The 50,948-nt window shown below is 68.9% G+C and carries 45 protein-coding genes, 3 pseudogenes and 1 riboswitch (1 of these 49 running past the window's edge); of the genes and pseudogenes, 21 read left to right on the top strand and 27 right to left on the bottom strand.

What is annotated here, in order from left to right:
* Positions 1-191 precede the first annotated feature (191 nt).
* From ACFW9O_RS30650 to ACFW9O_RS30640, 3 genes and pseudogenes are all read left to right on the top strand, one after another.
* Positions 192-745, top strand: a pseudogene (locus tag ACFW9O_RS30650) (IS5 family transposase); the annotation flags it as partial.
* A gap of 566 nt (positions 746-1,311) precedes the next feature.
* Positions 1,312-1,488: a hypothetical protein gene (locus tag ACFW9O_RS30645; protein ID WP_384613804.1), complete on the top strand. Its 177-nt coding sequence runs from the start codon at positions 1,312-1,314 to the stop codon at positions 1,486-1,488.
* On the top strand, positions 1,485-1,850 hold the full coding sequence (locus ACFW9O_RS30640; RefSeq protein WP_384613802.1) for a DUF397 domain-containing protein: 366 nt from the start codon (positions 1,485-1,487) through the stop codon (positions 1,848-1,850). Before ACFW9O_RS30645 ends, ACFW9O_RS30640 begins: the two co-directional genes overlap by 4 nt.
* On the opposite strand, the gene ACFW9O_RS30635 is transcribed toward ACFW9O_RS30640, so the two are convergent.
* On the bottom strand, positions 1,800-2,309 hold the full coding sequence (locus ACFW9O_RS30635) for a hypothetical protein (RefSeq protein ID WP_384613800.1): 510 nt from the start codon (positions 2,307-2,309) through the stop codon (positions 1,800-1,802). The genes ACFW9O_RS30640 and ACFW9O_RS30635 overlap by 51 nt on opposite strands.
* A 168-nt stretch (positions 2,310-2,477) precedes the next feature.
* Complete coding sequence (locus tag ACFW9O_RS30630; protein ID WP_384613798.1) at positions 2,478-2,918, bottom strand: dirigent protein; 441 nt, start codon at positions 2,916-2,918, stop codon at positions 2,478-2,480.
* Between the two features lie 741 nt (positions 2,919-3,659).
* Here ACFW9O_RS30630 and ACFW9O_RS30625 point away from each other — a divergent pair.
* Together ACFW9O_RS30625 and ACFW9O_RS30620 are read left to right on the top strand one after the other, a co-directional pair.
* Positions 3,660-4,394 (top strand): flavodoxin family protein, encoded by a 735-nt coding sequence (locus tag ACFW9O_RS30625; protein ID WP_384613796.1) that lies wholly within the window; start codon positions 3,660-3,662, stop codon positions 4,392-4,394.
* A gap of 21 nt (positions 4,395-4,415) precedes the next feature.
* Positions 4,416-5,381: a DUF5996 family protein gene (locus ACFW9O_RS30620; RefSeq protein WP_384613795.1), complete on the top strand. Its 966-nt coding sequence runs from the start codon at positions 4,416-4,418 to the stop codon at positions 5,379-5,381.
* 103 nt (positions 5,382-5,484) lie between these two features.
* On the opposite strand, the gene ACFW9O_RS30615 is transcribed toward ACFW9O_RS30620, so the two are convergent.
* Both ACFW9O_RS30615 and ACFW9O_RS30610 read right to left on the bottom strand, forming a co-directional pair.
* On the bottom strand, positions 5,485-5,661 hold the full coding sequence (locus ACFW9O_RS30615; protein WP_384613793.1) for a DUF7008 domain-containing protein: 177 nt from the start codon (positions 5,659-5,661) through the stop codon (positions 5,485-5,487).
* Between the two features lie 113 nt (positions 5,662-5,774).
* Positions 5,775-6,647, bottom strand: a pseudogene (locus tag ACFW9O_RS30610) (DUF7008 domain-containing protein); the annotation flags it as partial.
* A 213-nt stretch (positions 6,648-6,860) separates the two neighbouring features.
* Here ACFW9O_RS30610 and ACFW9O_RS30605 point away from each other — a divergent pair.
* Positions 6,861-7,803, top strand: a pseudogene (locus ACFW9O_RS30605) (IS5 family transposase).
* A gap of 14 nt (positions 7,804-7,817) precedes the next feature.
* On the opposite strand, the gene ACFW9O_RS30600 reads toward ACFW9O_RS30605, so the two are convergent.
* From ACFW9O_RS30600 to ACFW9O_RS30585, 4 genes are all read right to left on the bottom strand, one after another.
* Entirely contained in the window at positions 7,818-8,120 is a 303-nt protein-coding gene (locus tag ACFW9O_RS30600) for a hypothetical protein (RefSeq protein WP_384613791.1), read from the bottom strand.
* A gap of 432 nt (positions 8,121-8,552) precedes the next feature.
* Entirely contained in the window at positions 8,553-9,104 is a 552-nt protein-coding gene (locus tag ACFW9O_RS30595) for a YceI family protein (protein WP_384613789.1), read from the bottom strand.
* Between the two features lie 827 nt (positions 9,105-9,931).
* On the bottom strand, positions 9,932-10,144 hold the full coding sequence (locus ACFW9O_RS30590; protein ID WP_384613787.1) for a barstar family protein: 213 nt from the start codon (positions 10,142-10,144) through the stop codon (positions 9,932-9,934).
* Positions 10,145-10,194: 50 nt separating this feature from the next.
* Positions 10,195-11,160: a pirin family protein gene (locus tag ACFW9O_RS30585; RefSeq protein ID WP_384613785.1), complete on the bottom strand. Its 966-nt coding sequence runs from the start codon at positions 11,158-11,160 to the stop codon at positions 10,195-10,197.
* 123 nt (positions 11,161-11,283) lie between these two features.
* Here ACFW9O_RS30585 and ACFW9O_RS30580 point away from each other — a divergent pair, with 123 nt between their 5' ends.
* Entirely contained in the window at positions 11,284-11,640 is a 357-nt protein-coding gene (locus ACFW9O_RS30580) for a tetratricopeptide repeat protein (protein ID WP_384613783.1), read from the top strand.
* A 173-nt stretch (positions 11,641-11,813) separates the two neighbouring features.
* Positions 11,814-12,719, top strand: coding sequence for a DUF2199 domain-containing protein (locus ACFW9O_RS30575; RefSeq protein ID WP_384613782.1), 906 nt, complete (start codon positions 11,814-11,816; stop codon positions 12,717-12,719).
* Between the two features lie 58 nt (positions 12,720-12,777).
* On the opposite strand, the gene ACFW9O_RS30570 is transcribed toward ACFW9O_RS30575, so the two are convergent.
* Both ACFW9O_RS30570 and ACFW9O_RS30565 read right to left on the bottom strand, forming a co-directional pair.
* Positions 12,778-13,488 (bottom strand): TetR/AcrR family transcriptional regulator, encoded by a 711-nt coding sequence (locus ACFW9O_RS30570; RefSeq protein ID WP_384613780.1) that lies wholly within the window; start codon positions 13,486-13,488, stop codon positions 12,778-12,780.
* 97 nt (positions 13,489-13,585) lie between these two features.
* The gene (locus ACFW9O_RS30565; RefSeq protein ID WP_384613778.1) at positions 13,586-14,341 is read right to left on the bottom strand and encodes an SDR family oxidoreductase; all 756 of its coding nucleotides are present in this window, start codon (positions 14,339-14,341) and stop codon (positions 13,586-13,588) included.
* A 146-nt stretch (positions 14,342-14,487) separates the two neighbouring features.
* On the opposite strand from ACFW9O_RS30565, the gene ACFW9O_RS30560 reads away from it, so the two are divergent.
* Positions 14,488-15,000: a GNAT family N-acetyltransferase gene (locus ACFW9O_RS30560; protein WP_384613776.1), complete on the top strand. Its 513-nt coding sequence runs from the start codon at positions 14,488-14,490 to the stop codon at positions 14,998-15,000.
* 112 nt (positions 15,001-15,112) lie between these two features.
* On the opposite strand, the gene ACFW9O_RS30555 is transcribed toward ACFW9O_RS30560, so the two are convergent.
* Positions 15,113-15,889: a CbtA family protein gene (locus tag ACFW9O_RS30555; protein WP_384613774.1), complete on the bottom strand. Its 777-nt coding sequence runs from the start codon at positions 15,887-15,889 to the stop codon at positions 15,113-15,115.
* A 26-nt stretch (positions 15,890-15,915) separates the two neighbouring features.
* Positions 15,916-16,131 (bottom strand): CbtB-domain containing protein, encoded by a 216-nt coding sequence (locus tag ACFW9O_RS30550; protein WP_351172319.1) that lies wholly within the window; start codon positions 16,129-16,131, stop codon positions 15,916-15,918.
* A riboswitch (cobalamin riboswitch) is annotated at positions 16,114-16,305 on the bottom strand. (Overlaps the previous gene by 18 nt.)
* Positions 16,306-16,408: 103 nt before the next feature.
* Between ACFW9O_RS30550 and ACFW9O_RS30545 the strand changes: the two genes are divergently transcribed.
* Positions 16,409-17,002, top strand: coding sequence for a histidine phosphatase family protein (locus tag ACFW9O_RS30545; protein ID WP_384613772.1), 594 nt, complete (start codon positions 16,409-16,411; stop codon positions 17,000-17,002).
* Here the strand turns inward: ACFW9O_RS30545 and ACFW9O_RS30540 are convergent.
* Positions 16,926-17,636 (bottom strand): 4'-phosphopantetheinyl transferase, encoded by a 711-nt coding sequence (locus ACFW9O_RS30540; protein WP_384613771.1) that lies wholly within the window; start codon positions 17,634-17,636, stop codon positions 16,926-16,928. The two genes, ACFW9O_RS30545 and ACFW9O_RS30540, sit on opposite strands and share 77 nt — an antisense overlap.
* Complete coding sequence (locus ACFW9O_RS30535; RefSeq protein ID WP_384613769.1) at positions 17,633-18,538, bottom strand: metallophosphoesterase family protein; 906 nt, start codon at positions 18,536-18,538, stop codon at positions 17,633-17,635. Before ACFW9O_RS30535 ends, ACFW9O_RS30540 begins: the two co-directional genes overlap by 4 nt.
* A gap of 442 nt (positions 18,539-18,980) precedes the next feature.
* Here ACFW9O_RS30535 and ACFW9O_RS30530 point away from each other — a divergent pair, with 442 nt between their 5' ends.
* The 3 genes from ACFW9O_RS30530 (at position 18,981) to ACFW9O_RS30520 (ending at position 21,355) form a co-directional block, all read left to right on the top strand.
* Positions 18,981-19,424, top strand: a complete 444-nt coding sequence (locus ACFW9O_RS30530; RefSeq protein WP_384613767.1) for a subtilase-type protease inhibitor — start codon at positions 18,981-18,983, stop codon at positions 19,422-19,424.
* Between the two features lie 408 nt (positions 19,425-19,832).
* Positions 19,833-20,060, top strand: a complete 228-nt coding sequence (locus ACFW9O_RS30525) for a DUF5133 domain-containing protein (RefSeq protein ID WP_384613765.1) — start codon at positions 19,833-19,835, stop codon at positions 20,058-20,060.
* A gap of 269 nt (positions 20,061-20,329) precedes the next feature.
* Positions 20,330-21,355, top strand: coding sequence for a glycosyl hydrolase (locus ACFW9O_RS30520; protein WP_384613764.1), 1,026 nt, complete (start codon positions 20,330-20,332; stop codon positions 21,353-21,355).
* 100 nt (positions 21,356-21,455) lie between these two features.
* On the opposite strand, the gene ACFW9O_RS30515 is transcribed toward ACFW9O_RS30520, so the two are convergent.
* The 6 genes from ACFW9O_RS30515 to ACFW9O_RS30490 form a co-directional block, all read right to left on the bottom strand.
* Entirely contained in the window at positions 21,456-22,082 is a 627-nt protein-coding gene (locus ACFW9O_RS30515) for an alpha/beta fold hydrolase (protein WP_384613813.1), read from the bottom strand.
* A gap of 298 nt (positions 22,083-22,380) precedes the next feature.
* Complete coding sequence (locus tag ACFW9O_RS30510; protein WP_384613762.1) at positions 22,381-23,439, bottom strand: LacI family DNA-binding transcriptional regulator; 1,059 nt, start codon at positions 23,437-23,439, stop codon at positions 22,381-22,383.
* Entirely contained in the window at positions 23,432-25,906 is a 2,475-nt protein-coding gene (locus ACFW9O_RS30505; protein ID WP_384613760.1) for a glycoside hydrolase family 2 protein, read from the bottom strand. Before ACFW9O_RS30505 ends, ACFW9O_RS30510 begins: the two co-directional genes overlap by 8 nt.
* 44 nt (positions 25,907-25,950) lie before the next feature.
* Complete coding sequence (locus ACFW9O_RS30500; protein ID WP_384613812.1) at positions 25,951-26,817, bottom strand: carbohydrate ABC transporter permease; 867 nt, start codon at positions 26,815-26,817, stop codon at positions 25,951-25,953.
* 8 nt (positions 26,818-26,825) lie between these two features.
* On the bottom strand, positions 26,826-27,791 hold the full coding sequence (locus tag ACFW9O_RS30495) for a carbohydrate ABC transporter permease (RefSeq protein ID WP_384613758.1): 966 nt from the start codon (positions 27,789-27,791) through the stop codon (positions 26,826-26,828).
* A 131-nt stretch (positions 27,792-27,922) separates the two neighbouring features.
* Positions 27,923-29,236, bottom strand: a complete 1,314-nt coding sequence (locus ACFW9O_RS30490; RefSeq protein WP_384613757.1) for an ABC transporter substrate-binding protein — start codon at positions 29,234-29,236, stop codon at positions 27,923-27,925.
* Between the two features lie 315 nt (positions 29,237-29,551).
* Between ACFW9O_RS30490 and ACFW9O_RS30485 the strand changes: the two genes are divergently transcribed.
* Positions 29,552-30,553, top strand: a complete 1,002-nt coding sequence (locus ACFW9O_RS30485) for an ROK family protein (protein WP_384613755.1) — start codon at positions 29,552-29,554, stop codon at positions 30,551-30,553.
* A 52-nt stretch (positions 30,554-30,605) separates the two neighbouring features.
* Here the strand turns inward: ACFW9O_RS30485 and ACFW9O_RS30480 are convergent, their stop codons facing one another.
* The 3 genes from ACFW9O_RS30480 to ACFW9O_RS30470 all read right to left on the bottom strand — a co-directional run bounded on the left by ACFW9O_RS30480 (position 30,606) and on the right by ACFW9O_RS30470 (position 34,196).
* Positions 30,606-30,878: a hypothetical protein gene (locus ACFW9O_RS30480; protein WP_384613754.1), complete on the bottom strand. Its 273-nt coding sequence runs from the start codon at positions 30,876-30,878 to the stop codon at positions 30,606-30,608.
* A gap of 284 nt (positions 30,879-31,162) precedes the next feature.
* Entirely contained in the window at positions 31,163-32,278 is a 1,116-nt protein-coding gene (locus ACFW9O_RS30475; RefSeq protein ID WP_384613752.1) for an AI-2E family transporter, read from the bottom strand.
* 67 nt (positions 32,279-32,345) lie between these two features.
* Entirely contained in the window at positions 32,346-34,196 is a 1,851-nt protein-coding gene (locus tag ACFW9O_RS30470; protein WP_384613750.1) for a glycoside hydrolase family 15 protein, read from the bottom strand.
* A 108-nt stretch (positions 34,197-34,304) separates the two neighbouring features.
* On the opposite strand from ACFW9O_RS30470, the gene ACFW9O_RS30465 reads away from it, so the two are divergent.
* From ACFW9O_RS30465 to ACFW9O_RS30435, 7 genes are all read left to right on the top strand, one after another.
* Positions 34,305-34,907, top strand: coding sequence for a TetR/AcrR family transcriptional regulator (locus tag ACFW9O_RS30465; protein WP_384613749.1), 603 nt, complete (start codon positions 34,305-34,307; stop codon positions 34,905-34,907).
* Between the two features lie 117 nt (positions 34,908-35,024).
* The gene (locus ACFW9O_RS30460; RefSeq protein WP_384613747.1) at positions 35,025-35,948 is read left to right on the top strand and encodes a TauD/TfdA dioxygenase family protein; all 924 of its coding nucleotides are present in this window, start codon (positions 35,025-35,027) and stop codon (positions 35,946-35,948) included.
* Positions 35,949-35,997: 49 nt separating this feature from the next.
* Positions 35,998-37,326 (top strand): MFS transporter, encoded by a 1,329-nt coding sequence (locus tag ACFW9O_RS30455; RefSeq protein ID WP_384613745.1) that lies wholly within the window; start codon positions 35,998-36,000, stop codon positions 37,324-37,326.
* An 81-nt stretch (positions 37,327-37,407) separates the two neighbouring features.
* Positions 37,408-39,117 carry an aldehyde dehydrogenase family protein gene (locus ACFW9O_RS30450; protein WP_384613744.1) on the top strand — a complete coding sequence of 570 codons (1,710 nt, stop codon included), beginning with the start codon at positions 37,408-37,410 and terminating at the stop codon, positions 39,115-39,117.
* Positions 39,118-39,179: 62 nt separating this feature from the next.
* The gene (locus ACFW9O_RS30445; RefSeq protein ID WP_384613743.1) at positions 39,180-40,754 is read left to right on the top strand and encodes a long-chain fatty acid--CoA ligase; all 1,575 of its coding nucleotides are present in this window, start codon (positions 39,180-39,182) and stop codon (positions 40,752-40,754) included.
* A 430-nt stretch (positions 40,755-41,184) separates the two neighbouring features.
* Complete coding sequence (locus tag ACFW9O_RS30440; RefSeq protein WP_384613741.1) at positions 41,185-44,919, top strand: S8 family serine peptidase; 3,735 nt, start codon at positions 41,185-41,187, stop codon at positions 44,917-44,919.
* Between the two features lie 137 nt (positions 44,920-45,056).
* Positions 45,057-46,049 (top strand): helix-turn-helix domain-containing protein, encoded by a 993-nt coding sequence (locus ACFW9O_RS30435; protein ID WP_384613739.1) that lies wholly within the window; start codon positions 45,057-45,059, stop codon positions 46,047-46,049.
* A gap of 37 nt (positions 46,050-46,086) precedes the next feature.
* On the opposite strand, the gene ACFW9O_RS30430 is transcribed toward ACFW9O_RS30435, so the two are convergent.
* The 4 genes in view from ACFW9O_RS30430 to ACFW9O_RS30415 are tightly spaced (at most 54 nt apart) and all read right to left on the bottom strand, a layout consistent with a single transcriptional unit that may run on beyond the window.
* Positions 46,087-47,367 carry a DUF2254 domain-containing protein gene (locus tag ACFW9O_RS30430; protein ID WP_384613738.1) on the bottom strand — a complete coding sequence of 427 codons (1,281 nt, stop codon included), beginning with the start codon at positions 47,365-47,367 and terminating at the stop codon, positions 46,087-46,089.
* Positions 47,368-47,378: 11 nt separating this feature from the next.
* A complete protein-coding gene (locus ACFW9O_RS30425) occupies positions 47,379-49,145 on the bottom strand; it encodes a cation:proton antiporter (protein WP_384613736.1) in 1,767 nt (588 codons plus the stop codon).
* A 54-nt stretch (positions 49,146-49,199) separates the two neighbouring features.
* Positions 49,200-50,255 carry a cytochrome d ubiquinol oxidase subunit II gene (locus ACFW9O_RS30420; protein WP_384613810.1) on the bottom strand — a complete coding sequence of 352 codons (1,056 nt, stop codon included), beginning with the start codon at positions 50,253-50,255 and terminating at the stop codon, positions 49,200-49,202.
* On the bottom strand, positions 50,255-50,948 hold the 3' end of the coding sequence (locus tag ACFW9O_RS30415; RefSeq protein WP_384613734.1) for a cytochrome ubiquinol oxidase subunit I. 770 nt of this gene lie beyond the right edge of the window; only the last 694 of its 1,464 coding nucleotides appear in the window; the start codon falls outside the window, past its right edge — the gene reads right to left on this strand; the stop codon is at positions 50,255-50,257. The genes ACFW9O_RS30420 and ACFW9O_RS30415 overlap by 1 nt, the downstream gene beginning before the upstream one ends.

The raw sequence follows: 50,948 nt of genomic DNA, 5'->3' as shown, positions 1-50,948 counted from the left end.
GCCCGCGCCAACGGCGCGAACACCTCCCTAGCGAACTCCTCCAACCGGCCCCGGCACGCGGCGAGTTCATCTGCCCTTATACCAGCAGGAAACCATCAAGGCGACCGCTTGCCCAGACACCTAACAAAGCCCTACTAGGAGCTGTCCGGTCGATCATGTAACCGTTGTTTGATCTGCTCGTTCTTCCTGGTATGGGGCGGGGAGAACGCGGTGATCTGTCGGACGCGGAGTGGGAACGGTTGCGGCCGTTCCTGCCGGTGAGCAACGGTCGGTGTGGGCGGTGGCGTGATCACTGGCAGGTGATCGACGGGATTCTGCACCGGGTCCGGACCGGGGTGCACTGGCGCGATCTGCCTGCGCGGTTCGGGCCGTGGAAGACGGTCTATGAGCGCCATCGGTTGTGGTCGGCCGACGGTACCTGGGAACGTCTGCTGCAGCAGGTCCAGGCCGCGGCCGACGCGGCCGACGACATCGACTGGGACATCTCGGTGGACTCCACCATCTTGCGCGCCCACCAGCACGCGGCTGGCGCCCGCACCGACCCGCCGCCGGCCCTTGCCAGCTCAAAGGGGGACGAGACGCTGGAACACCAGGACGAAAGTCCGTGGCAGAGCCTCGTCGGCCGGCTGGCGGAGGTGGTGCGGGAAACGAGGGCCTGGGCCGCTCGCGCGGCGGCTTCATCAACAAGATCCACCTGAGCGCGGACGGCTCCTGTCGCCCGCTGTCCTTGATCGTCACGCCGGGGCCGGGGGCCTGGCCGTACGGGCCGACGGCAAGGGGCTGGTGGGGCACGCGGGGGTGGTGTTGTTGCGGCGGCTCGCGGACCGGTCGGGGCTGACCTAGTCGTTGACCGGGGTGTTCCCTCAGGGCGGGCCGGGATGGCGGGAGCGTGCGGTGATGTTCGTGCAGTTGGCGATATCGATCGCACCCGGGGCCCGTAGTGTGCTGGAGGCTGAGCAACTCGCCCTGCACCAGGAGCTGTTGACCGGTCCTGGGGCTTCCGACTCCACGGTGCACCGGACGCTGGGGACCTCGCCCCTGACGGGATCGCGGCGATGGCCCGGGCGCGGGCGAGGGTCCGCCGGGTGGTGTGGTCCTGGCTGGCCCTACGCCCCGGTGGGTTTCCCTGGCTGACCATCGCCGGGAAACGCCTGCACCACTGGGTGATCGTCGACATGGACGCCACGATCATCACCGCCGCCTCGAAGAAGGAAGGGGCGGCGGCGACCTGGAAGAAGACGTTCGGTTTTCACCCGCTGGCGGCCTGGTGTGCGAACACGGGCTGTTGCAGAGCGAGGAGTACGCGAGGCGGTGTTCGCTATGCGTCGGCCGCTCCTCGACGAGGACACCGTCGCACAGCGGGTAGCCGCCCGACTGGACCGGCAGAAGCTTCTCGCGCTCGAATCCACATATGGCGTGCTCCGCGCCCAGGCCATGACCCCGAATGAGTCACTGGCCCAGGTCGAGATGCTCTTGGGAGAGTTGTGAAGAAGAACGTCGACGGGGCAACCGGGCTGGTCTGGAAGAAGAGCAGCTACAGCTCTGGTGAGGGCGGGCAGTGCGTGGAAGTGGCGGCCGCAGACACGGCCGTCCACATTCGCGACTCGAAGCAGTCCGGAGGCCCGACCCTGCGCGTCGGAGCCGTCCAGTGGACGACGCCGCGCGCGGCTGACGTACCGAGGACCGCGTATCGGGTGCGGGTGGAGCCGGATTCCGGCCCCACCCTCGCCCGACGGAGCAGGCGGCGAACCAATCTGCCGACGACGGGCGGCGGCAGGCACCGCAGTCACCAGCGGCTATCAGCCGGGGATGATCTGTCCGTTCTCGATCTGGAAGTTCTCGGCCGGTGAGCAGCCGATCGACGGCGTGATCAGCAGGCTGACGGCAACCGGTGCGGGCTCCGTGCCGGCGGTGGAGAACTCGCACACCGCGTGGCGGCCGGTCAGCGGGAACCAGAACCAGGCGTCCGCCTCGCCGACCGGAGCACGGTCCGATTCTCTCCACGCACCGTTCTTGAAGGTGAAGACCTGGAGGCGCACGGATGCCGCGAGCGGATCGGTCTCCGACCTCAGAGCGGTGAGTGTGAACTTGAGGTCCCTACCCAGGACCGATGTGGCGATCCGTCGGCGCTCTGTCGCACGAAGCGCGGTCTGCGGTTCCTTCCCCTGTCCGGCCGTCGGGCGGGCCTGCGGGTCGGTCGGCCGCGGGTTCGGCGGGCCTCCGGCGGTTGCGCCGACCGTGACGGTGACGGCCGTGGCGGTGGCCAGGGCGACGCCCCAACTCATGAATGTGCGGAAGTTCTTGATCACGACGTCTCCATGTGCGGTGATCGGTGCGGGTCGGGTCGGGTCGGGTCGCGGCGGCGCGTCGATGTCCGGGACGGGCCTGTGACGGGGTCTGCCCGATATCTGGCACGGGCGGGAAGCGCTGCTCTCGCCACTGCACATCCCGGGCGGCATTGAGACCGCCTGACGCAGCTACTTGCCGGGGAAGGACGGAGGCATCGGCGCCTCGGACGGCACGTGACCGTCCCGGGCCCGATGAGGCTGCACGTCGAGGACTTCGAAAGTGAGTTGCCAGGTCGCCGGCGTCAACACCCGCTGGGTCACCTGGCCACGCGCCGTACGGAACTCTCCAGTGCCTCCGTTGATCGCGTTGACGACCGTTTTCGGTGCCGGAATTCCGGCTTGCTCGCCCTGGACGGTGATCTGCCCACCCGGCAGCACTGCGGTTGACGAGCACTGTCCCGCGTTGCGTTCGAGGTCGGTGATGACGCAGAACCCGCCGAAGCGTCCGACGGGGCGTTCTTCCGCTCCCCCGGTCGACGCCAGATTCCCGCTGAAGACGAACTGGTCGCCGACGCTGCGGCCCGGTGCCCCCAGATCCAGCTCTTCGCCGACCTGCAGCCGGGCCTCCACGCGGATGGTGCGGCTTTTCGCCGAGGAGCCGTCGACAGGGTGGGCTGCCGCAGTCGCGGACGCCTTCTGCGGGACCACGTCCGCCGCCTTCCGCGGGACCACGTCTGCCGACGCGAATCCAAGGGTAGCGAGCCCGCCAGAGCCGCCGAGAACCGTAACGGCGAGGAATATGAAGGGCCGGCCAGCGAAGCCCATGGTCGCCTCCGTGTGTGGGGGATGAACAGAGCCAGGGCCGCCCAGCCTTGGGTCGCTTCACAGCAGGCAAGGCACCCGAGGAGGTCGGGGGACCGGTAGCGAGAGCGGACTCGGGGTGACGAATGCGCCCGTACCCATTCATACGCGCCTCCGTCATGCGGAACGCTAATGGCAGTGATGTCGAAGCGCTCAGCAGAGAGCCAGGATGGGGGCCATTGGGGTGCACTCCTTGAGGGAAAGCCTCGTTTTCTCGTCGCGACTGCCGGTTGATGCCCGGCGGGGCAGGGCGGCCAGGGCAGGGGGCGGGGTGAGCACGGCTTCTCGGGGTTTGCCTTGGCGTTCTCGCCGTCCAGGGAGCGAAGTTGCACGCCTCCCACCCGCTGTGCGGCTGCTGTGGCGGCCGTGCGCGGACGGCCACAGGATTGACGTTGGGCCTCCGTGGAGGAAGCAGGAGGCAACCAGCACCCTCCACGTGTCCGCCCCTGCGGAAGCGCCCACCAGCGGTCCAACTCGTTGAGGCCGCGCTCGACACCGGGAGGAACACCAATGGACCAGGCCGTGGAGAAGAACGGCGCGACGCCATCGTTCGACGGGCTGCGAGCGCTGTTCCTCAACACCACGCTCAAACGGTCGCCGGCGATCAGCAACACGGGCGGGCTGATCGACCGCAGTGTCGGCATCATGCGGCAACACGGAGTGGATGTAGAGACCGTACGGGCCGTCGACCACGACATCGCCACCGGAGTGTGGCCGGACATGACCGAACACGGCTGGGAACGTGACGACTGGCCTCAGTTGTACGAGCGGGTGCTCGACGCGGACATCCTGGTGCTGTGCGGGCCGATCTGGCTCGGCGACAACAGCTCGGTGATGAAGCGGGTGATCGAGCGGCTGTACGGCTGTTCCAGCCTGCTTAACGACAAGGGGCAGTACGCGTACTACGGACGGGTCGGCGGGTGCTTGATCACCGGCAACGAGGACGGTGTCAAACACTGCGCCATGAACGTGCTGTACAGCCTCCAGCACCTCGGCTACACGATCCCGCCGCAGGCCGACGCCGGGTGGATCGGCGAGGCCGGGCCCGGCCCGTCCTATCTCGACCCCGGTTCCAGCGGACCCGACAACGACTTCACCAACCGCAACACCGCCTTCATGACCTACAACATGCTGCACCTGGCGGCGATGCTGCGTACGGCCGGCGGCATCCCGGCGTATGGCAACCGGCGCAGCGAGTGGGACGCGGGCTGCCGTCCCGGCTTCAGCAACCCCGAGCACCGATAGCCCCCTCTGGAGGAAGACGCCGTGAGTACTCACCACTCCCCCACGCGCCCGGCGGCGTCGGGGCCTGCCGCATGGCCGTCGTTGCGGGTCGCCGACTGGACCGCGACGCGGGACACGCTCCACATGTGGACGCAGATCGTGGGCAAGCTCCGGCTGGCTCACGCGCCCCTGCTCAACCACTGGTGGCAGGTCACTCTGCACGTCACCCCCAGAGGGCTGACCACCGGGTCGATCCCTTACGGCAGCGGTGTGTTCGACGCGGAGTTCGACTTCGTCGACCATCAGCTGCGGATCCGCAGCAGCGACGGCGGCGACCGCAGTGTGGCCCTGGCACCCAAGTCGGTGGCCGCCTTCTACGCCGAAACCATGGAGGCGCTCGACGCGCTCGGCATCGGCGCGGACTTCCAGAGGCGTCCGAACGAAGTGGACCCCTCGATCCCGTTCGCGGAAGACGAGCAGCACGCCTCCTACGACGCAGAGGCGGCGCACCTGTTCTGGCGGCAGCTGCTCCAGGCGAACCGCGTCATGGGCCAGTTCCGGGCGCACTTCACGGGCAAGTCCAGCCCGGTGCACTTCTTCTGGGGGGCGATGGACCTCGCCTGCACCCGCTTCTCCGGACGCTCCGCTCCCCCGCATCCAGGCGGCGCCCCGAACTGCGGCGACTGGGTGATGGTCGAGGGCTACTCCCGCGAACTGTCCAGCTGCGGCTTCTGGCCGGGCGGCGGAGAGGAAGGCGCGTTCTACTCCTACGCCTACCCTGAGCCCGCAGGCTTCGCGGACTATCCCGTGGGGCCGGAGGGCGCCTATTACAGCACGGAGAACGGCCAGTTCCTGCTCCCGTACGAGACCGTGCGCACCGCCCCCGACCCCGACCGCGCACTGATGGAGTTCCTGCAGACCACCTACGAGGCCGCCGCCGAACACGGCGGTTGGGAGCGGGCGCAGCTGGAAGACGACCCACGCCGGTGGAGACAGACAGTGAGCTGATCCCGTCCCGAACCGTGCGTGTCAGGCCGCCTGCCTGGGCCGAGTTCGCAAAGCCCGGGGTGGGGCCGAAGCTCCGGCCCCACCCACATGTGCCCGTACGTGCCTACTCTGCGGCCTTCGTGCGGCCGCCCCGCTTCTTCTCGGGGCGCCAGGCGCGCAGGTCGGACTCCGACAGGTGGCGCTCGGTGCGGCCGAGGTTGAGCGCGCTCTGGAACTCCTCGGCCGGGTTGCCGTCCCACTCCTCGTCGAACTCGTCGTACCACTGGTGCACCCAGGGCATGGCCTCCTGGAGCCCGGCCAGGAGCGGGACGAAGCGCGCGTCGTTCTTGGCCAGCCGTCCCGCTCCGCACGGTCGTGGACGAGGTTGGCCAGAACCTCGGCCTGCTCGCGGTGGTTCCAGCCGGCCCAACCGATGAGGAGCGACGAGTCGTTGTCCGTGGACACCCCCGGGTAGGAGATGAACCGTTCCTTGGGCACATCGAGCTTGCCGCGGTTCGACCAGTAGGACAGCTTGACGAAGTCGACGCCCGTGTACTTCGGCGGACCCTTGATGTCGAGCCGCTTCCCGGTGCGGTCCTCCTCGCGCTGCTGCTCCCAGACCTGCTCCCACTGCTCGCGCTTGCGGAAACCGGTCTCCTTGTAGCGCAGAACGCTGAGTTAGGGGGCGTGCTCGGGCTCGATGACCGCTGCGAGGACGGTCGCCAGGGAGGCATCCCGCTTGCCGAGGTGGTCCTCTGCGTAGAGGGCGGCGACGGCCTGGACGTCCTCGTCATGGCGGAGGGCATCGGCGAGCTGGTTCACGGTGAGGGGGCGGGCCGCGGTGAACTCGTTGCGCTCCTCGAACCACAGGTCGTGGCGCTCGGCAGCGTCCAGCAGCCAGGCACGCAGTGCGGTGGCCTCGCGCTTCTCCCACGGCTCGGTGGACCAGCGGCGCTTGTACTCGGGGCGCTCGATGAGGCGGATGTCTTAGTTGGACTCGATGAGGTCTGGGCGGGCCTGTACGACCTGCTTGTAGGCGTCGGGCCACTCTGCCGGGATTTCGCTGACTGGGGTAGATCTGTGCCGTGCATACCAGCTGGTATCGGCCGTGGCCCCGTCGCGGGCCAAGATGACCTCAAAGGTGCGCTGGCCAAGCTCGAGCTGGGGGACGTCGATGCCAGTCAGGTCAGTAGGGCCTACGGACAGCGTGGTCCTCGCTGTCTCTGTTGGTGTGAGCAGTCCGTAGGCTCCATACACAAACCAATCCAACTCTTCCTGAATCACCATCATCCGGGATCGGATCTTGGCCTGGGCGGCAGAGGCTCCGGCGAGTGCAGCGCGAGTCGGTGTTGCGGTAGCCGTGAGAGTGGAAGGCTCGTGCTCGACCAGTTCCTGGGCGGGCCTTGTCGAGTGAGCGGCTCAGCCCAAGCGGGAGCGTGTCGGCTAGGAGCTGTCCGGCCGATCATGTGACTTTCGCCTGATCTGCTCGTTGTTCCCGCTATGGGGCGGGGAGAACGTGGCGATCTGTCGGACTCCGATTGGGAGCGACTTCGGCCGTTCCTGCCGGTGAGTAACGGTCGGTGTGGGCGGTGGCGTGATCATCGACGGGTGATCGACGGGATTCTTCACCGGGTTCGGACCGGGGTTCACTGGCGTGATCTGCCAGAGCGGTTCGGGCCGTGGAAGACGGTCTACGAGCGCCATCGGCTTTGGTCTGCCGACGGAACCTGGGAACGGCTGCTGCAGCAGGTCCAGGCCGCGGCCGACGCGGCAGGAAAGATCAACTGGGACATCTCGGTGGACTCCACCATCGTGCGCGCACACCAGCACGCGGCCGACGCCCGCATCGATCCACCACCGGCTCTCGCCGACTCAAAGGGGGACGAGTCCCTGGAACACCAGGACGAAACTCCGTGGCAGAGCCTCGTCGGCCGGCTGGTGGAGGTGGTGCGGGAGGCGAGGGCCTGGGTCGTTCGCGCGGCGGCTTCACCAGCAAGATCCACCTGAGCGCGGACGGCCGCTGCCGCCCGTTGTCCCTGATCGTCACGCCGGGGCAGCGAGCCGACTGCACCCAGTTCATACCGGTGCTGGAGAAGATCCGGGTCCTCCGGCCCGGACTGGCAGGCCCCGCAAGAAGCCCGACAGCATCGCAGCCGACAAGGCATACAGCAGCGGTCCTTGCCGCCAGTATCTGCGGCGACGCGCCATCCACCACACGATCCCGGAGAAGGCCGACAGTCAGGCCGCCCGCCTGCGCAAAGGATCGCGAGGCGGCCGGCCACCGGGCTTCGACGAGGAGCGGTACAAGAAGCGCAACACCGTCGAGAGGGCCATCAACAGGCTGAAGAACTCCCGTGCCGTCGCGACCCGTTACGACAAGCGCGGCTACGTCTTCCTCGGCACCGTCACCGCAGCCGCCCTCGTCATCTGGCTCCGCACCTGACCGATGCCAGGCCCTCAACTCACCGAGGCGCCCGGCGCCAACACCAAGCCCGCTGCCGCAAGGAAGTCCTCAAGGCCGATGACACCGCTGCCGCTGCCGTCGTCCCATTCGATCAGGAGCCCGGAGAGGCCCTCGTTCCAAGACTCCGGCGTGTCAGCGTCATCCTCAGGGCCGGGATGCCACTCGACGCAGCCCTCGCCATGCCGGTATCGGAGATACAGGTACTGGCCGTCCGCCGTCCAGGCATCCCACTGCGACGGGTATGCGGAACACGTCTGCACAACCCGCGTCAGCTTCCGACCCTCATCCTTACTCATCCGACGATGGTCGCGCAGCATCAGGCGTCCAGCAATCGACTTCAGACCGTCGCCACAGACGCCTCAAGCAGCAGCCATGCGCACGCCATCAATGATCGGCCGGACAGCTCCTAACAATTCCTGCCGCGTCATGCGGGCTGAAGGGAATTCAGAGGACTGCGCACCGGATCGCCTGACCGCCGGCAGAACCACCTGACTCCCGTCGGAACCGGCGTCTCTGGTGCCGTCTCTCCTGTACGTCGCACAGACGTTGGGTATCCGCGCTGCCTTTTCGAACGGGCCGGCCCGGTGCCTTACCCGTCCTGCACCCGCACGACGTTTGCCGTGCGGGTGCAGGACGGCATTTGACCCGGACACCGCGGTCCGCGAGCGTATGGTCACTTCCCTGCGTGGTGGTGCCGCCGACCGGGTGGGCCAGCCGGTCGGGCACTGCTAGCCCTGCTTGATCGCGGAGATGTCGAACTCCAGGACGACCTTGTCGCCGACCAGCACGCCGCCGCCTTCCAGGGCCGCGTTCCAGGTCACGCCGAAGTCCTTACGCGAGATGGTCACCGATCCTTCCAGGCCGACCCTCAGGTTGCCGTAGGGATCGACAGCATTGCCGGTGTACTCGAAGTCGACGGTGACCGGGCGGGTGGTGTCCTTGATGGTCAGGTCGCCGGTGACGCGGTATTCGGTGTCGGAGCGAGGCTCGACCGAGGTGCTGCGGAAGGTGATGTCGGGGTAGTTGGGAGCGTCCAGGAAGTCGTTGGTGCGAAGGTGTTGGTCGCGCTGCTCGACACCGGTGTCGATGCTCTCGGCCTTGATCACCACCTGGGCAGTGGATCGGGCCGGATCGGCGCCGTCCACCCGGGCGGTGCCTTCGAACTGGTGGAACGCGCCGCGGACTTTGGTCACCATGGCGTGGCGGGCGACGAAGCCGATCCGGGTGTGGGCGGGGTCGAGGACGTAGTCCCCGGTGAGCTCAGCGATTTCGATGGTCATGGTTGGGCGCCTCCGAAAGACCGGGATCCTGGCGGCGGTACGCCCGGATCGTTCTTGCCCCACGCTAGGGCGCGATCGATTCCCGTCCCGGCCGGACACACAGGCAAGCGGAGTGCACTCTGACCAGCCACCTAGGGCCAACGACTTGCCACTGCTGGCTTTCCTTGCACCCGTGGCCGGCACTGATTCGAACAACTCCAGGGCATAGTGCTGTCGAAACTGCTGAACATCTGCTGCCAGAACCCGGTTCTGGCACAGATCTTGCGGAGCGGTCGCGGAGGTCACCGCGGTGTTCGAGGACGGGGTGTCCTATCTCGTCCAATCGAGGCGTCTACTCAGCGAATCCAGTTGATTGGCTGGCACGGCCCGTCATTCAGCCGTCCGAATGTTCGCGGCGCAGGTGCTCAGAGCGGGACCGGAGGATGTCCAGGGCTTCGTGGATCGAGCAGCCGAGGTGGTCTCGGAACAGCTTGACGGCCTTGATGGTCATGCCGCTGAGGATCTCCTTGTCCGCGAAGGAGAGCGGGCCGGCCGTCCAGAGGACGGAGCGGGATCTTCACCGGGCCAGTCGACGTCGGTCAGGGTGACGAGCAGGCGGCCGTCCGCAAGCGCCACCGCCACGTCCATGCCGCTGGCCGCCTTCTCCGTGAAGGCAACGGGTGCAGTGCGGTCCAGGAGGAAGGCGAAGTGCTGGGCTATACGCTGCCGCCATTCATCGAGCTCGCCGTCGCCGTCCAGGCGCAGGTCGGGGTTCCAGGCTGCCTGGAAGAGAACTGATACGAACAGCCCGAGGAAGTCTGATTTCAGCAGGTCGTCTGCATACTCGATCAGGATCGCGAGGTCCTGGTTCCGTGGCCGGGACCATGCCAGTCGTGGAGGCAGTCGACGAGTGCGTCCCAGTTGTGGCCGAAGTAGCCGAGGAACGACAGTTCCCGGGCGAAGGTGCGGAAGACGGCGCCGGATCCCGTATTTCCCGGCCGTCCAGGCGCAGGACCAGACCGTTTCGCTGCACGAGCGCAACCGTTTGCGACGCCAGCCATGGGTCGGCTGGGGACGTGAACACGACCGGACCCGGCCACATCAGCGCAGCTCAGCGCACCCTTCCGCGCGGCTTCAGCGCCACCGGCGGCATGGCCGGAGCAGGCAGCCGGTCGCCGTCGTAGCCCTTCACCTCGCCGAAGCGGGGGCCCTCCATCCAGTCCAGCCGGGCCGACTCGATCTCCTCGTGGGACCGGCCGATGAAATTCCACCACATGACGATCTCCTCCTCGAACGGCTCGCCCCCGAGGAGCATGAGCCCGGCGTCGGAGACCGCGCGCAGGGGCAGTTCGGTCCGGCCGCAGCCGAGGTAGAGCATCGAGCCGGGGAGTACCGGGACGCCGTCGACCTCTGCCTCGCCGGACATGGACAGCACCGCGTACTCGAAGTCGGGGTCGAGTGGCAGGCGAGCCTCGGCGCCGCCCGTCAGGGCCAGGTCGGCACCCACGATCGGGGTGTACGCCGTACCGGGCGACGTGGCGCCGTCGAGTTCGCCGAGGATGACGGTCGCCGTGAGCCCCGGCGCGGTGACCGCGGGGAGGTCGGCGTGGTGCTGGAAGTGCGGTTCGACGTTCCTGTGGGCGTCGGGCAGAGCCACCCACAGCTGGGCTCCGTGCAGAAGCCTGGCATGCGGCTTGGGGCTCTCCTCGGAGTGGCTGATCGCCCGCCCCGAGGTCATCAGACCCAGCTCGCGCGGGCGGACCGTCCGGAGACTGCCCAGGCTGTCGCGGTGCAGGACCTCGCCGTCGTGCAGCCAGCTGACCGTCTGCAGGCCCATGTGGGGGTGCGGCGGTACCTGCATCCCGGGCTCGTCGGCGATGTCGTCGGGGCCGTAGTGGTCCACGAAGGCCCAGGCGCCGACCATGCGGCGGCCCAGGTTGGGCAGGAGTCGGCGGACCTCGGTGGACTCGCCGAGCTGAACATGCCGCGGCGTGAGGAGTTCACGCACCGGCTCGGCGACGACGAAGCCCCGTCCTCCGCAGACGGAGAGTGCGGCCTGGCGATCGAGATTGCTCATGGCGCTCAACCTATTCCCGTGCGGACGTGGAGTGTCGGTCCCCACGCCGAAAATTTAGTGGAATATTAAACTACACTCCTTGGTTGACGCGTCCGCAGGACCCGATTCGCTCCAGGAGGAGAAGTGAACGACACCTACTACGAGTTCGGTACCGCGGCCGACCGCTGGGACCGTGCGCAGATGTTCTTCGACGCCAAGGAGTACCTGACGGCGGCGCGGATCCTCGGCGGGCTGGTGGACGAGGAGCCGGAGCTGGTCGCACCGCGGCTGCTGCTGGCGCGCGCCTACTACCACTCGGCGCGGCTCGCGAAGGCCGAAGCGGAGCTGCTCGCCGTCCTGGAACGCGATCCGGTCGAGGAGTACGCGCGGCTCATGCTCGGTCGCACACTTGAACGCCAGGGTCGGTCCTCGGAAGCGGCACCGCATCTGAGGATGGCCGCGGCACTGGCCGGGGACTTCCGGCCGAGGGATGTGTCTTGATCCCTGACGGCTCAGCGCGTTGCGGCAGAGGCGGCACGGAGCAACAAGGCCGAGGGACGCCCGCGCACTGGATGTGTTCGGGCGTCCCGGCAACGGCACGCGTCACCGTGGGCAGGACCCCAGGGCGGGACCCCGGGCTTCGGGGCGGTGCGGGCGTTCCCTAGCCTGGCGCTGTGACCAGCCATCTTCCCTCCTGTTCCTGCTGCGGCGAGTCCCTCACGGACGAGCGGCGCATCGACGTCGGATTCAACCTGCCCGACGCCGCCCTCACCGCACCCGAAGGCTCCCGGCACCGGCTCGGTCCGTCCGCGCTGCTCAGGGTGGACGGCGTCGGCTCCTTCATCCGCTGTCTGCTTCCCGTTCGGCTGACACACGGGACCGAGCTGGTCCTGGGCGTATGGCTGGAGGTCGACGAGGCCACGCTCCGGGAGGCGGACGAGCGGTGGGAAGACCCTGGTTACTCGGACCTCACCTTCAAGGGGCTGCTCTCCAACCAGGTCCGCCCCTGGGGCGATGACCTGCTGGGCGCCCGGTTCATCGCCCGGGTCACCGACCCCGACGAGCTGCCCTACCTCGTCGCCGGCCATCACCCGACGGCCACCCGCGTCCTGGAGGACGTCTGGGACCGGGACCACGTCCTCAGCCGCTTTCCGCACCAGCTTCCCGTCGACGTCCGCACCCGCCTCGACGACCGCTGGACCGTCGTCCGCACCGCAGGCCTGACCGCCCGGGTCGCCGACGGAGCGAACCGGTTCGCAGGACCGGACCGCAGCGCCGCCGTGACGGTGTTCACGGACGACGTCCCGGGACGTACCCCCAAGGACTTCCTCTCGGTACTGCTCGACGGCGCCCCCGACAGGCTGCCCGCGCAGCGGCTCACCGAGCCTCTGCCCGGCGGACTCCGCCACGCCTTCTGGCTGACCCCGGACGACCACGGCGGGGAGCGGCACGAGTTCTACGGCTTCACGGTGTCAGCCGGCGGCACCGTTGCCGAGCTGTGCTGCACCCATGAGGACCCCGCCGACCTCGCCTGGGCCCAGCAGGTCTGGCGTTCCCTCGCCTGGTCAGATCCTTCTTGATCCGACAACGTGCGCCTCGGGTCGGCATCGGCGGCACGGATCCGGAAAGGCCGGCCCCTCAGCGATCCCCGTCCCCCGGCGTCGCGTTCGACACCCGGTCCAGCCATTCGTTCATCAGCACCGATTCCGCGGCACTCAGGCCGGACCCCTTCGACCGGTCCAGCAGAGCCCTCAACCGGACAGCCGCTGAGGGGACTTCGGCCTCCACCGGTTCGGCGACACGCGCATCCGGGGTGAAGACCGCGGCGTGCACAGCATCGCGTACGCGCGTCTGCACGCTGTCGTCCGAGAAGGTCGCGGGGCGGGATACGAGCATGAGGGCCACACCCGTATTCGCCGACATGATCATCTGGGCGGCCAGTTCGGGGGTGACGCGCAGCTTTCCCTGTTCCGCAGCCCGCTCCAGATCACGGGTCAGGATCCGGTGGGCCTCGAGCGCCGCGGCTGGTGGCGTGCGCATCGCCGGAGAGTTCATCAGCCGGTACAGGTTCGGGTTCCGCAGGGCGAACTCGATGTGGCTGTCCCAGCCGTTGCGGAGGTCCTCGACGGGGTCCGTGGATTCGCCGCGTTCCCGCTTCGTCGCGAGGTACGCGTCGAAGCCGTGGTCGACCACCGCCGTAAGGAGCCCTTCCTTGTCCCCGAAGTGCCGGTAGAGAGCCGGTGCGCCGACCTGGGCCGCCTCGCACACGGCCCGGGTGGAGATGTCCCCGTCCGGGGACGCCGCGACGAGCCCTGCGGCCACTTCGAGGATGCGCGCTCGGGTACTCACCGCACGGACGCTATCAAGCGGTTCACGGCGCGGGGCTCGCGCCCGCACGGGAAACGGGCCCGTCCGACCGGGTCGCCGAAGAAGGTCGTCCGGTCCGTCACACGATCCCCCCGTTGGCGCGCAGCACCTGGCCGTTGACCCAACGGGCGGGGCCGGCGAGGAAGGAGACGACCTCCGCGATGTCCTGGGGCGTGCCCAGCCGTTCGAGCGGCGGCTGGGCCGCCATCCTCGCGATGGTCTCCTCGTCCTTGCCGTCCAGGAACAGCGCGGTGGCGGTCGGGCCGGGGGCCACGGCGTTGACCGTGATGTCCCGGCCGCGCAGCTCACGGGCGAGGATCAGCGTCATGGCCTCCACCGCCCCTTTGGTGGCCGCGTAGGCGCTGTATCCCGGGATGGCGAGCGAGAGTACCGAGCTGGAGAAGTTGATGATCGCCCCGCCCTCACGGAGGCGTCGCGCCGCCTGCTGGTCGACGACGAACGTGCCGCGGATGTTGGTGCGGTGCATCCGGTCCAGGGCATCGAGGTCGGTATCGACCAGGGGTGCGAGCGTCATGACACCCGCGGCGTGGACGACCACGTCGATCCCGCCGAAGGCGGCCTCGGCCGCGTCGAAGAGGGCGGCCACGGCCGTCTCGTCGGCGACGTCCGCCTGAAACGCGAATCCTTCGCCACCGGCGGAGATGACCGCCTCGACGGCCGCTTCGGCCTCGGTCCTGTTGCCCGCGTAGTTGACGACGACGGCGAATCCGTCGGCCGCGAGCCGCTCGGCGCTCTCACGCCCGATGCCTCGCGATCCCCCGGTGACCAGAGCGACCCTGCGCGCCGCGGTGGTGTGCTGCTGTTGCTCACTCATGACCTGCTCCTGCGACAGAGGGGTTCCGGCCGTCTCCGCGACCCCATCACGAACAACGCTAACACCATTACCGTAGCAACGCTACGCAGGGACGGTGGCGAAACTCGCGTGCATCGGTCCCTGCCGAGGTGATACTCCGGGCTGTCATGGACAACCTCATGACGACACGCCTCCTGCTGCACCCGCTGAGCGCGGCCGAAGCCGCATCGGTGGAGGCGGGCGAACCGCCGGCAGGCACCCTTTGGGCACCCGGATACCCCGGGGACGGCGACCGCGGGGTCGCCCGCCGTTTCCTGGAGACCTGCGCGGACGCCGGCAGCCCCCAACCGTTCGGCGCCTACGAGATCCGCCGCCGCGCGGACGGGGCCGTGATAGGCGGCGTGGGCTTTCACGGAAGGCCCGATTCCGACGGTCGGGTGACGATCGGCTACGGGTTGATCCCCTCGGTACGCGGTCGGGGGTACGCCTCCGAGGCGCTACGGGCCCTTCTGGCCTTCGCGCGTTCCCAGGGGGTCGCGTCCGTGAAGGGCGACGCCGATCTCGACAACACCCGCTCGCACCACGTCATGGCAGCGGCAGGTATGCGGCTGGTCGGCGAGGACGACAGGCTCAAGCACTTCCGTATCGACTGGATACGAACCGGCCGGCCGGGCGCCTGACCCCCGACGCCGGACGCCTGAACGCAGAGCTCGGCCCCGGCCGCACATGACGGAACCCGCCGGGTATCCCCGGCGGGTTCACTTGCCGCAAGCCCCCTGCGGGGCTGGAAGGTCAGCTCACGGCATCGGCCGTGCGAGGTGCCGTACGGTCACCCGCCGACGATGCGGTACGCGCGGCCGGTACGAGAAGCCGCTCGGTCAGGTAGCCGAAGACGAGACCGAAGACGGTCCAGAGCGTCGTCTGGACAGCGAGCGTGGACAGCCGGAACTCCCACAGCAGGCTGGCCGGGAAGTCCGTGCCGACCTCGTTGAACGAGGGCAGGAAGGCGTAGGCGAGCCCGATCAGCAGGACATAGCCGGCCCCTGCGGCAGTCGTCGCGTTCCAGTTGCCCAGGCGGGGTGCGAGACGTTTGCCGAACATCACGGCGGCAACGGCCAGCAGCACGCTGAGAGCGACCATCAGGAAGAACATGCCGGTGCGCTGTCCGATGGTGTCGGGGTTTCCGACAGCCGGCGGGTTCGCCGGGTACTTCAGGAACGGCACGACGTACACCGTCAGCAGGGCCGCACCCGCGACGAGCGCGGCCGTGGCCCTGGGGCCGAAACTGCCGATGCGGCCCAGGGCGTAACAGAAGACGAGTGCGGCGATGCCGCCGATGGCCACGCCGAATACGAGGACACCGGTGGCGAGACCGCCGGTGGCCTGCATCGTGCGGCTGACGAGTTCCTCGCCGCCGCCGTGGTCGTGGGCGTGTGACTCTTCCAGCGCGATGGCGGCGTCCACGCGGGACTCACCGAGGAAGTAGGCCACGGCAAGGGCGAGCGCGCCGGCCACGAGGCCGGCCAGCATCCCGCGGACGAGCAGAGCTCTGACCGATACGGAGTTCATGGAACGTTCCCCTGATTCCCGGAATCTCAGTGGCAGGGGAATCCGAGGAGGTGGCGTCCGTCGTGGACCCACTCGTGCACGGACTCACCCGCGAAGACCGCGGTGGCGCCCTGCTCGGCTCCGACGAAGTACAGCAGGACCAGCATCAGGATGCCGAAGAAGACGGCCCAGGGGGCAATAGCCTTCAGGGAGATGGGGGTGATCGCGGGTGCGATCGCGGCTGGGGCAGCAGAATGTGCCATGGCAGAACCTCCTGTGGGAACACGCGTCCCTGTCGTGGTGCCTGAGACGAAGGTGCCGGGTCTGACTTTCCCGCAGAAGGAGCGGGTACACAGTGGCGCGACCGTGCCGGATTCTCACCGGACTTCCGTTCACACCTCGTCTTGGTTGCCGCGACCATACCGCCTGTTGCTCGGGCGCCGCCACGGTGCAACCGTCCCGGTCACGCCCCGCGGCACGGGCCGTGTTCCCATGGGGCGCCTACGCATCGGGCAGTTGTTGAAGAAGGGGAGGCGGAGCATGACGGTACGGGTGATGTTGATCTCACCGGCCATGAACGCGGCGGCGCGAGAGGCGCGCTTCGAGGGTGACGCACCGTTGGACGAGGCGGGTCTGCGCGGGGCCGAGGACGCAGCCGGTGACGTGCCGGGAGCCGACCGGTACGTGCGCGGCCCTTCGGAACGCTGTCTGCAGACCGCTCAGGCGCTCGGACTCGCCCCCGGTGCCGAACCCGCGCTCCGCGACTGGCACATGGGGCGCTGGAGCGGGCAACGTCTGTCGGACGTCAGCGCCGCCGAACCCGACGCCGTGTCCGCCTGGCTGGCCGACCCCTCGGCCGCCCCGCACGGAGGCGAGTCGCTCCTGGACCTGGCGGAGCGGGTGGGCGGTTGGCTGGAGACCCTGGCCGGGGACCGCGACGTGCGGGTCATGGCGGTGGTCGAACCCGCGGTCGTCCGCGCGGCCGTGGTCCAGGCGCTGACTCTGCCGGTACAGGCCTTCTGGCGGCTGGACGTGCCCCCGCTCGCACTCACCGAGCTCAGCGGACGGGCGGGCAGGTGGAACCTGCGGTGCGGTCGCCCTCCGGAAGCACGTGGGGCAGGGCGATCGCGGTAACCGCGAACCCGTCCTGGACCAGCCACCTTCCCTCGAACGTGCCCGGTATCCCGGGCGCCGTGCGGAACAGCTGCGCCGTGAAGGTGCCCCGGTGCCAAGCCCCTTCGCCCCGGCTGAACTCGATCTCCGCCTCGTCGAAGTCGAGCTCGATGCCGGTGAGCGGGTACCACGTCTTGAAAACACTCTCCTTGGCGCTGAAGACCAGCCGGTCCCAGTGGGGGGCCGCGCCGTCCGCGACCAGGCCGATCCGCCGCCTCTCCGAGGGGAGCGAGATGGCCTCCCACACGTCGGCCGGCAGTGCTTCGTCCGGTTCCGCGTCGATGCCCAGCGCGCGGACCTCTGACGCCCGGGCCAACGCCGCGGCTCGGTAGCCCTCGCAGTGCGTCATGCTGCCCACGACCCCCTCGGGCCACAGGGGCACCCCCCGGTGGCCGCGCAACACCGGCGCGGGAGGAAGCCCGAGGGCCGCCATGGCCCGTCTCGCGCAGCCGCGCACGGCCGCGAACTCGTGCCGGCGCCGGTCCACGCTGCGAGCGACCACCTCCGCTTCCTCGGGGTAGAGCGTCCCCACCGGAGCATCCGCCTCGAAGGTGTCCGCGCAGGCGACGTACTCGGGGAGCAGTTGCTCGATCACGCCTCCTCCCCCGGCTCGGCCGGGGGCTGTTCGCCCGTGTAGGGAAGGATCTGACGCAGCAGGCCCCGTGGGTGGCCGCGTTTGCGCCACTCCCTGGGATAACCGATCGAGACCTCCTCGAAGCGCACCCCGTCGTACCAGGTCGTACGGGGGATGTGGAGGTGCCCGTAGACGACGGCGGCGACGTTGAAGCGGCGGTGCCAGTCGGCCGTCAGTTCCGTGCCGCACCACTGGGCGAACTCCGGGTACCACATGACGGATGTGGGTTCGCGCACCAGCGGCCAGTGACCGGCGATCACCAGAGGGACGTCCGGGTCGTGCGCGGCCAGCCGCTCCTCGGTCTGCGCCACCCGCGCCCGGCACCAGTCGTCCCGGGCGGGATAGGGGTCGGGGTGGAGCAGGTACTCGTCGGTGCAGACCACTCCGGCCTCGTGCGCCTTGGCCAGGGACTCTTCCTTGGTCGTCGTTCCGGGGGCCCTGAACGTGTAGTCGTACAGCAGGAACACGGGGGCGACGGCAACCGGCCCGTCCGCTCCCTGCCACCGGGGGTACGGATCCTCCGGTGTCGTCACACCGAGCTCGCGGCACACCTGGACGAGGTGCTCGTACCGCGCCTGTCCGCGCAGTCGTACGGGATCCTTGTCCACGGTCCACAGTTCGTGGTTGCCCGGGGTCCACACCACGTGGGCGAAGCGGCCCGCCAGCATTTCCAGAGCCTGTGCGACCTCCTCGGCCTGTTCCGCCACGTCGCCCGCGACGATGAGCCAGTCGTCGTCGTGCGACGGGTGCAGTTTGTCGGCGATCGGACGGTTGTCGGTGATCCCGATGTGAAGATCGCTGACCGCCAGAAGCCGGCCCCGCCCCGGCGGCGATTGACGGGCAGGGTCGCTCAGTTGACTCATTGTTCGAATTTACCGTCCTGCTCGCTCCGCCGGGTCCCTTGCCCGCGGCGCGTCTCAGGCATGGCACAGCCCGGCGGCCGACGCGGAACGACCTTGCGAGACCGTGGCCGACTCCGGCAGGACGCCCCGAGAGCAGGTGCCTCAGGTCTTTGCCGGAAGCGTCCCATGCGCTGCTTTCCGGCCGAAGCCTGCGGTTTCATGCGAGAACCAGATCAGCGTCATCGCAGGTCAGACGATAGTTCGCGGTTGTACCACTGCAATCTGTCCACATGGCGGACACCTGGCGCGAGGCGGGCGCACCGCTTCCGAGCTGGCCGAACGGCCATTCGGTAGGCGGGCTTTCCGGAGGTTGGGCCGGAAAGAACTGATCGATGTGCACTCACTCCCCGCAGGCGCAAGACTCCCCACCGCAATCGCCACTCCACGCGAAGGAGCTTCACAGATGCGTTACAACCTCGGCAGATTCTGCGTAATCGCCACGGTCTCCACACTCGTCATGTCGGGCACGGCGGCCATGGGCGTCGCACAGAGCCGGCCCGCTCGGACGACCGGCCTCTACGCCCCGTCGGCCCTCGTCCTGTCGGTCGGCAGGGGCAGCGCCGACTCGGTCACCGTCCAGCGGGCCGTCACCCTGAGCTGCGCGCCCCGCCCGCAGGGCACTCATCCCGCACCCGCGGCGGCCTGTACCGAACTGCGCGCGGTCAACGGTGAGTTCGCCCGGCTGACCACGCCTCAGTCGCCTGGGAACTGCACGCGTCAGTGGGACCCCGTCGTCCTCGACGTGACCGGTGTGTGGCAGGGCCGCAGCGTCTCCTGGTCAGCCGGCTTCGGCAACGCGTGTGAGATGCAGGCAAGCCTGGGCGAAGGACCGGTCTTCGCTTTCTGACCGAGCCGTCCGGCACCCGCGGCCGAAGGGCCCCCGGTCGGCAGGGACGCCGACCGGCCCCCGTTCGGACCCGCGCCACGGCTGTCGCCACCGCTGACGGTCTCCGGAGCGGCACCACGCCACGGACCCGGCCGCCTGCCGTCCCGGGCAACAGGATCGGCCGGCTCCCGCGACTCGTTGCCACGACGCCGTCGCCACCTCCCCGACCCGCCGCCGGGGCAACCTCGTCGCCCCGGCGGCAGCGGCCTAAGCATCACACCGGCCGAACCCGCGCAGGCAACCGTCCCGCCACAACTACGCCCTACGGGCAGCAGCCTGACCGCACAACGGTTACGGGTGGTCTGCACAGGGAGAACTGGGGTACACGGGTCGCCGAATGACTCGTGAGCGAGCGAAACGGAGACTCCGGTGCTGATGGCCCATCCTGTGGTACTGCGGAACCTTGTCGATCAGTACGACACCCTGCGCATTCTGCGGGCAGAGAACGGCGACGCAGAGGTGCAACGACGCATGGACGACATCACCTACACGCTCTGTGTGGCCACGGGCACCCGGGACATCGACGCCGCGCTCATCGCCGCACGCCACCAGTTGCCCGGCGCGCGCCCCCAGGACGACTCCGTCCTCACCACCTGAACAGGCGGCATCTCGCAGGCGGGCCGACATGAGCAGGACCGGGCGCCGGGCCGACCGGCGCCCGGCCGGCCGATCCGGGGCGTGACCCGCCCGGTCGCGAATCGAACCGCGGCATGAAGCGCACATTGAGGACAAGTGACGAAAGCCGTGGAGTGTTTAGGAAACGTTAAGTAAATAATGTTGTCGGCAAGTAACGGAAGGCGTCGGGAACCATTGACGTGCGCCGAAGGAGCGGCCACCTTCATGGCATCAAGCAATTCCGATCCTCCGTGAAAGCCGGGATGCCCATGAGAAGAACTCAACGCTTCATCACCTCCGCGATGACTTCCGCAGCCGTCTTCACGGCAGTATTCGCCTGGCCGGCGACGGAATCTGCACAAGCGTTTCCCGCGACGCCCAAGCAGACCGTGGTGAACTATCTGCGCTCCATCTCCGGAAACAACATCGTTTCCGGGCAGCACAACAAGGAGCCGGCTTCCGCTCCCGGGCAGTACACACAACAGGTCAAGGACGTCACCGGGCAGTACCCCGGCCTGTGGGGCGGTGACCTGATGTTCAACGCCGCGGACGTGGCCAATCGCCAGCGCGTGGTGGACCAGGCGAAGACCGAGTGGGCGAACGGGTCGCTCGTCTCTCTGACCTGGCATGTCTGTCCGCCGACCGGCGGAAGCACCTGCGCGTTCGAGGGCGGCGTGAAGTCGAACCTGTCGAACGCGCAGTTCTCCCAGATCCTCACCGACGGCAGCTCGCTGAACAAGGCGTGGAAGCAGCGTCTCGACGAAGTAGTTCCGTACCTGCAACAGTTGAAGAACGCGGGAGTCCCGGTCCTTTTCCGGCCGTTCCACGAGATGAACGAATCGTGGAACTGGTGGGGGAACCGGCCGGGTTCCAACGGCAGCTCACGCCTCTTCCAGATCACGCGTGACTACCTCGCGGGAAGCAAGGGTCTGGACAATCTGATCTGGGTGTGGAACGTGCAGGACAACCCGGCCGGCGGGTGGAGCAATTACTACCCCGGAAATCAGTACGCCGACGTCGTCTCACTGGACGTCTGGTACAAGAGCCACCCGAGTGCCGCCGATTACCAGCAGATGAGAAACATTGCCGGGACGAAGCCCATGGCGATCGGTGAAATAGGCAAGATGCCGACCGCATCGATGCTGCAGAGCCAGCCGCAATGGGCGTGGTTCATGATGTGGTCCGAGCATCTGCGCGGGAACAACACCAACGCCGAAACGCAGGCGACGTACTTCCATCCCCGCGTTCTGAACCAGGGCGAGATCAGTCTCTCCTGAGCGCTACTGCCGCCGCGGACCCACGGCTCCCGATCCGGGACCGTGCCATCGGGACCCGGCGGCTGTCGCTCCCGTCCTGATCCACATCGGTGCCGGGCGGTCACAGCCATCCGCGCAACCCGTGGAGGAAGCCGACAGGATCGTCACGGTGGACGGTGTGCCCCGCACCGTCCACCGTTCGCGTGTGCCAGCCCCTGCCGCGCAGTGTCGCGGCCTCGGTCGGTGGGATCCGCTCGCTGGGGTCGGCCAGGAGAACCAGTGAGGGTGCGGCCGGGACGTCGGGCAGGCCGGGCAAGTGCCGGAGGGCGGCGACGGAATCCGGGTCCCAGGTCGCGAGGGCTTCATGCTCGGCGGTGATGTCGTCGTCGTGCCAGCGCGGGTGCGCGGCACGCAGTTCCCGCCAGGTGGCGTGCTTGACGGCGCGCAGGGCGCTCAGATCCCGCGGCCGGCTCAGCCATGCGGGGTCGCAGTGGATCGTGCGGGCGCAGCGCAGCTGAGGTACGGCGAGCAGCAGCGCGGCTGAGCCCAGTGAGTGGCCGATGGCGAGGTCCGGAGCAGGCGGCAGGGTGTCGATCAGGTCGGCGGCCAGGTCGGCGGGAGTGTAGGTGTCGGCGTGGAAGCTCGCGCCGTGGCCGCGCAGGTCGACGGCGACAACCCGGTAGCCGTGGTCGGCGATGGCTGGGGCGATCCGGACCCAGGTGCGTGAGTTCGTCATGATGCCGTGCACCAGCACTGCGGTGCGGGGGCCGTTTCCCCAGACCCAGGTGGAGAGCCTCACGAGGCCGCGCCGAAGGGGGCCCGGGCGCGGTGGAGCAGCGATCCCGTGCCGGTCACCTCACAAGGACTCCCGGTGGTCACGAACACGGCGGCGACCGTCAGGCGTGCGGCCACGGCTCTTCGGCGGTGTCCGGGCATGGCGGACCTGCCTTTCGGCTCGAAGGAGGAGTGGAAGGGAGGCGACAGGAGGTCGGCCCGGTCCGGGGAGTTGCGTATCCGGGCCGGGCCACTGGTCCAACGGTTCGCCGTCAGCCGGTGGTTTCCCGTGGTGGAGCACTGCTGCCGCGGGGCAGCAGTACGGGCGGCGCCGCCGGACCGGACGACGGGTTACGGCGCTGAACTACGTCGAACAGCCGACGGGTCACTTCGGCGCCGAAGCCGAACACGTCATGGCTCATGGCGGACAGGGTCGGGTGCGTGAGTTGGCACAGCTGCGAGTCGTCCCAAGCGATCAGGCTGATGTCCCTCGGCACGCTCAGGCCCATCTCGGCGGCCACCGACAGACCGGCGACCGCCATGATGTCGTTGTCGTAGACGATCGCCGTGGGTCGTCGTGAGGAGGCGAGCAGCGAACGGGTGGCCCGGGCGCCCTGCTCCCCGGAGTAGTCGGTGGTGACGCTGCGGGCCGGTTCCAGCCCGAGTTCCGTCACGATCGCGTTGAGTGCGGCGGTTCGGATCAGGGTGTGCCCGAGCGCCGCGTGGCCGCCCACCCGTGCTATCCGTCTGTGTCCGAGGGTGGCGAGATAGCGCACCGCCTCATGGACGGCGGCCTCGTCGTCGGTCCACACCGAGGTGAAACCGCCGGTCAGCGACGGATGTCCGACCGCGACGGCTGGTAGCCCGATGGTCGACAGCGCGGTGACCCGAGGGTCGTTCTGCTGGATGTCGACCAGGATGGAACCGGCGATGCGGCGGGCCTGCCACCATGCGCGATGGACGGCGATCTCCTGTTCGGTGTCGCGTACCAGCTGGAGCAGCAGGGAGCAGCCGTGCTCCTCCAGGATGGACTCGACCCCTGAGATGAACTCCATGTAGAACGGCTCGAGTCCGAGCTGTCGCGCGGGGCGGGCGATGACCAGGCCGATGGTGTCCGCCGCGCCGGTGACCGATCCGGACAGCTTGATCGCCGTCTGGCTCGGTACCCAGCCCAGCTCGGCGACCGCCGCCATGATGCGTGCCCGAGTGGCTTCCGAGACGCCGGGGCGGTTGTTGAAGGCCAGGGACACGGCTCCTCGGGACACGCCGGCCAGGGCCGCCACGTCGTTGATCGTGACGCGCCCCGACCGGCGTGTACGGGCATCACTCACGGCCGGCTCCACCGTTGACGCAGAACAGCGCCGCGCGAGCGGCCTCCGCGTCGGGCTGCGTCCAGCCGGTGACCTGCCAGGTGGTGCTTTCGCCGGGCAGCAGTGTCACGCGTCCGCGATCGCCGCGGGCGTCCGGGTCCAGCCGGTCGGCCTGGAGCAGCAGGTCCCGTACGAGTCCGGTGGCGGTGACCGTGACCTTCACGCCGTTCTCGCCCTCATCGGCGACGCGGACATCGTAGGAGGCGGCCGGATAGGCGAACTCGCGGTCCGTACAGGCGAAGTGGACCGCACGCAGGCCGTCCGCATCCGCGACCAGGAATTCCCGGCGCGCGTCGCCGAACTCCGTCACCGAGTCCGGCAGCCTCCCCAGGGCCACGCCGCGCTCCGTGGCCTTGAGGGCGACCTCCGCGCTTGCCAGGACGGTACCGTCCGCTCCCACCCGGCGGACGCTGACGGAGGTGCTCCAGGGTGCGGAGCCCTGATTGCAGCCCGCGATCACCAGGTCTCCCTCGCGGTCCTGGATCGTCAGCAGCCGGTCGGCGTACAGGCGGCGCATCTCGAAGTAGAGGGGCTTGAGCCGGGCGTCGCCGTCGATCGCCGCCCAGGAGGTGACCGGCCAGCAGTCGTTGAGCTGCCACAGCACCGTGCCGGCGCAGCGGGGCCAGTGGGAGCGCCAGTGCTCGACCCCGGCGGCGACGGCACGCGCCTGATTCAACTGGGTCAGGTAGTGCCAGGTGTCGAAGTCGGCGGGCGCCGCGAAGTGCGGGGCCAGCCCTCGGTTCAGCTTGCCGTTGCCGTCCTCCGCCTTCTGGTGGTGCAGCATGCCGGGGGAATCGGCGCTCAGCGGACGTTCGGACAGGGCTCGTTCCAGGGTGGCGAGCGTCGGCGGCGCCTGCCAGCCGAACTCCGCGACGAAGCGGGGCACCGTGGTGAGGTAGTCCTTGTAGTCACGGCGGTTCCACACCTCCCACGAGTGCGCGGTTCCGTGGTCGGGGTCGTTCGGCGTGTGGTCCCATGATCCCGACCACGGACTGCCTGCCCAGTACGGGCGGGTCGGGTCCGTCTGCGCGACGACGCGGGGCAGCAGGCCCAGGTAGTAGCCCTCGCCCCAGGAGTCGCCGGAGAGCGCCTGCTCCCACTCCCAGTCGGCGAAGCCCCACAGGTTCTCGTTGTTGCCGTTCCACAGGATCAGCGACGGGTGGGGCATCAGCCGGGCGACGTTCTCCCGGGCTTCGGCCTCGATCTCCGAACGCAGCGGCTGTTCCTCCGGGTAGGCGGCGCAGGCGAACAGGAAGTCCTGCCAGACCATCAGGCCCAGTTCGTCGCAGACGTCGTAGAAGGCCCGGTCCTCGTAGATTCCGCCGCCCCATACGCGTACCAGGTCGACGCCCGCCTCGGCGGCCTGGGTGAGTCGGGTGCGGTAGCGGTCGTCCGTGACCCGGGTGGGGAAGACGTCGTCAGGGATCCAGTTCACCCCGCGGGCGAAGATCGGAGTGCCGTTGACGACCAGGGTGAAGGCGCTTCCGTGTGCGTCTGCGGACGTGTCGAGCTCGATCGTGCGGAAGCCTATGCGTCGCTCCCAGGTGTCGAGGACCCGGCCGCCGTCCTGCTCCGTCAGCGCGACCGTGCACCCGTACAGCGACTGTTCGCCGTAGCCACGCGGCCACCACAGCGCCGCGTCCGGGACTCGCACGGTGAGTGTCGCGGTGTCGGCCCCGGGGGCGACGGTGACCTCCGAGGAGACGTCGCCGACAGCGGCCACCAGGCGCAGGGGCCGGTCCAGGCCGGTTGCCGTACGGTCCAGGTCGACCGTGATTTCGGCGATGCCGCTCCCGTCGCCTTCGACGGTGACCTGCGGACGTACCTCCGCCAGCCGGGCTGTGGACCACTGCTCGATTCGTGCCTCGCGCCACACGCCGGCCGTCACCAGCGTGGGGCCCCAGTCCCATCCGAACGAGCAGGCCATCTTGCGGATGTAGTTGAACGGCTCGGGGTAGGAGTTGGGCCGCGTGCCCAGGGCCGCACGGACGTCCTCGGCCTCGGTGTAGGCGGAGGTGAATACGACCTCGAGCGGAGCCGGACCGGCCTCCAGCAGATCGGTGACGTCGAACCGGTAGGAGCGGTGCATGTTCCGGGTACGCCCAAGCAGCCGGCCGGCAGCGTGGACGGCGGCGACCGTGTCCAGCCCGTCGAAGACCAGTTCGGCCCGCTCGAAGGTGTTGTCGCGCCGGGGCAGTTCGGTCGCGTAGGTCCAGTCGGCACGGCCCACCCAGGCGGCCTCCGACTCGTTGCGGTCCAGATACGGGTCGGCCAGCAGGTCCGCCGCCATCAGGTCGGTGTGGACGCAGCCGGGCACCTGTGCTGGCACGATGGTTCCGGCCAGCGCCGGGGGCGCGCCCTCGGGGGTGCCGCGGTCGGTGTTCAGGCTCAGCGTCCAGCCCTGGGACAGCGGCGTGCGGACCTTCATACGTGCTCCTTGAGATGTAGTGCGGGGTGCGACGGGCGGGCAGGTCATTTGGTGGAACCGGCCGCGAAACCGCTGTAGATGAAGCGCTGCAGCGCCAGGAAGACGACCAGGGTGGGCACGATCACGACGATCGTGCCGGCGGAGATGGTCTCCCAGTGGGCGCCGAAGGGGCCTTTGAACCGGAACAGGGCGGTGGAGATGGTGCCGAGCTCGGGGTCCGGCATGTAGAGGAAGGGAACGTAGAAGTCGTTGTAGATCGCGATGCCCTTGACGATGACGACGGTGGCGATGGCAGGTCGCAGCATCGGGAGGATGATCTTCCGGTAGATCGTCCAGGAGTTGGCGCCGTCGATGCGCGCGGCCTCGTCCAGGGAGACGGGAATGGAACGGATGAACTGCAGGAAGATGTAGATCGAGACGATGTCGGTGCCGGTGTAGAGCAAGATCGGTGCCCAGCGGCTGTTGAAGGCGCCGAGATCGTCGATCACCTGAAATGTGGCGACCTGTGTGGTCACGCCGGGCACCAGCGTGGCCAGCAGGAAGAGGCCCATCACCAGTCTCTTGAGGCGGAACTGGAAGCGGTCGATGGCATAGGCCGTCATCGAGCCGATCAGCACGGTGCCCGCAGTGGATATCACGAGGATCAGCGTCGTGTTGCCGAACGCCCGCAGCATCGCACCCTGCTCGATGGCGGTGGCGTAGTTGGCGAAGTTGAACCAGTCACCGGGCAGCGACAGCGGTCCGCTGTTCGCCACCTCCGACCCGGTCTTGAGCGAGGTCAGCACAACGACGACAAGCGGGACGAGGACCACGGCCGAAGCCAGGAGCAGTGACAGGTACTTGAGGACGACGGAAATCCTGGCCGGTACGGTGCTGTCGGCGCGGACCGGCCGCCGGGGCGGGGCGGACATGTCGGTGGTCACGAGAGCTCCACCCTCTCCTCGGGGAACAGCCGGCGCTGGACCCAGGTGATCAGCAGGATCAGGATCAGCAGCACGACGGCCGATGCCGAGGCCAGGCCGACCTTGTCGAACTGGAAGGCCAGTTTGACCGTCTGGATGACGAACGTCTCGGTGCCGTTGGCGCCACCGGTCATGATGTACGGGATCTCGAAGACGGCCAGGGAACCGGACACGGCGAGGATGAAACTCAGGCTGATGATCGGCTTGATGCTGGGCGCGATGATGTGGCGGAACTGCTGCCAGCGGTTCGCCCCGTCCAGCTCCGCCGCCTCGTACAGGTGCGGCGGAATGGACTGGATCGCACCGAGGAACAGCACCATGTTCAGACCCATGAAGCGCCAGACCGACACCCCCGCGAGCGAGGGGTTGGCCAGGTCCGGGTCGCCCAGCCACAGGTGCCCGCCCTCCGCCCCGACCAGGCGCAGCAGCGTGTCGAGGGTGCCGTCGGGCTGGAAGAAGTACAGGAACACGAATCCGACGGCCACCCCGTTGATCAGGTAGGGAAAGAACAGCAGGCCCTTGAACAGGTTGCGGTATCGGGTGTTGAAGCTGAGGACCGTGGCGAAGTACAGGGCGAGCGCGATCTGGAGGAACGACGCCACCAGGTAGAACCCGCTGACGAGGAACACCTCGAACCGCGCGGGCTGTGTCACCAGGTCGGTGTAGTTGTCCCCGCCCACGTAGGAACGCATGGGGCTGATGCCGTCCCAGTCGGTGAAGCTGTAACCGATCATGTCGGCCACCGGCAGGAACGTGAACATCAGCAGCAGCGCCAGGGGTGCGGACAGGAAGAGCCAGGGGGTCAGGGCCGCGGCACGGCGGCGGCCGGCGGCGCGCGGCCTGCCGGGGGCGGATTCGGTCGACGGTGTGCCTCGCCGGCCGACGGCCGGCCCCCGGGCACGGGTCTTGTGGGCAACGGTCATCTCATGGTTCCTCGTGGTTCCCTGTCGGGCGGAGATCGGGGCCGGGGCACGGCGAGCGGTTCACGCGGCACGCCGTCCGGGCGGGTAGGAGCACGCCTGCCTGGTCGGGGTCTCACCGTGCCGCGGCACGGTCAGCCGCCGAGGGTCTGCTGAGCCTCGGCCCACTTGCCGTTCAGCTCGCCGAAGTAGCTGTCCATGTCCCCGTCGGCCGCGCCCCGTGCGATGTCGACCAGCTTCTGCCGGTAGCCCTGCGCGGTGATGCCGATCTCGGACGCCTTGTCGACCTTGTTGACCTCGACGATGCTCTCCTGGCTCTGCGGGATCATCATGACATCGTTGTCGGAGAACGTCTTGAGTGTGTCCGGCAGCGGAGCGCCCTTGACCGAGGAGATGGACCCTTCGCCGGCGGCCTGGCCCGACTTGGTGATGAACCAGTCGAGCCACGCCCGGGCCGCCTCCTTGTTGTCGGAGTGCGTGTTGACCGCGTACTGGTAGTCAGGACGCAGTACGGAGCAGAACGTTCCGTCGCGCTGCGCCGGGAACGGCATGAACGCGATGTCGTCGGGGTTCTTCCCGGCGGCCTCCGCACCGGCCCGCATCTGGGAGATCGCCCAGGACCCCAGCCACATCGACGCGACCTTGCCGGATCCGATCTGCGCCTTGGAGTCTTCCCAGTTGGTCGTGGTCGGGTCGGGCTCGGCCAGCTTCTTCTCGACGATCTCGTAGAGGAGCTTGTCGATCGCGTAGAGGTCGGATCCACTGTTCCAGGGCTTCTTGGTCCTCGCCAGGGAGTCGTAGGCCCCGGAGTCACAGGAGGGTGAGCCGATGGCGTTCGTCCAGTTGGTGAGCGGCCACCCGTCCTTGTAGTTCGTGTAGTACGGGACGGCGTCCGTCTTCGCCTTGATCGTCGCCAGGTCCGCGACGAACTCCTCGGGCGTCGTGGGCCAGTCCTTGACGCCGGCCTTCTCCCAGACCGCCTTGTTGTAGACGAACCCGTTGGCCACCCCGATGTTGGCCAGGCCGTAGACCATGCCGTCCACCGTGGCGTGGTCGGTGTAGTCGAACTTCGCCGACAGGGCGACGGAACCGCCGAGCGGAGCGAAGAAGTTGGGGTACTGCGCGACGGAAAGGGAGTTGGGGATCAGGAGGACATCACCGTAGTTCTCGGTGTTCATCCGGATCTTGGTCTCGCCCTCGTAGTCGGTCAGGCCCTCGAACTTGACCTTCACGCCCGGGTAGAGCTTGTTGAACGCGGCCGCGTACTTCTTCAACGAGCCGTCAGCGATCTGGTCCGTCCTGTTGGTCAGGACCGTGATGCTGCCCGACACCTTCGCGGGATCGCTCGGTGGAGCCGCGATCTCACCGTTCGGCGCGTCCCCCTGACCACTACATGCTGTGACAGCGACCAAAGTCGCAGCCACCAGAACAACGCACAATCTGCGCATTTCATCCACCCCTCGCTGAACAGCTCTCGGTGTCACGCCCAGGGGGGTGCCGAATCGGCTCCCGCTGTCCCGGCCTGATGAGCGCTCAACGTAGGGGTAACGCGGCGGCAATGTCCATAGACCGGTCCACCTGAATCTGACGCCTTTGCAGGCCTCTGAACAGCGACTTTACTAAACGTTGGCTAAATCGATCGCAACTTGAACACGCTTCTCGAAGAGGGTTCGGCAGGTGCTGGATAACGTTGTCAGACGGTGGTCGGATGTGGTGTCCTCAACCGGACCACGCATGCCACTCCGATCCAGAGGGTCATCACCATGAGTAGTCATCGGTCGGTAGTTCACTCCCCGGAAAGCGGCCTGATCGCCGCCCTCGACATCGGCGGAACCAAGATCGCGGGTGCCCTGGTCGACCGGGACGGCGTCCTGCTCCACCGCGCGCGCCGCCCCACTCCGGCGAAGGAATCCGCTGACGCCCTCCTCGACGCGGTGTACGAGGTGGTGAGCGCCCTGGCCGCCCACCCCCTCTGGGGACGCGTACGCGCAGTGGGCATCGGCAGCGCCGGCCCCATCGACCTGACACACGGAACTGTGAGCCCCGTCAACATCCCCACCTGGAGGAACTATCCCCTCATCGAGTACGTCGGAAGGCATCCGGCTCTCTCCCATCGGCAGGTCATGCTGGCAGGCGACGCCGTGGCCATGAGCGCGGCCGAGCACCGCCATGGCGCGGCACGCGGACACAGGAACGCACTGTGCCTCGTGGTGTCCACCGGTGTGGGCGCGGGCCTGGTTCTCAACGGCGGCGTGCACCACGGGATCACCGGCAATGCCGGCCATCTCGGGCACATCAGCATCGACTTCGACGGTGACCCTTGTCCGTGCGGCGCGAGGGGTTGTCTGGAGACCATCGCCAGCGGTACCGCCATCAGCCGGCACGCCCTTGCCCTCGGCTGGCAACCGCCACTGACAGGGAACGCAGACGCAACGGCGGTCGCGGCGGCGGCTCGAGACGGGGAACCGGCTGCTCTCGCCGCGTTCGACCGGGCGGCCCGCGCACTGGCGGCGGGTATAGCCGCCACGGCCGCGCTGGTCGAGATCGACATTGCTGTGGTCGGCGGCGGTGTGGCTCAGTCCGGCAGGGTGCTCTTCGAACCGCTCGCTCGCCACCTGCGGCGCTACGCGGCCCTGCCGTTCCTGCGGGAGCTACGCGCCGTTCCGGCTCAACTGGGGCCCGACGCCGGTCTTGTCGGCGCCGCGGTGCTGGCGGCAGCCGAAGTGCCGGCCGTTACGACAGTGCTTGTCGACGGTGGCCGGTAGCTACCGTGTCGGTAGTTCTCCTGCCCCTTTTCCCGCGAACGCGGTTCACGCGTCACCCCGTCGACTCGTCCGGGGTGGGGTGTTCCGGGTGGACCCCGGCGTTGCGGGCGGCGCTTCGGCCCGAGCCGGCTTCGTCGGGGTCGGGCTTCTCGTCGTCGGGCTCGGCGTCCGGTGCCGCTTCAGGACGTTCGGCACCCGGCGGGAGTATCACGTCGAGCGCGTCCTCGCCGTCCTGGACCTGCTGGTCGGGCATGTCAGCGGGGATCGGGGGCGGGCTGCCCTCCGCCCCGGTGTAGGCCGTTCCCTTGGGCCTGCGGTCGGTCATGTCGTTGCTCCTGTCGGTGCAGGCCCGTCCTGGTGCGGGTGGGCCGGTGTCGCACCTCGCGTACCCCCTGCGCCCCGGACGACGCGTGCCCCTCGTCACCACCGCAACGCCGGGCATCGTCCCCTGTGCACCCTCACCGCCCTGCCGCGAAGGAGAGCTGCCGAAATCCAAGGCCGTCCGAACCGATCCGGAGATCAGTCACCGGACAACCCTTGGATCCACGGCCCTCAAGGCCGGAGGGCGGCCTCCCGACGGCCCCGAGCGCGCCAAGCAGGCGGGAGGCTCTACACCTGCAAGCCTGCGGCACTCGGTGTCACCTGGGATTCCGGCTCCTGCTGCGGAACGCTGAGCTGCTCGCGCAGGTAGTTCCAGACCACCGCGATCAGTGCAGCGGTGGGTACGGCGAGCAGACTGCCCACGATGCCGGCGAGGCTGCCGCCCAGTGTCACCGCCAGCAGGACCACCGCAGCATGCAGGCCGAGTCCGCGACTCTGGATCATGGGCTGGAACACGTTGCCCTCAAGTTGTTGCACCACGACGATGATCGCCAGCACGATCAGCGCGTCGGTCAACCCGTTCGAGACCAGGGCGATGAGCACCGCGACGAAGCCGGCGAACAGGGCGCCCACGATCGGCACGAACGCGGAGACGAAGGTCAGGACCGCGAGAGGCAGCACCAGCGGCACTCCCACGATCCACAGGCCGATGCCGATGAGGACCGCGTCGAGCAGGCCGACGTACGCCTGGGAGCGCACGAACTCACCCAGTGTCCGCCAACCACGCTCCGCCACGGTCGGAACATCGGTGGCGAGCCGGCCGGGCAGCTGACGGGCGAGCCACGGCAGGAACCGGGGGCCGTCCTTGAGCATGAAGAACATCAGGAAGACCGCCAGGACAGCGGTGACCACGCCGTTGACCACAGTGCTCACGCCGGTGACGACGGTGGTGACCATGCTGCCGATGCTGTCCTGGATGCGGGCGGCCGCGGAATCCGACGCACCGGCGATCTGGTCGTCACCGATGTTGAGAGGCGGTCCGGAAGCCCACTCGCGCAGCTTCTGGATGCCTTCGACCACGCCGTCGGCCAGCTCACCGGACTGGGAGGCGACCGGCACCGCGATCAGCGCCGCGACCCCTGCGGCCACCAGGAGGAACAGCACGGTCACCACAGAAGCGGCGAGGGCCGGTGGCCACCCGCGTCGGCGCAGGTAACGCGCCAGGGGCCAGGTCAGAGTGGTGAGCAGCAGGCCGACTATGAGCGGCCAGATGACCGACCACATACGGCCCAGTGTCCACACCACCACCGCGGCCATGACGAGGACGATCAGCAACTCGCCCGATACACGCGCCGAAACGCGGAGCGCGGCGCGGGATTTGGTGGAGCTCAACGTGGCAGACATGCGAGCCACCCTATGGGCCCACCGCTCCCTGTCTGGATCGAGCCCTCCCTCCAGGGGCGACGTGAAGCTACGCCCCGCCCTTGCGCTCCCCGTTGAGCCTCGCGTCCAGGGTGATCGCCGCGTCGATCAGGGCCAAGTGTGTGAAGGCCTGCGGGAAGTTGCCCAACTGCCGTCCTGTCAGGCCGATCTCCTCGGAGTACAGACCCAGGTGATTGGCGTAGGTGAGCATCTTCTCGAGCACCAGCCTGGCCTGGTCGGTGCGTCCCGCGCGCGCCAGGGCGTCGACGTACATGAACGTGCACAGGGAGAAGGTTCCCTCGGAGCCGCGCAACCCGTCAGGTGACGCCTCGGGGTTGTAGCGGTAGACGAGGCTGTCGCTGACCAGCTCACTCTCCATGGCGTCCAGCGTGGACTTCCACATCGGATCGTCCGGCGTGATGAAGCCGACCGTCGGCATGCGCAGCAGCGACGAGTCGAGCACGTTGTCGCCGTAGTGCTGTACGAAAGCCTGCTTCTTCGGGTCCCATCCCCGGCTGAGGACCTGCGCGTAGATCTCGTCGCGCGCGTCCACCCAGCGTCCGCGGGCCGCGGGGCGGCCGTCGTCGGTGGCGATCCGGACGGCCCGGTCGAAGGCCACCCAGGACATCACGCGTCCGTAGGTGAAGTCCTTCTGGCCGCCACGGGTCTCCCACAGTCCTTCGCCGGGCTGGTCCCAGTGGTCGACCAGCCAGTCGAGAAGGGTGTGCAGCGCGGTCCAGCCCCCGTGGTCGAGGTGCATGCCGTGCTGGTGCGCGAAGTAGATGCTGTCGAGCGCCTCACCGTAGATGTCCAGTTGCCGCTGGGTCGCCGCTCCGTTGCCGATGCGGACCGGGGCGGAACCGCGGTATCCCTCCCAGTGGTCGAGGGTCTCCTCGACCATGTCGGAGGAGCCGTCGACGCGGTACATGATGTTCAGGGGCCCGGTGCTGCCTTCGCCTTCACCGGCCTTTTCCTTCACGCGTTCGTGCAGCCAGCCGATGAACGCAGCCGCCTCTTCCTTGAACCCCATGCCCAGCAGGGCGTACACGGAGAAGGACGCGTCGCGGATCCAGGTGAACCGGTAGTCCCAGTTGCGCTCTCCACCCAGTTGCTCGGGCAGAGCCGCCGTGGGGGCGGCGACCAGGGCGCCGGTCGGTGCGTAGGTCATGAGCTTCAGCGCCACGGCCGAACGCTCCACCGCCTCCCGCCAACGGCCCGAGTAGGTGGACTGACCCAGCCACGAGCGCCAGAACTGGACGGTCTCGTCGAAGAGTTGCTCGAACTCCTCCATTCGGACCTCGTGCGGCGGCCCGCCAGGTGACGATTCCATGACCAGTCCGCGCTGCTGGCCTGCCTGCAGAGTCAGGCTGAAGCGCAGGTCGTTGTCATTCTGGTGAATGGTCAGCAGGCGCTCGTCCCCCGGCTCACGGACGGCGTGGATGGCGAGGTCCATGTCCTGCGAAGTGAACACGGCTCCGTGCTCCGTGAGGTGCAACTCGTGCGGCTTGCGGCCGTAGTCGAAGCGCGGAGCGACCTCCCCCTCGAAGGTCATGCTGCCCCGGACGCACCGCAGCATGCGGACCAGACGGTGCCGGTCGGTCGCGGTCGCGCCGGTGATCGGCATGAAGTCGACCACCTCGCCGGCCCCGGCTTCGGTCATGAAACGCGTGACCAGCACGGCGGTGTCCGGGTGGTAGAGCTGCTTGGTGGTGTAGGTGTCCGCGGCCGGCCCGACGGTGAAGTGGCCGCCCTTCCGCCGGTCGAGCAGAGCACCGAAGATGCTGGGCGAATCGAAGCGCGGACAGCAGAACCAGTCGATCGTCGCATCGGTGGTCACGAGAGCCGCGGTCTGCAGATCACCGATCAGGCCATGGTTCTCGATGAGGGGGTATTCATCCATCTTCATGCCCCTTTCGACCCCGGTTGGCAAGCCTAGGTCAACACGGCCGCCCCGTCCTGGCGAGGATGCGACGCGAGGTGGCGGCGGCGGAGACCGTAGTCTCTGCGCATGGCGAGTACGCAGGCGGACGGGGCCGTACGAGGGCCTGGCAGACCGCGCGAGGAGCGGGTCACCGGAGCCGTTCTCAACGCTGTCGTGGACCTGGTCACCGAGCAGGGGATCGCGGCGGTCACGATGGACACCGTCGCGGCGCGGGCCGGGGTGAGCAAGCCCGCCATCTACCGTCGGTGGCCGACCAAGCAGGATTTGATCATCGCCGCCGCGGAAACCCGCATCGGCACCCTGTCGGTGCCCGACCTGGGCGACTTCCGTGCCGAGCTCCGCTTCGTACTCACCGCTCGCCTGGAGGCTTACCGGCTGCCGGGTTCGGACCGGCTGATCGCAGGTCTCATCGGGGCGTCCGCCGACGCGGGCGCGGCGCGGGGCCAGTACGCGGAGTACACCGAGCGGATCACGAGCGAGACGAGGCGCATCCTCGAGCGAGGGATCGACCGCGGCGACGTGGACCCGGACACCGATGTCCGGGCCGCGGCCACCTTGGTGGCCGCGCCGCTGGTCTTCCGGCTGATCGGTGAGCTGGAGATGCCCGACGCCCGCTTCGTGGACTCCCTGGTCGACCTCGTCGCCAAGGCGGTCGGCACGGCCGGCTGACGGCTCCCGGCCTCGGCTTCCGGCTTTTCGTTTTCATGCCGCAAGGACCCTTGCTTCCCCACGCCCCAATAACGATACTCCCCGTAACGATATTCAGGCCGCCACCGTGGAGAACTCATGGACAGCGTCGTCACCACTCCCGTCCCCGCACTCGACAAGCCGCTGATGCACTACGGGAAGCGCACGCTCGACCGCGTCGCGCCGGGCTCGGAGCAGCCCGCCTACCGGCTTCTGGACGTCTGCCCCCTCACCCCGCACATCGGCGCCGAGGTCGAGGGCGTCGATCTCTCGCGCCCGATCGGCGAGGACCTCGCGGAGGAGATCCGGCAGGCCCTGCTGGAGTGGAAGGTGCTCTTCTTCCGCGACCAGCACGCCTTCGACCCGCAGTCCCAGCTCGCGTTCTCCGCCCTCTGGGGCGAGCCGGAAGCCAACCCCTTCTTCCCCAAGGGAGACACCGTCGGCGTCTCCCGTCTGGCGAAGGACGCGATGGCTGTCGGTACGGAGAACATCTGGCACAGCGACCACTCGTTCATGGCCGCGCCCGCGCTGGGCTCCGTGCTGCGCGCCGTCGAGGTCCCGGCCGCCGGCGGCGACACGATGTGGGCGGACATGGCGGCCGCGTACGACAACCTCACCGAGTCCATGAAGGCCCGGATCGAGAGCCTCACCGCCGTGCACGACTGGGTGCCGAGCTGGGGCGCGCTGATGACCGAGGCCCAGGTCGCGGTGCACCGGGCGAACCTGCCGGCCGTCGAGCACCCGGTGGTCGTCCGCCACCCGCGCACCGGACGCAAGCTGCTCTACGTCAACGAGCCCTTCACCACCCGAATCGTCGGCCTGTCGGACGTGGAGAGCCGTGAGCTGCTCGACGAGCTCGTCCTCCAGGCCCGTATCCCCGAGTACCAGGTGCGCTTCCGCTGGCAGCCGGGCTCCGTCGCCATCTGGGACAACATCGCCACCCAGCACTACGCGATCAGCGACTACTACCCGCGGCGCCGGGTCATGGAGCGCATCGCCATCGCGGGCGTCCCGCTCTCCTGAACCACCGCCCGGCCCTCCTCCCTCCCCATCCAGTCTCCGCGGAGCCCTTGTGACCGACACCGATGTCGCACCCGCTGTGCCCGCCGGCCCCTCGAAGGCGCCGAGCAGTACGAGACGCCGAGCGTGGATCGTCACCGCGCTGCTCGTCGTCTTCATGATGATCAACTTCGCCGACAAGTCCGTACTCGGTCTTGCCGCGGAGGAGATCCGCCAGGACCTCGACCTGTCCGCATCGGCCTTCGGACTCGCCAGCAGCGCCTTCTTCCTGCTGTTCTCGATCTCCGGTGCCGCGGTGGGTCTGCTCGCGGACCGCGTAAGGCCCAAGTGGCTGATCCTGGCGATGGCCGTGCTCTGGTCCGTCTCCCAGGCACCGATGGCGGTGGGTGGAGGGCTCGCGGTGCTCATCACCTCGCGTGTTCTGCTCGGCGCCGCCGAGGGGCCCGCCTTCCCCGTCGCCCAGCAGGCCACGCTGTCCTGGTTCCCCAACCACCGGCGCAACCTGCCCGGGGCGTTGATCGTCCTCGGGATCACGCTGGGGGTCCTGGTCGCCGCTCCCGTACTGACGTGGGTGATCCAGAACCACGGCTGGCGCTCGGCCGTCGCCGTCGTGGCGCTCGCCGGTGTCGTGTGGGCACTGCTGTGGATCCCCTTCGGCGGGGAGGGACCGTACGCGGTCGCCTCGGACACCGGCCGGGAGAGGGGCGACAAGGCGGTGACGGAAGCCGGGCCGGGTCCGGACCGGCCCAGGATGCCGTACCGGCGGATCCTCGCGACCCGTACCTGGATCGGCGCCACGACCGCCTACTTCGGGACCTACTGGGTCATCGCCTTCGCCCTGGTCTGGCTTCCCTCCTACCTCCAGGACGCGCTGGGCTACAGCTCGGCCGGGTCCACGCAGGTCGTGATGCTGGTCTGGGGTCTGGGCGGGGTCGTGGTACTCGGTCAGGCCGGCCTGACCGGATGGCTGCTGCGCCGCGGGACCGCGAGCCGGTGGGCGCGTGGCGGGGTCGGCGGCGTTCTCCTGCTCATCGGCGCGGTTGCATGCCTCGCCCTTCCGGTGGCCCCGGCCGGCGCCGTGACCGCCGTGCTCCTTGTCGCGGGATTCGGGCTGGCCGGAGCGATGAGCAGCGTCGCCGTCACCACCGTCACGGAACTGGCTCCGGCCGACCGTCGCGGCGGCGCGCTGGGCATCATGAACGCCGTGGTGACCACCGCGGGTCTGATCGCCCCGACGCTGATCGGACGTCTCGTGGACACCCACGGTACGGAGGGTTACACGTACGCGGTCCTGATCACCGGCGCCGTGCTCCTGCTGAGCGGAGTCGCCGCCCTCACACTCATCGACCCGGACCGCGACGCCCGCCGGCTGTCCGTGTGACCACACGCGTGGGCCTGCTCCTCGCACTGCGCACGGGCAGGCCCGCGCCTCCCACTCCCCCACCTTCCGCAAGGAACGACGTTGAACACAAGCGCCCTCGACACCTCCTTCCTCGACCGCACGGTGGCCCACGTACGCGGCAACGCCGAGTCCTGGTCAAGCACCCCGCTCACCGAACGCATCGCCCTCCTGGAGAGGCTGCAGCCCCGCATCACCGCGCGTGCGGCCGAGATGGCCGGCGCGGGCGCCCGTGCGAAGGGGTACGGACCGGACTCCCCCTGGGCGGCGGAGGACTGGATCGGCGGCCCTTGGGCCCTGGCCCAGAACACCGCGGCGTATCTCCACGTCCTTCGACGGATCGCCGCGGGCAGGGACCCGCTGGGCGACAGGACGGTGCACGAGGAGAACGGCCGCACCCGCGTGAACGTCTTCCCCGCCACCGGGTGGGACTCCCTGCTGCTCAACGGCTTCAAGGCCGAGGTGTGGATGCGCCCCGGCGTCACCGCGGAGCAGGCGCGGGCCTGCGCGGCGGGCGAGTACCGGGGCAGGCGGGGGGACCCCTCCCTGGCCCTGGTGCTCGGCGCCGGCAACGTCGCCGCGATCACCGCGCTGGACATCCTGCACAAGCTCTACGCCGAGGGCCAGGTCGTCATCGCCAAGATGAACCCGGTCAACGCCTATCTGCGCCCCCACTTCGCGTACGTGTTCGCCGAGTTCGTCGAACGGGGCTGGCTGGCCTTCGTCGACGGCGGCGCGGCCGAGGGCGGCTATCTTTCCCTCCACGAGGGCGTCGACGCCATTCATGTCACCGGCAGCGACCGCACCCACGACGCCATCGTCTGGGGCACCGACGAAGACGCCGAAGAACGCCGCCGTGACGACCTCCCGTTGATCACCAAGCCCTTCAGCAGTGAACTGGGCGGCGTGAGTCCCTGCATCGTGGTGCCGGGGCCATGGAGCGACGCCGACTTCCGCTTCCAGGCCGAACACATCGTCACCAGCAAGATGAACAACTCCGGCCACAACTGCATCGCCAGCCAGATCCTGGTCCTGCCGCGTGACTGGGACGGCACCGAGCGGTTGCTCGACGAGATACGGCGAGTGCTGCGCGATCTGCCGCCTCGCGCCGACTACTACCCCGGCGCCGCCGACCGTCTGGCCTCCGTACAAGCGTCCCATCCGACGGCGGAGGCACACGGCGGCGACGGCAGTCGACTGCTGGTACCCGACATCACCGACCACGACGACCCGCTCGTCACCGACGAGGTCTTCGGCAGCGCCCTGGGCGTCGTGCGCCTGCCCGGCACGGCTCCGGCCGAATTCCTCCGGCACGCCGTCGACTTCGCCAACACCACCCTGCCCGGCACTCTCGGCGCGACCCTGATCGTCCACCCGAGGACCGAGAAGGCCGCCCCGGAAGCCGTGCGCGCCGCCGTCGCCGAACTGCGCTACGGCACCCTGGGCATCAACTGCTGGTCGGCCGTCGGCTTCCTCCTCGGCTTCACCCCGTGGGGTGCCTTCCCCGGCCACACCCGCCAGAACATCGGCAGCGGCATCGGCTTCGTGCACAACGCGTTCATGCTCGAAGACATCGAGAAGACCGTACTGCGGGCCCCGTTCACTCCGGCCCCGCGTGGTCTCGTCACGGGCGACCCGTCGCTGTCCCCGCGCCCCCCGTACTTCGTCACCCACCGCACGGCGCTGACCACGGTGGAGCGCCTCACCCGATTCACGACGGCACCGAGTCCGACGAAGCTGCCCGCACTCTTCGCTGCCGCGTTGCGGGGCTGACAGCCGGCCCCCGGCGACCCATACATCCGCCATGCCCCAGAGACATCCCCTACGGAGACCTCATGCTCAATCTCGCCACCCTGCTGGAGACCGGCGCCCGTACCGTGCCCGACCGTACGGCGGTCGTGCTGGGCGTACAGCGACTGACCTACGCGGAGTTGGACGCGGCCGCCGGCCGCGTGGCCAACCTGCTGAACTCGCGCGGTATCGGGCCGGGGGACAAGGTCGCCCTGTCCTGCCCGAACCTGCCGTGGTTCCCGATCGTCTACTACGGCATCCTCAAGGCCGGCGCGGTGGTCGTCCCGCTCAACGTGCTACTCAAGGGCCGCGAGATCGCCTACCACCTGGCCGACTCCGAGGCCAAGGCCTACTTCTGCTTCGAGGGCGGTGCGGATCTTCCGATGGGCCAGGAGGGCTGGTCCGGCTTCAGCGGAACTCCGGGCTGTGACAACTTCTTCCTGATGACCGCCATCCCCACCGAGGACTCGCCGGTCGCGGGCGCCGAGACCCTGACCGCGGCGCTGGCAGGCATGGGCGCGGACTTCGAGACGGTGGCGACGGAGCCCGGTGACACGGCCGTCATCCTGTACACCTCCGGCACCACGGGCACGCCCAAGGGCGCTGAGCTCAGCCACTCCAACGTGATGCTCAACGTGCTGACCTGCCACAAGCTGTTCGGCGAGGTCGAGCACGACGTACACCTGGTCACCCTCCCGCTCTTCCACTCCTTCGGCCAGGTCGTACAGCTGAACGCCGGTATCGCCTCGCAGGCGACGCTGGTGCTGATGCCACGCTTCGACGCCCCGGCCGCCCTGGCCCTGATGCAGCGTCATGCGGTGACCTTCTTCGCGGGTGTCCCCACGATGTACTGGGCCCTTCTCGAAGCCGAAGCGCCCGACGTGGACCCGTCGCGGATCGCCGCGAACCTGCGGATGGCCGGGTCGGGGGGCTCCGCGCTGCCGGTCGAGATCCACCGCCGGTTCAGCGAGCGCTTCGGGGTGACGATCATGGAGGGGTACGGCCTCTCGGAGACGAGCCCGGTGGCCACCTTCGCCCCGCGCGGGGAGAAGGCGCGCCCGGGCTCCATCGGGCGCCCGGTCTGGGGCGTGGAGGTGGACCTGGTCGACAAGGACTGGGCACCGGTACAGGGGGCCGACGCGATCGGCGAGATCGTCATCCGCGGCCACAACGTCATGAAGGGCTACCACAACCGGCCCGAGGCGACCGCCGAGGTGATGCGCAACGGCTGGTTCCGTACCGGTGACCTCGCCCGCCGCGACTCCGACGGATGGTTCTACATCGTGGACCGGGCCAAGGACATGATCCTCCGCGGTGGCTTCAACGTGTATCCGCGGGAGATCGAGGAAGTACTGCTCACCCACCCGTCCGTGAGCATGGCGGCCGTCATCGGTGTGCCGCACGACCGCCACGGCGAGGAGGTCAAGGCATGCGTGGTACGCGCCCCTGGAGCGACGCTCGCCGAGGAGGAGCTGATCGCCTGGTGCAAGGAGCAGATGGCCGGCTACAAGTACCCCCGCATCGTGGAGTTCCGGGCGGCCCTGCCCACCAATGCCACCGGCAAGATCCTCAAGCGCGAGCTCAGGGACGCGGACGGACACGCGGCCGAGGGCCGGTGAGGACGCTGTCCGGCAGCTTCGACTGCCACGACTGCCTCGACTGCGAGCCCTCCACCTGACGAAGGGGCGGGGGCGGGGCCGTTCCGGGGGTGAGCAACCCCCGGAACGGCCCCGCCTGCGCCGCGAAGGCGCCCTGTTGGTGAAAGCTCGAACACCGCAGGCGCGTCCGCGGCCGGTTTCGGCCAACCGTTTGACAGGTGCACGACATTGCATGGTTTCGCCAGGTCACCCGGGCGGGAACGCACCGCAGTCGGGCACGCGCGCAGCGATCCACCGGGCGGATTCCTGCCGTTCGCCGCCACGTTCACCAGGCCGACAAGTGAGCCTTGCCCGGATACCGGCCGGTTCCGGCTGGCAAGTCACTGCCATGGCAAGGACTTGCCGTCATCAGGCCTTCACACCGGACGTCGCCGCCGGATAAACCCATGGCATGTCCTCCCCCTCCCAGCCTTCCGCCTTCCGGCGCAGGCGCTGGCAACTGCTGTCGGTTGCCACCGCGGTGCCGCTGCTGGCGTCGGGGCTTGCCGTTCTGCAAGCACCCGCACAGGCCGCTCCGAGCAAGCCCACCGTCCCCGCCAAGCCCTCGGCGACCCACAAGGTCACCCTGGTCACCGGCGACGTCGTCACCGTCACCACGATGGCCGACGGCAAGCAGACCGCAGACGTCGACCGGCCGGACAGCGCCGTCGGCGGCGTGAAGATCCAGAAGATCAAGGGCGACCTGTTCGTCATCCCGGACGAGGCCGCGCCGCTCCTCGGCACGGACAAGCTGGACAGACGGCTGTTCAACGTCACCGACCTGATCGAGATGGGCTACGACGACGCGAAGTCGGCCGCGGTGCCGCTGATCGCGACGTACGACCGGTCGAAGTCCCGCGCGGCAGTCGAGCCCAAAGCCCCCCGGGGCAGCAGGATGACCCGCAAGCTCAAGGGCATCAGCGGTGCCGTGCTCAGCACCGAGAAGCGGCAGACCCGCACCTTCTGGAACAACGTCGCGCCGCAGGGCAGCGCGGAGTTGGGCACCGGTGTGGCGAAGCTGTGGCTGGACGGCCGGGTGAAGGCCAACCTCAAGGAGAGCGTGCCGCTGATCGGCGCGCCCGAGGCCTGGGCCGCCGGGTACAACGGCAAGGGCGTCAAGGTGGCGGTGCTCGACACCGGTATCGACGCCAACCACCCCGACTTCGCCGGCCTGATCGACGGCACGGCCAGCTTCGTGCCGGGCGAGGCCGTCACCGACGTCAACGGTCACGGCACGCACGTGGCCGGCACGATCGTCGGTTCCGGGGCCGCCTCCGGTGGCGACAACAAGGGCGTCGCCCCGGGCGCCGACCTGTACGTCGGCAAGGTGCTCGGCGGCGTGGAGGGCTACGGCCAGGACTCCTGGATCATCGCCGGCATGCAGTGGGCCGCCGAGACCGGTGCGGACGTCGTCAACATGAGCCTCGGCGACTCCTACCCCACCGACGGCAGCGACCCGATGTCGCGCACGGTCGACGCGCTGTCCGCTCAGTACGGCACCCTGTTCGTCATAGCCGCCGGCAACTCGGGCCCGGAGAGCATCTCCGCCCCGGGCGCGGCCGCCGCGGCGCTGACCGTGGCCGCCACGGACAAGCAGGACCAGCTCGCGAACTTCTCCAGCACCGGCCCGCTGACCTACTCCGGCGCCATGAAGCCGGACATCGCGGCGCCCGGCGTGGACATCACCGCGGCCCGCTCCCAGCACATGACCGACGGTGGTGAGGGCCTCTACCGCACCATCAGCGGCACCTCGATGGCCACCCCGCACGTGGTCGGCGCGGCGGCGATCCTGGCGCAGCAGCACCCGGACTGGAACGGCGCACAGCTCAAGGAACACCTGATGAGCACCGCCAAGGGTCTGGACGCCGGGTACTCCCCCTACGAGGTCGGCACCGGCCGCCTCGACGTGGCCGCCGCCGTGCGCACCACCGTCCGCGGGACCGGATCGCTCTTCTTCGGCAACTACACCTGGCCGCACAAGCCGGAGGACGTCGCCGTCACGAAGGACCTGACGTACACCAACACCGGTTCCGCCGACGTCACACTGGACCTGGCCCTGACCGACGACGGCGGTCCGTTCACCCTGGGAACCACCACGGTGACCGTCCCCGCGGGCGGAACCGCCGCCGTCCCGGTGACCGGCGACCCGCAAGCCGCCTCGGCGGGCCGGCACGTCGGCTACGTGACAGCGACCGACGCGGCCACCGGGAAGCCCGTGACCCGCACATCCGTGGCGCTGCTCAAGGAGGAGGAGCGCTACGACCTGAACATCAAGCTGGTCGGCCGGGACGGCAAGCCCGCCGGCGGCTGGGTCGGGATCAACCTGGCCGGCGACTCCTGGCCGTGGAACGTCTACGTCGACGGCTCGACCACGATGCGCATGGCGCCCGGCCTGTACACCGTCGCGGGATACCTCGACGTGGCCGGTGAGAAGTCGGACCGCTCGGGCATGGCCGTGCTGGTCGACCCGGAGACCGTGCTCAAGGACGGCTCCGCGCATGTGGTGCTGGACGCCAGCAAGGCGAACCTGCTGCGGACCGAGGCGCCACAGCGCACCGAGGACCGCCAGCGCAAGGTCGACTTCAACGTCCACTACAAGGGCCTCGACCCGTACATGGACTACCGCAGCGCGTACGTGGTGCCGCCGACGTACGACGACGTCTACGTCGCCCCGACCGAGCCCATGAAGCAGGGCGAGTTCATGCTGATCACCCGCTGGCGCAAGGGCGAGCCGCAGCTCGGCCTGAGCGCCTTGGGCGGCCGGCTCCGCTTCGACGCCACGGTGCAGGCGGGCAGCGCCCTCGGCACCGCGACGGACACGCTGACCGCCGTTCACGCGGGCAACGGCGCGGCGAGCGCGTACGAGAAGATCAACGCGAAGGGCAAGCTCGCCGTCGTCACGCGCAGCGACGAGGTCTCGCCGCAGCAGCGCGCCGAGGCAGCGGTCGCGGCCGGCGCGAAGGCGCTGATCGTGGTCAACGACGGTGTGGGTGGCCTGACGGAGTACGTCGGCGAGTCGACGATCCCCGTCGCCACCGTGCACCGCGACGCGGGCAAGGCCCTCATCGCGACGGCCAGGGCCGGCATCCTCAAGCTGACCGTGAAGCAGACCGAGCACACGCCGTTCGTCTACGACCTGACCCGGGACTACCCCGGCCAGGTCCCGGACCGGGACCTCGTCTACAGGCCGTCCCAGCGGGACCTCGCCCGGATCGACGCACGCTACTACTCGGCCACGCAGGGCAAGGTGGCGCAGGGGTACCGGTCCGACTTCACCCTCAGCCCGTCGTTCAACATGCCCGAGATCGAGTGGCACCCGGGCACCCGCACCGAGTGGGTGACTCCGGGCCAGGTCTGGAGGGAGTTCCATACGCAGGGCGTCGACAGGGCCCTGTCGTGGACGATGGTGTCGGGCGACAACACCTACGCCAGGGGCGCCACCAGCCGTCTGGACTGGTTCGCCCCGTTGACCCGACCCGCTCAGAGCGAGTCCTTCGGTGTGTACAACTCCCGCTGGCAGAACTACATGACCTGGAACGTGCAGGCATGGGCCTCCGCCAGCGACAACATGCGGCTGGGCGGCTACCTGCCGTGGGGTGAGACACCGTCCCACCTGCAGGTCTTCCAGGGTGACAAGCTGATCCACGACAACCCGGTCAGCGGGGACATGCAGTGGGTGGAGGTGCCGGCGGGCAACCTTCCGTACCGCACCGTCCTCGACGTGGAGCGGCCCGGTGACGTCTTCCGGCTGTCGACGCGCACCCACTCCGAGTGGACGTTCATGTCCGACACCGTCGACTCGGACTTCTTCGAGCCGTTCTCGGTGCTGAACCTGGACTACGAGCTGGAGACGGACCTGCACGGCGACGTCAAGGCCGGCACCACGCAGCGGATAGCGCTCGAGCCGGTGTCGATGAACCTCGACACAGTGCCGGGCAAGGTCACCACGGTGAAGCTGGACGTCTCGTACGACGACGGCGCCACCTGGCAGAAGGTGACGCTGTCCAAGGGCTCCGGCGGCTACTGGAACGGATCGTTCAAGACGGCCAGGAAGCCCGGCGGCTTCGTGTCGGTCCGCGCGAGCGCCGCAACGGACCGCGGCTTCAGCGTCAAGAACGAGATCATCCGGGCGTACGGCCTGCGATGAGCCGCACTGTCGGACCCCGGGGAGGCAACTCCCCGGGGCCCTTCCCCTCGCACCCGCTCCCAGCTGGGACTATTCAGGGCCTGCCACCATGGCGCATACTCTCCCCGCTGCGGCAAGCAAGGGAGAGTCGGTCGCCGATGCTGGATGTTCTGGGCCTCGAACCCGATGACGAGCGCGTCTACCGCGCGCTGCTCGGACGGCCGAACTCCACCGCGGTGCTGCTGTCGGATCAGCTCGACATGTCGCAGGCCGACATCGACAAGGCCTTGTCTCATCTGGTCGGGTGGGGGCTGGTGATCGGGTCTGCGGACGAGCTGTTCACCGCCGCGCCACCTGCGATGGCCCTCGGCGCTCTCATCAGCCGGCGCCAGGACGGTCTGCGCATGGCCGAGCAGGCACTGGTGACCTTCGCCGAGGAACACCGGGCTGCGATGACCGGGAACAGCATCAGCGATCTGATCGAGGTCGTCACGGGCGTAGACGCCATCCGGCATCGATTCCTCCAGGTTCAGCAGGCGGCCCGCACACAGGTCCGCACCTTCATCACCGCGCCGTTCGTCGCCGTGCCGCCCGGCGAGAACTCGGCGGAACCCGTGGCCATCGGCCGCGGCGTGCACTTCCGCGCGGTGCTGGACCGGGCCGTGCTGGCAGAACCGGGAATCATCGCCGATGCGGTCGATTCCATGCGCAACGGTGTTCAACTGCGGGTCGCCGACCAGGTGCCGATGAAGCTCGTACTGGCCGACGCCGACCTCGGCCTGGTCCCCCTCGCGGTCACACCCGCCGGGGAACCCGGCGCCGTGCTGCTGCACCGCAGCGGTCTGCTGGACGCGCTGGACGCGCTGTTCGAGACGGTATGGCGCACCGCGCACCCGCTCGAACTGTCGGGCATCGGCGGAGAGTCCGATCCCGCCGTCGAACTCGGGGCGGAAGGGCCGACCGACCTCGACCGGAAGATCCTCGCCCTGCTGCTGGCCGGTCTGACCGATCCGACGGCCGCGACACAGCTCGGTCTGTCACCACGCACACTGCACCGACGCCTGCGCCACCTCATGGACATGGCCGGGGTCCGGACCCGGATGCAGCTCGGCGGCCATGCCGTCCGGCACGGCTGGGTGGAGCCGAGCTGAGCGGACACGTTGGCCCGGCGTGAGCCGACCCCACCGGCTATCCGCTGCGCCGTGGCCTGCCGCCCACACCCTGGCTGTCGGCCGTCTGCGCGACGGCACGGCGAGCCGCATCGGGAAACTCCCGTTCCACCGATTCGCCGAGGAGATCCGCCTCTGCGCGGACTGCCGGATGGTGGGTGGGCGGCAGGCTGTCGAGCAGCCCGTCGAACAGGGCGCGCAGCCTTCGGCAGACCTGCGTGGATGTTGCCCCGTAGTCGCGGATCTCGGAGACGGCAAGCTGGAGATACTCCTCCCACGTCCTCCCCCGCAGCACGATCCGCGGCCTCCCGTCGTCACCGGCCAGCACATGCCGGTCGGACAGCGGAGCCTGACCGATCCGGGTGAGGAACGACTCGATGTGATTGAGGACCTGTACGGCGGTGGTGGGGTCGTTCACGGCGGGCGACAGGGCGCGGATGGCGATGTCGACGAGCACGCGCACGGCGAAGGCCGGGTCCTGTTCGATCGTCCGCTCGGGACCGAGCGCGATGAGCCCGGTCACGCGCTCGTCGTCGGGGGTGGACGTGCCGCCGTGGACCTCGACGAGTACGGCGCCCCGGGGGACGTAGTCACCGATCAGGTGGGGCACGGTGAACACGCAGTCGTGGCGCGTGGCGAGTGCCACGAGGCCGTCGGTGTGGAGTGCCTGGACGGCCCCGCCGGAAGTCGCGCGGACGACGGTCATCCGTACGTCCCGCACCGGAGCTTCACCACCGTGTGGGGCCGAGGCCCTGACCGCCGCTGCCCCGTGCTCGAAGACCTCCTCCCCCATGCGGCCGACGAGATCGGCGATGGCGACCGGCCTGAGGTTGTGCGTGAAGCGGTTGAGATAGATGAGCAGCAGCAACAGGCTGACGGCCACGGCCACGCCCGCAAGGGTGACCCCGAGGTCCGGCACCGAATCCGACTCGATACTGCGCAGCAGGGAGAACGCGAAGGCGAATGTGCCGGTGAAGGTGGCCAGCACGGTCTTCTGCAGCCGGTCCCTGTACCAGAGCCGCATGTATCGCGGGGACAACGTGCCTGTGGCCTGCTGGATGACCAGAACGCCGATGGTCACGACGAATCCCAGCAGGGCGATCATCGCCCCGACAATGGAGCTCAGGACTCCGCTCGCCGTCGTCGCCGAATAGCGCCAGCCGCTCGGTGGCCAGTCCGCGCTGTCGGCGTTGATGGCCAGTTCGGCCAGGACCACACCCAGCAGGAGCCCGAACAACGGCGCGATCCACAGGTTCGCTTTCACGTACTGCCGCAGCCGGAACGCGGAGGCCCAGGACATCTTGATGTGCCTCACTTCTCGGCGCCGGAGGTCAGGAGCACAACGGTGTCGCCTTCCCCGGGGGTGACCCGCCGCTTCTCGGTGAGGGGTTCCAGCCGCATGTCCGCATGCACCACGAAGAGGGTCTCGCTCCCGGGCGGCAGTGGAGCGGAGGCCGGCTGGACCAGGAACCGCGCGCCTGCCTCGTACCGGGCCGCCAGGGTGTGGCGGACGAGCGACCTGCCGAAGAGGATGTCCCCTCCGGTGTAGGGGGCCACGACTCCATGGCTGTCGTGCGGAGGCCCGACCCGGTAGACGGGTCCTTCGACACTGTCCTGCATCACGACCGAAGCGAGCGCGTTGAAGTCGTCGTCGTCCGTGGCCAGGAACACTGCCGTCACACCTTCCAGCCGGGCACCGGGGTTGGTGGCCGTGGCCAGCAGATCGCCCGTGGCGAGTTGGATACCGGCGTCCGCGATCCGTTGGCGCTCCTGTGCGAGACCTGCCCACATCAGCAGATCGAGGCCGGCGGATCTCAGGCTCCTGCCCAGATCGACCACCCACGGCTCGCCGCCCACGAGCAGGAGCCGCGTCCCGGTGGGTTTGACGATGCCGAGCATTCTGGCGACCGGTGCCGCACTCAGGGAGTACAACAGGACTGTCCCGACGATCACGAGGAAGGTGACCGGAAGGATTCTCGCCGCCCCGTTGACCCCCCTGTCGACGAGGTTCGCAGAGAACGCCGAAGCGGTGGCCGCGGCAACGATGCCGCGCGGGGCCATCCACCCGACGAAGGCCCTCTCGCCCATGGACAGGCCGGAACCCGCTGTCGACATGTAGGACACGAGGGGCCGCACCACGAGGACCAGGACGGCGATCAGGCCGAGAGCGGGGAGGAGTACGGGCACGAGGGACGCCGGTGTGACGGTGGAGGAGATCGATACGAACAGCAGACCGATGATCAGCTGGGCCAGAGTCTCGAAGAAGGGCCGCCGCGCGGGCATGTCGAAGCCCTTGATGTTGGTGACGGCGAGGCCCGTGACGATGGCGGCGATGAGTCCCGTGTCGTCCCTGACGATGTCGGCGCCGGCGGACACGGCGATCACGGTGGCCAGCTGGGCCAGCGTCCCGAGTGTCTCGCCGAGCCGCAACGTGCGCAGCGTGAACCAGAGCAACGCTGTTCCGACCGCTCCGCCGATCAGCCCCACGGCCATGCTGATGGCGAACTGGCCGATCTGGTAGCCCCGTCCGATGTCGACCCGGTGCGTGGTGGCGATGGCGTGGAAGACGAGTGCGCCCAGGATGCCGCCGATCGGGTCGGTCAGGGTCCCCTCCCAGATGAGGATGCGGCGCACCTTGTCCGAGGGCCGTACGAAGTCGAGGATGGGGCCCACGACGGTGGGTCCGGAGACGACCAGGATCACGCCGAGCATCGCGGCGACCTTGAGGGGCATGTCGAACATCGCCGGTGCCAAGGCGGAGGTGAACAGGAACGTGACGAGCACGCCGAGCAGCAGCAGCCGTCCGACGATCCCGCGTGTGCGGCCGGTGAGCTTGCGCAGGTTGAGCCCGAGACCAGCGTCGTAGAGGATCACCGCCACGGACATCGACACGAGGACGTCGAAGTTCTGCGACATCAGCTTGTCGGGGTGGATGACGTCCGTCAGCGCGCCGGCCGTGAACCCGGCGGGAAGCAGGATGATGAGGGCGGGAACGCGCAGCTTGCTCGCCAGGATCTGTGATCCGGTGGCGAGGATCAGGGTCAGTGCGATTCCGAGGTAGATCTCGTCGTCTGTCACAGCAACTCCTTTCGGAAGAGCCCTGGCACGGTGGACATTCAGTCGTACCGACGGTCAGGTGGCTTCCGCCCGGCCACCTCCCTGGGGATCGCCGCCTTGCCGCAGGTCGGCATCGGAGAGTTCTTCGAGATCGCCTCTCGTGTCGAGCCAGTACAGGAAGGCGACGGCCGGCACCACGATCACCAGGGCGACGAGGGTGACGAAGGCCAGCCAGGTCAGCGTGGTCGACGCGCCGGCGCCCTCGGCGACGGTCAACGACCGCGGGAGGAGGTAGGGACGCTGGGCCATGCCCCAGGCGAGGACCGCGCAGGCGACGGCGCCGACGGCCGAGGCACGGGCCCAGCCGCCCGGTCTCCGCACGAGCAGCCACGCGGTGATGAAGGAAGCCGCTGCCCCGGTGATACCGAAGGCCAGCCCCGCCCCGTGGGTGAGCCCGTGCCACACGTGCGGGGCGTCCTCACCGGTGACGAACAGGGTGATCACCACCAGCACCATGAGCACGGTGAGGCTCAGCAGCCCGCGCCGCCGGAAGTAGGCGATCAGGTCGGGTGCGTCGAAGCGGCGGGCATCCCCCGTCAGGAACACGGCGCCCAGGAAGGCGGTCGCGGCGACGGCGAGCAGGCCGAACATGATCGAGGTGGGGTTGGCCCAGGCGTCCGCCGACGCCTCCGTACCGAGCTTCACCCGTTCCGAGGCGACACCCCCCACGGCGGCGCCGAGGAAGAACGGCGTCACGAGCGATGCGCAGGCGAACACGGCACCGTAGAGGCGCCGTTCCGCGAGCCGGCGGGCGACCTTGCGGAAGGCGAAACCGGCGCCGCGCAGGACCAGGCCCACGGCGGCCAGGGCCAATGGCAGCCACATCGCGGAGAACACGGCCTGGAAGAGAGTGGGGAAGCCGGTCCACATGATGACGAAGACGAAGATCAACCAGACGTTGTTGACCTCCCACACGGGTGCCATCGCGTGGTCGATGAGCCAACGCGGCCGCCTGCCGCGTTCAGCGCCTCCGGCCGTCAGGTCCCAGAAGCCGGCCCCGTAGTCGGTACCGCCCGCGCAGGTGTACGCGGTGATGGCCAGCAGCAGCACCACTGCCATCAGGTCGGCCATCACGGCCGGTCGCCCTGCGACGGGGTGGCGCCGTCACCTGCGGGGACCGTCACACGGGGGCCGTAGGGGCTGTCCGCCTCCGGCCCGTCCGCCGGACGCCCTGCGGCCTCCTGTGCGTCGGCGAGCCGCCATCGGGTGCGCAGCTTGAGCAGCACGGCGAGGAGCGATCCGAAGATGAACACGTACACGACGATCACCACGCCCAGCATGATCCACAGAGTGGACGAGCGCGTCGCCGTGACGGCCTCGGCCACGCGCATGTTCTGGTAGACGATCCAGGGCTGGCGTCCCACCTCGGTCGCGATCCAGCCGCATTCGACAGCCACCACCGAGGCCACACCCGCGCAGGCAGCGCTGCGGTAGAACCACTTGGATTCGGGAAGCCTGCGGTGCCGCAGCCGGACCAGGCCGTACCAGAGCGCGAGGACCACCAGGGCGGAGCCGATGAGGACCATGATGTCGAAGGCCCAGTGCGCGATCGTCGCCTGAACCACGGTCGGCCGTTCGTCCGGCGGCACGGAGGTCAGCCCGACGACCTTGGTGTCCGGGCTGAAACCTGCCAGGACGGAGTCGAGCAGCGGAACCTTGATACCGCCCGACACGGAACCGTCGGAGTGCAGGCGGCCGAACAGGTACTCCGGTACGCGGGTGTCGGTCTTCCAGACGATCTCCAGAGCCGCGAATTTCACCGGC

It is taken from the genome of Streptomyces sp. NPDC059499 (assembly GCF_042749285.1).
GTDB lineage: Bacteria > Actinomycetota > Actinomycetes > Streptomycetales > Streptomycetaceae > Streptomyces.
This window is presented reverse-complemented; position numbering and strand designations above follow the sequence as displayed.

What these genes read in the sequence shown, in the direction of transcription:
- ACFW9O_RS30475 (WP_384613752.1), bottom strand. Translation starts at nt 32,278, where the DNA reads ATGTCTGCCACGTTGAGCTCCACCAAATCCCGCGCCGCGCTCCGCGTT.
- ACFW9O_RS30550 (WP_351172319.1), bottom strand. Translation starts at nt 16,131, where the DNA reads ATGGCACATTCTGCTGCCCCAGCCGCGATCGCACCCGCGATCACCCCC.
- ACFW9O_RS30485 (WP_384613755.1), top strand. Translation starts at nt 29,552, where the DNA reads ATGAGTAGTCATCGGTCGGTAGTTCACTCCCCGGAAAGCGGCCTGATC.
- ACFW9O_RS30495 (WP_384613758.1), bottom strand. Translation starts at nt 27,791, where the DNA reads ATGACCGTTGCCCACAAGACCCGTGCCCGGGGGCCGGCCGTCGGCCGG.
- ACFW9O_RS30490 (WP_384613757.1), bottom strand. Translation starts at nt 29,236, where the DNA reads ATGCGCAGATTGTGCGTTGTTCTGGTGGCTGCGACTTTGGTCGCTGTC.
- ACFW9O_RS30445 (WP_384613743.1), top strand. Translation starts at nt 39,180, where the DNA reads ATGCTCAATCTCGCCACCCTGCTGGAGACCGGCGCCCGTACCGTGCCC.
- ACFW9O_RS30530 (WP_384613767.1), top strand. Translation starts at nt 18,981, where the DNA reads ATGCGTTACAACCTCGGCAGATTCTGCGTAATCGCCACGGTCTCCACA.
- ACFW9O_RS30480 (WP_384613754.1), bottom strand. Translation starts at nt 30,878, where the DNA reads ATGACCGACCGCAGGCCCAAGGGAACGGCCTACACCGGGGCGGAGGGC.
- ACFW9O_RS30435 (WP_384613739.1), top strand. Translation starts at nt 45,057, where the DNA reads ATGCTGGATGTTCTGGGCCTCGAACCCGATGACGAGCGCGTCTACCGC.
- ACFW9O_RS30470 (WP_384613750.1), bottom strand. Translation starts at nt 34,196, where the DNA reads ATGGATGAATACCCCCTCATCGAGAACCATGGCCTGATCGGTGATCTG.
- ACFW9O_RS30625 (WP_384613796.1), top strand. Translation starts at nt 3,660, where the DNA reads ATGGACCAGGCCGTGGAGAAGAACGGCGCGACGCCATCGTTCGACGGG.
- ACFW9O_RS30545 (WP_384613772.1), top strand. Translation starts at nt 16,409, where the DNA reads ATGACGGTACGGGTGATGTTGATCTCACCGGCCATGAACGCGGCGGCG.
- ACFW9O_RS30460 (WP_384613747.1), top strand. Translation starts at nt 35,025, where the DNA reads ATGGACAGCGTCGTCACCACTCCCGTCCCCGCACTCGACAAGCCGCTG.
- ACFW9O_RS30465 (WP_384613749.1), top strand. Translation starts at nt 34,305, where the DNA reads ATGGCGAGTACGCAGGCGGACGGGGCCGTACGAGGGCCTGGCAGACCG.
- ACFW9O_RS30560 (WP_384613776.1), top strand. Translation starts at nt 14,488, where the DNA reads ATGGACAACCTCATGACGACACGCCTCCTGCTGCACCCGCTGAGCGCG.
- ACFW9O_RS30440 (WP_384613741.1), top strand. Translation starts at nt 41,185, where the DNA reads ATGTCCTCCCCCTCCCAGCCTTCCGCCTTCCGGCGCAGGCGCTGGCAA.
- ACFW9O_RS30585 (WP_384613785.1), bottom strand. Translation starts at nt 11,160, where the DNA reads ATGAGCAATCTCGATCGCCAGGCCGCACTCTCCGTCTGCGGAGGACGG.
- ACFW9O_RS30615 (WP_384613793.1), bottom strand. Translation starts at nt 5,661, where the DNA reads ATGCCCTGGGTGCACCAGTGGTACGACGAGTTCGACGAGGAGTGGGAC.
- ACFW9O_RS30595 (WP_384613789.1), bottom strand. Translation starts at nt 9,104, where the DNA reads ATGACCATCGAAATCGCTGAGCTCACCGGGGACTACGTCCTCGACCCC.
- ACFW9O_RS30600 (WP_384613791.1), bottom strand. Translation starts at nt 8,120, where the DNA reads ATGAGTAAGGATGAGGGTCGGAAGCTGACGCGGGTTGTGCAGACGTGT.
- ACFW9O_RS30565 (WP_384613778.1), bottom strand. Translation starts at nt 14,341, where the DNA reads ATGAGTGAGCAACAGCAGCACACCACCGCGGCGCGCAGGGTCGCTCTG.
- ACFW9O_RS30420 (WP_384613810.1), bottom strand. Translation starts at nt 50,255, where the DNA reads ATGGCCGACCTGATGGCAGTGGTGCTGCTGCTGGCCATCACCGCGTAC.
- ACFW9O_RS30590 (WP_384613787.1), bottom strand. Translation starts at nt 10,144, where the DNA reads ATGGCTGGCGTCGCAAACGGTTGCGCTCGTGCAGCGAAACGGTCTGGT.
- ACFW9O_RS30430 (WP_384613738.1), bottom strand. Translation starts at nt 47,367, where the DNA reads ATGTCCTGGGCCTCCGCGTTCCGGCTGCGGCAGTACGTGAAAGCGAAC.
- ACFW9O_RS30500 (WP_384613812.1), bottom strand. Translation starts at nt 26,817, where the DNA reads ATGTCCGCCCCGCCCCGGCGGCCGGTCCGCGCCGACAGCACCGTACCG.
- ACFW9O_RS30505 (WP_384613760.1), bottom strand. Translation starts at nt 25,906, where the DNA reads ATGAAGGTCCGCACGCCGCTGTCCCAGGGCTGGACGCTGAGCCTGAAC.
- ACFW9O_RS30555 (WP_384613774.1), bottom strand. Translation starts at nt 15,889, where the DNA reads ATGAACTCCGTATCGGTCAGAGCTCTGCTCGTCCGCGGGATGCTGGCC.
- ACFW9O_RS30535 (WP_384613769.1), bottom strand. Translation starts at nt 18,538, where the DNA reads ATGAGTCAACTGAGCGACCCTGCCCGTCAATCGCCGCCGGGGCGGGGC.